Annotated in this window: 55 protein-coding genes and 1 tRNA gene (1 of these 56 running past the window's edge); 21 read left to right on the top strand and 35 right to left on the bottom strand. The window is 34.0% G+C overall.

What is annotated here, in order from left to right:
• Both ABJF52_RS07545 and ABJF52_RS07540 read left to right on the top strand, forming a co-directional pair.
• Positions 1-362: the final stretch of an aspartate kinase gene (locus tag ABJF52_RS07545; RefSeq protein ID WP_348148599.1), read on the top strand. The gene continues 889 nt to the left of window position 1, outside the view; only the last 362 of its 1251 coding nucleotides appear in the window; the start codon falls outside the window, past its left edge; it ends in the stop codon at positions 360-362.
• 89 nt (positions 363-451) lie between these two features.
• A complete protein-coding gene (locus tag ABJF52_RS07540; protein WP_348148597.1) occupies positions 452-2266 on the top strand; it encodes a GNAT family N-acyltransferase in 1815 nt (604 codons plus the stop codon).
• 12 nt (positions 2267-2278) lie between these two features.
• Here the strand turns inward: ABJF52_RS07540 and ABJF52_RS07535 are convergent, their stop codons facing one another.
• The 13 genes from ABJF52_RS07535 to ABJF52_RS07475 all read right to left on the bottom strand — a co-directional run bounded on the left by ABJF52_RS07535 (position 2279) and on the right by ABJF52_RS07475 (position 13710).
• Positions 2279-2788 carry an N-acetyltransferase family protein gene (locus tag ABJF52_RS07535; protein ID WP_348148594.1) on the bottom strand — a complete coding sequence of 170 codons (510 nt, stop codon included), beginning with the start codon at positions 2786-2788 and terminating at the stop codon, positions 2279-2281.
• Position 2789: 1 nt separating this feature from the next.
• On the bottom strand, positions 2790-3113 hold the full coding sequence (locus tag ABJF52_RS07530) for a metalloregulator ArsR/SmtB family transcription factor (RefSeq protein WP_348148637.1): 324 nt from the start codon (positions 3111-3113) through the stop codon (positions 2790-2792).
• A gap of 82 nt (positions 3114-3195) precedes the next feature.
• The gene (locus ABJF52_RS07525) at positions 3196-3717 is read right to left on the bottom strand and encodes an NINE protein (RefSeq protein WP_348148592.1); all 522 of its coding nucleotides are present in this window, start codon (positions 3715-3717) and stop codon (positions 3196-3198) included.
• Positions 3718-3778: 61 nt separating this feature from the next.
• Positions 3779-4165 (bottom strand): VOC family protein, encoded by a 387-nt coding sequence (locus tag ABJF52_RS07520; protein WP_348148589.1) that lies wholly within the window; start codon positions 4163-4165, stop codon positions 3779-3781.
• Between the two features lie 58 nt (positions 4166-4223).
• A complete protein-coding gene (locus ABJF52_RS07515; protein WP_348148586.1) occupies positions 4224-4682 on the bottom strand; it encodes a DUF1801 domain-containing protein in 459 nt (152 codons plus the stop codon).
• 12 nt (positions 4683-4694) lie between these two features.
• Positions 4695-5633 (bottom strand): 2-hydroxyacid dehydrogenase, encoded by a 939-nt coding sequence (locus tag ABJF52_RS07510; RefSeq protein ID WP_348148583.1) that lies wholly within the window; start codon positions 5631-5633, stop codon positions 4695-4697.
• 100 nt (positions 5634-5733) lie between these two features.
• Positions 5734-7086 (bottom strand): magnesium transporter, encoded by a 1353-nt coding sequence (gene mgtE, locus ABJF52_RS07505; protein ID WP_348148580.1) that lies wholly within the window; start codon positions 7084-7086, stop codon positions 5734-5736.
• The gene (gene rsmA, locus ABJF52_RS07500) at positions 7073-7912 is read right to left on the bottom strand and encodes a 16S rRNA (adenine(1518)-N(6)/adenine(1519)-N(6))-dimethyltransferase RsmA (RefSeq protein WP_348148577.1); all 840 of its coding nucleotides are present in this window, start codon (positions 7910-7912) and stop codon (positions 7073-7075) included. Before rsmA ends, mgtE begins: the two co-directional genes overlap by 14 nt.
• Positions 7913-7925: 13 nt before the next feature.
• Positions 7926-8237, bottom strand: a complete 312-nt coding sequence (locus tag ABJF52_RS07495; protein ID WP_348148575.1) for a DUF4286 family protein — start codon at positions 8235-8237, stop codon at positions 7926-7928.
• Positions 8238-8282: 45 nt separating this feature from the next.
• Positions 8283-10067, bottom strand: a complete 1785-nt coding sequence (locus ABJF52_RS07490) for a tetratricopeptide repeat protein (protein WP_348148573.1) — start codon at positions 10065-10067, stop codon at positions 8283-8285.
• A 55-nt stretch (positions 10068-10122) separates the two neighbouring features.
• Positions 10123-11394: a serine--tRNA ligase gene (gene serS, locus ABJF52_RS07485; RefSeq protein ID WP_348148570.1), complete on the bottom strand. Its 1272-nt coding sequence runs from the start codon at positions 11392-11394 to the stop codon at positions 10123-10125.
• A gap of 45 nt (positions 11395-11439) precedes the next feature.
• Entirely contained in the window at positions 11440-12756 is a 1317-nt protein-coding gene (locus ABJF52_RS07480) for an HTTM domain-containing protein (protein WP_348148567.1), read from the bottom strand.
• A gap of 12 nt (positions 12757-12768) precedes the next feature.
• Entirely contained in the window at positions 12769-13710 is a 942-nt protein-coding gene (locus ABJF52_RS07475; RefSeq protein ID WP_348148564.1) for a bifunctional riboflavin kinase/FAD synthetase, read from the bottom strand.
• A gap of 50 nt (positions 13711-13760) precedes the next feature.
• On the opposite strand from ABJF52_RS07475, the gene ABJF52_RS07470 reads away from it, so the two are divergent.
• Positions 13761-17531: a reprolysin-like metallopeptidase gene (locus ABJF52_RS07470; RefSeq protein WP_348148561.1), complete on the top strand. Its 3771-nt coding sequence runs from the start codon at positions 13761-13763 to the stop codon at positions 17529-17531.
• Positions 17528-18211, top strand: coding sequence for a hypothetical protein (locus tag ABJF52_RS07465; protein ID WP_348148558.1), 684 nt, complete (start codon positions 17528-17530; stop codon positions 18209-18211). Before ABJF52_RS07470 ends, ABJF52_RS07465 begins: the two co-directional genes overlap by 4 nt.
• 2 nt (positions 18212-18213) lie before the next feature.
• Here ABJF52_RS07465 and pth read toward each other — a convergent pair whose 3' ends face one another.
• The 3 genes from pth to ABJF52_RS07450 all read right to left on the bottom strand — a co-directional run bounded on the left by pth (position 18214) and on the right by ABJF52_RS07450 (position 20535).
• Positions 18214-18840 carry an aminoacyl-tRNA hydrolase gene (gene pth, locus ABJF52_RS07460; protein ID WP_348148555.1) on the bottom strand — a complete coding sequence of 209 codons (627 nt, stop codon included), beginning with the start codon at positions 18838-18840 and terminating at the stop codon, positions 18214-18216.
• Between the two features lie 85 nt (positions 18841-18925).
• A complete protein-coding gene (locus ABJF52_RS07455; protein WP_348148552.1) occupies positions 18926-19567 on the bottom strand; it encodes a 50S ribosomal protein L25/general stress protein Ctc in 642 nt (213 codons plus the stop codon).
• A gap of 26 nt (positions 19568-19593) precedes the next feature.
• Positions 19594-20535 (bottom strand): ribose-phosphate pyrophosphokinase, encoded by a 942-nt coding sequence (locus ABJF52_RS07450; RefSeq protein WP_348148549.1) that lies wholly within the window; start codon positions 20533-20535, stop codon positions 19594-19596.
• A 184-nt stretch (positions 20536-20719) separates the two neighbouring features.
• On the opposite strand from ABJF52_RS07450, the gene ABJF52_RS07445 reads away from it, so the two are divergent.
• Positions 20720-20800: transfer RNA gene (locus ABJF52_RS07445), tRNA-Leu, on the top strand.
• Positions 20801-21257: 457 nt separating this feature from the next.
• The gene (gene cls, locus ABJF52_RS07440) at positions 21258-22667 is read left to right on the top strand and encodes a cardiolipin synthase (protein ID WP_348148546.1); all 1410 of its coding nucleotides are present in this window, start codon (positions 21258-21260) and stop codon (positions 22665-22667) included.
• A gap of 37 nt (positions 22668-22704) precedes the next feature.
• Here the strand turns inward: cls and ABJF52_RS07435 are convergent, their stop codons facing one another.
• From ABJF52_RS07435 to ABJF52_RS07420, 4 genes are all read right to left on the bottom strand, one after another.
• On the bottom strand, positions 22705-23397 hold the full coding sequence (locus tag ABJF52_RS07435) for a hypothetical protein (protein ID WP_348148543.1): 693 nt from the start codon (positions 23395-23397) through the stop codon (positions 22705-22707).
• Positions 23398-23455: 58 nt separating this feature from the next.
• The gene (locus ABJF52_RS07430) at positions 23456-24304 is read right to left on the bottom strand and encodes a universal stress protein (RefSeq protein WP_348148541.1); all 849 of its coding nucleotides are present in this window, start codon (positions 24302-24304) and stop codon (positions 23456-23458) included.
• A 63-nt stretch (positions 24305-24367) separates the two neighbouring features.
• The gene (locus ABJF52_RS07425) at positions 24368-25219 is read right to left on the bottom strand and encodes a universal stress protein (RefSeq protein ID WP_348148538.1); all 852 of its coding nucleotides are present in this window, start codon (positions 25217-25219) and stop codon (positions 24368-24370) included.
• Between the two features lie 8 nt (positions 25220-25227).
• Positions 25228-26070 carry a universal stress protein gene (locus tag ABJF52_RS07420; RefSeq protein ID WP_348148535.1) on the bottom strand — a complete coding sequence of 281 codons (843 nt, stop codon included), beginning with the start codon at positions 26068-26070 and terminating at the stop codon, positions 25228-25230.
• A 118-nt stretch (positions 26071-26188) separates the two neighbouring features.
• Between ABJF52_RS07420 and trxA the strand changes: the two genes are divergently transcribed.
• Entirely contained in the window at positions 26189-26488 is a 300-nt protein-coding gene (trxA, locus tag ABJF52_RS07415; protein WP_348148532.1) for a thioredoxin, read from the top strand.
• 38 nt (positions 26489-26526) lie between these two features.
• On the opposite strand, the gene ABJF52_RS07410 is transcribed toward trxA, so the two are convergent.
• Positions 26527-27480 carry an ROK family protein gene (locus ABJF52_RS07410; RefSeq protein ID WP_348148529.1) on the bottom strand — a complete coding sequence of 318 codons (954 nt, stop codon included), beginning with the start codon at positions 27478-27480 and terminating at the stop codon, positions 26527-26529.
• 104 nt (positions 27481-27584) lie between these two features.
• Here ABJF52_RS07410 and ABJF52_RS07405 point away from each other — a divergent pair, with 104 nt between their 5' ends.
• Positions 27585-27842, top strand: coding sequence for a hypothetical protein (locus ABJF52_RS07405; protein ID WP_348148526.1), 258 nt, complete (start codon positions 27585-27587; stop codon positions 27840-27842).
• 15 nt (positions 27843-27857) lie between these two features.
• Here ABJF52_RS07405 and ABJF52_RS07400 read toward each other — a convergent pair whose 3' ends face one another.
• From ABJF52_RS07400 to ABJF52_RS07380, 5 genes are all read right to left on the bottom strand, one after another.
• On the bottom strand, positions 27858-28709 hold the full coding sequence (locus ABJF52_RS07400) for a universal stress protein (protein WP_348148523.1): 852 nt from the start codon (positions 28707-28709) through the stop codon (positions 27858-27860).
• A 15-nt stretch (positions 28710-28724) separates the two neighbouring features.
• Positions 28725-29570: a universal stress protein gene (locus ABJF52_RS07395; RefSeq protein WP_348148520.1), complete on the bottom strand. Its 846-nt coding sequence runs from the start codon at positions 29568-29570 to the stop codon at positions 28725-28727.
• Between the two features lie 83 nt (positions 29571-29653).
• Complete coding sequence (locus ABJF52_RS07390) at positions 29654-30502, bottom strand: universal stress protein (protein WP_348148518.1); 849 nt, start codon at positions 30500-30502, stop codon at positions 29654-29656.
• An 80-nt stretch (positions 30503-30582) separates the two neighbouring features.
• Positions 30583-31629, bottom strand: a complete 1047-nt coding sequence (locus ABJF52_RS07385) for a response regulator (RefSeq protein WP_348148515.1) — start codon at positions 31627-31629, stop codon at positions 30583-30585.
• Entirely contained in the window at positions 31629-33146 is a 1518-nt protein-coding gene (locus tag ABJF52_RS07380) for a PAS domain-containing sensor histidine kinase (RefSeq protein ID WP_348148512.1), read from the bottom strand. Before ABJF52_RS07380 ends, ABJF52_RS07385 begins: the two co-directional genes overlap by 1 nt.
• An 86-nt stretch (positions 33147-33232) precedes the next feature.
• Between ABJF52_RS07380 and ABJF52_RS07375 the strand changes: the two genes are divergently transcribed.
• Positions 33233-33643, top strand: coding sequence for a hypothetical protein (locus ABJF52_RS07375; RefSeq protein WP_348148509.1), 411 nt, complete (start codon positions 33233-33235; stop codon positions 33641-33643).
• Between the two features lie 77 nt (positions 33644-33720).
• Here ABJF52_RS07375 and raiA read toward each other — a convergent pair whose 3' ends face one another.
• From raiA to ABJF52_RS07355, 4 genes are all read right to left on the bottom strand, one after another.
• Positions 33721-34020: a ribosome-associated translation inhibitor RaiA gene (raiA, locus tag ABJF52_RS07370; RefSeq protein ID WP_348148506.1), complete on the bottom strand. Its 300-nt coding sequence runs from the start codon at positions 34018-34020 to the stop codon at positions 33721-33723.
• A gap of 166 nt (positions 34021-34186) precedes the next feature.
• A complete protein-coding gene (locus ABJF52_RS07365; protein WP_348148503.1) occupies positions 34187-34477 on the bottom strand; it encodes a chaperone modulator CbpM in 291 nt (96 codons plus the stop codon).
• Between the two features lie 5 nt (positions 34478-34482).
• The gene (locus ABJF52_RS07360) at positions 34483-35376 is read right to left on the bottom strand and encodes a J domain-containing protein (protein ID WP_348148500.1); all 894 of its coding nucleotides are present in this window, start codon (positions 35374-35376) and stop codon (positions 34483-34485) included.
• 11 nt (positions 35377-35387) lie between these two features.
• Positions 35388-36119, bottom strand: coding sequence for a sulfite exporter TauE/SafE family protein (locus ABJF52_RS07355; protein WP_348148497.1), 732 nt, complete (start codon positions 36117-36119; stop codon positions 35388-35390).
• Between the two features lie 132 nt (positions 36120-36251).
• Between ABJF52_RS07355 and ABJF52_RS07350 the strand changes: the two genes are divergently transcribed.
• The 9 genes from ABJF52_RS07350 (at position 36252) to ABJF52_RS07310 (ending at position 47958) form a co-directional block, all read left to right on the top strand.
• Complete coding sequence (locus tag ABJF52_RS07350) at positions 36252-36746, top strand: biotin/lipoyl-containing protein (RefSeq protein ID WP_348148494.1); 495 nt, start codon at positions 36252-36254, stop codon at positions 36744-36746.
• A 35-nt stretch (positions 36747-36781) separates the two neighbouring features.
• Positions 36782-38254: an acetyl-CoA carboxylase biotin carboxylase subunit gene (locus ABJF52_RS07345; RefSeq protein ID WP_348148491.1), complete on the top strand. Its 1473-nt coding sequence runs from the start codon at positions 36782-36784 to the stop codon at positions 38252-38254.
• Positions 38255-38281: 27 nt separating this feature from the next.
• On the top strand, positions 38282-39823 hold the full coding sequence (locus tag ABJF52_RS07340) for an acyl-CoA carboxylase subunit beta (protein WP_348148488.1): 1542 nt from the start codon (positions 38282-38284) through the stop codon (positions 39821-39823).
• A gap of 25 nt (positions 39824-39848) precedes the next feature.
• The gene (locus ABJF52_RS07335; RefSeq protein WP_348148486.1) at positions 39849-41204 is read left to right on the top strand and encodes a methylmalonyl-CoA mutase subunit beta; all 1356 of its coding nucleotides are present in this window, start codon (positions 39849-39851) and stop codon (positions 41202-41204) included.
• On the top strand, positions 41197-41778 hold the full coding sequence (locus ABJF52_RS07330) for a hypothetical protein (protein ID WP_348148483.1): 582 nt from the start codon (positions 41197-41199) through the stop codon (positions 41776-41778). Before ABJF52_RS07335 ends, ABJF52_RS07330 begins: the two co-directional genes overlap by 8 nt.
• On the top strand, positions 41775-43955 hold the full coding sequence (gene scpA, locus ABJF52_RS07325; RefSeq protein ID WP_348148481.1) for a methylmalonyl-CoA mutase: 2181 nt from the start codon (positions 41775-41777) through the stop codon (positions 43953-43955). Before ABJF52_RS07330 ends, scpA begins: the two co-directional genes overlap by 4 nt.
• 249 nt (positions 43956-44204) lie before the next feature.
• A complete protein-coding gene (locus ABJF52_RS07320; RefSeq protein ID WP_348148478.1) occupies positions 44205-44612 on the top strand; it encodes a response regulator in 408 nt (135 codons plus the stop codon).
• A gap of 133 nt (positions 44613-44745) precedes the next feature.
• Positions 44746-46602 carry a PAS domain S-box protein gene (locus tag ABJF52_RS07315; RefSeq protein WP_348148475.1) on the top strand — a complete coding sequence of 619 codons (1857 nt, stop codon included), beginning with the start codon at positions 44746-44748 and terminating at the stop codon, positions 46600-46602.
• 243 nt (positions 46603-46845) lie between these two features.
• Complete coding sequence (locus ABJF52_RS07310; protein WP_348148472.1) at positions 46846-47958, top strand: Gfo/Idh/MocA family oxidoreductase; 1113 nt, start codon at positions 46846-46848, stop codon at positions 47956-47958.
• Here ABJF52_RS07310 and ABJF52_RS07305 read toward each other — a convergent pair.
• The 5 genes from ABJF52_RS07305 to ABJF52_RS07285 all read right to left on the bottom strand — a co-directional run bounded on the left by ABJF52_RS07305 (position 47955) and on the right by ABJF52_RS07285 (position 53042).
• Positions 47955-48704, bottom strand: a complete 750-nt coding sequence (locus ABJF52_RS07305; RefSeq protein WP_348148469.1) for an SDR family oxidoreductase — start codon at positions 48702-48704, stop codon at positions 47955-47957. The genes ABJF52_RS07310 and ABJF52_RS07305 overlap by 4 nt on opposite strands.
• 75 nt (positions 48705-48779) lie before the next feature.
• On the bottom strand, positions 48780-49601 hold the full coding sequence (locus tag ABJF52_RS07300; RefSeq protein WP_348148466.1) for a DUF1080 domain-containing protein: 822 nt from the start codon (positions 49599-49601) through the stop codon (positions 48780-48782).
• Between the two features lie 112 nt (positions 49602-49713).
• Positions 49714-50055 (bottom strand): hypothetical protein, encoded by a 342-nt coding sequence (locus ABJF52_RS07295; protein ID WP_348148463.1) that lies wholly within the window; start codon positions 50053-50055, stop codon positions 49714-49716.
• Positions 50056-50413: 358 nt separating this feature from the next.
• Positions 50414-51049: a response regulator transcription factor gene (locus ABJF52_RS07290; RefSeq protein WP_348148460.1), complete on the bottom strand. Its 636-nt coding sequence runs from the start codon at positions 51047-51049 to the stop codon at positions 50414-50416.
• Positions 51039-53042 (bottom strand): sensor histidine kinase, encoded by a 2004-nt coding sequence (locus ABJF52_RS07285; RefSeq protein ID WP_348148457.1) that lies wholly within the window; start codon positions 53040-53042, stop codon positions 51039-51041. Before ABJF52_RS07285 ends, ABJF52_RS07290 begins: the two co-directional genes overlap by 11 nt.
• Positions 53043-53243: 201 nt before the next feature.
• Here ABJF52_RS07285 and ABJF52_RS07280 point away from each other — a divergent pair, with 201 nt between their 5' ends.
• The 3 genes from ABJF52_RS07280 to ABJF52_RS07270 all read left to right on the top strand — a co-directional run.
• Positions 53244-53867, top strand: a complete 624-nt coding sequence (locus tag ABJF52_RS07280) for a porin family protein (RefSeq protein ID WP_348148454.1) — start codon at positions 53244-53246, stop codon at positions 53865-53867.
• A 23-nt stretch (positions 53868-53890) separates the two neighbouring features.
• Positions 53891-54316, top strand: a complete 426-nt coding sequence (locus ABJF52_RS07275) for a hypothetical protein (RefSeq protein ID WP_348148451.1) — start codon at positions 53891-53893, stop codon at positions 54314-54316.
• Positions 54317-54319: 3 nt separating this feature from the next.
• The coding region (locus tag ABJF52_RS07270) for a M4 family metallopeptidase (protein WP_348148448.1) at positions 54320-57671 on the top strand (3352 nt) is incomplete at its 3' end.

Raw genomic sequence — 57671 nt, 5'->3', positions numbered from 1 at the left:
AAGTTCCTTGTTTTATTGTTAAAAAAGATCAGGTTTTAATGAAACTATCATCATTAGATTTTTCTTTTATTGTTGAAGACAGTATTAGTGAGCTTTTTAAATTGTTTCATGAGTATAAAATGAAAGTAGATTTAATACAAAATTCTGCTATTAGTTTTTCTGTTTGTGTGGATAATAGATTTGGTCGATTAAACGAATTATTGCCTTTATTAAAAGGGAGATTCAAAGTAGTGTATTACGAAAGTGTATCTCTTTTTACGATTCGTCATTTCACAGATGAGGCAATAGATTCACTTCAAAATGGTCATCAAGTGTTGTTGGAGCAACGCGGTACGGAAACAGTACAGTTGGTGGTGAAATAGATATATTATTGATATAATCTATTTGTTAAAGTGAAGGACTAATCTTTTGATTTACCTATATTTACTATTACCTAAAACTTACAAGTAATATGGGTTTAGTGACCGCAAAAGAAGTGGCCAAGGCTGTTAATCTCGATAAGTACGGGTTTGTTGGTACTTTTATAAGTTGGTTGCTTATGAAAGTTACGAGAATATCGAGCATTAATTCTTTTTATGATACCATAAAACATTTAGAAGCTTCAGAATATGCTGATGCTATTCTTAAACATTACGAAATTGATTTTGAAATTCCTGAAGGTGACTTTAAGCGCTTACCTAAAAAAGGATCTTATATTACAATATCGAATCATCCTCTGGGTGCAGTAGATGGTATTTTGCTATTTAGGTTGCTTTTTGGTCAGCGATCGGATTATAAAATAATGGCAAATTTCCTTTTACAGCGTATGGTTCCTATAGAGCCCTATATTATTCCGGTTAATCCCTTTGAGAATAGAAAAAATGTAAGAAGTAGTTTGGCAGGTTTTAAAAAGGCACTACAACATTTAAAAGATGGACATCCGTTAGGTATATTTCCTGCCGGGGAAGTTTCTACGAAAAAGGAGGGCAAATTAATAGTAGACAGGCCTTGGGAAGAAGCGGCCTTAAAATTGATTAGAAAAGCAGAAGTTCCTGTTGTTCCAATTTATTTTCACGCGAAAAATAGTAAGCTTTTTTATCGAATGGCTAAGTGGAACGATATATTTAGAACCGCTAAAATACCGTCCGAAGTATACTCACAGCGCAATCGGCCAATTAAGATTAGAATAGGGCAACCAATAAGTGTCCAAACACAAAGTGAGCAACAATCGCTGGAGGATTTCGCCGATTTGTTACGTAAAAAGACGTATATACTTTCAAATGCTTATGAAAAGGAACGTTTAATAGATCAGATTCCAACATCTTTAAAGCTTCCTAAATTACCTCGAAAAATTGCAACTGCAATCCCAATTGAAGTGATAGAGGGGGAGATAGAAAAGTTACGTGAAAAAGATAGGAGGCTTTTGCAAAGTAAAAATTATGAAGTCTTTTTGGCCCCTGCAAACGAAATGCCATTTACATTAAAGGAGATAGGTAGGCAACGTGAAGTGACTTTTAGGGCGATAGGTGAAGGGACAAATAATTCAAGTGATTTGGATGATTTTGATGCCTATTATCATCATCTTTTTCTTTGGGATGGTAATGAAAAAGCACTTGTTGGTGCATATCGAATGGGCCTAGGAGCTCAGATTTTCAAGAAATATGGCATTGATGGTTTTTATCTACAAGCTCTTTTTAGGTTTGAACCAGAACTGTTTGGAATGATGGAGCAGTCTATTGAAATGGGTAGAGCTTATATTGTAAAGGAATATCAACAAAAACCAATGCCATTATTTTTATTATGGAAAGGTATTGTTCATACCACGCTAAGGCATCCAGAACATAAATACCTAATTGGCGGTGTAAGCATAAGTAATCAGTTCTCAAATTTCTCAAAATCTTTAATGATTGAATTCATGAAATCTAATTATTGGGATCCTTATGTAGCACAATATATACGACCTAAAAAAGAATTTAAAGTTAAGTTGACTGATGCCGATAAGGATTTTGTATTTGATGAAACTGCTGCTGATCTAAATAAATTTGATAGATTAATTGATGAGGTAGAGCCAGGTAGTCTTCGCTTACCAGTTTTAATAAAGAAATACATTAAGCAAAATGCGAAAGTTATCGCTTTTAATGTGGATCCATTATTTAATAATGCGGTTGATGGTTTAATGTATATTAAAATTTCCGATTTACCGGAAAGTACGGTTAAGCCTGTAATGGAAGAATTTCAAGCTGAACTGGAACGAAAATTTGTGGAAGCGAATCAAAATGAGGATTAAATTAGTATTTGTTTATGCTACCCCAATTATGGTACTTCTTCTTTCGTAAAGTAAGTTATCTTTCCAAAGACCATCTATTTTGCCAACACGTTCACGCTTGCCGATGTATCTAAATCCAGATTTCTTATGCAGTTTACAACTTCCTATATTTTCTGGAAATATTCCTGATTGCAAGGTCCACAGTCCTTCTTTTTCACTAGAGATAATTAAAGATTGCATTAATTTTGAACCCACTCCTTGTCCTCTAGATATTGCATTGATATAAACGCTTACTTCGGCAACACCTCCATAAACACATCGACTAGAGACGGGAGAAAGTGCTGCCCAGCCCAAAACAGTGTTATTTTGTTCAGCAATTAATCGACAAGTATTTAAATGTGATGAATTCCATGATTCGTAAGTTGGTATTTCTTTCTCAAAAGTTGCAATTCCAGTTGCAATGCCCTCGGCGTAAATTTTGGAAACTGCATTCCAATCGCTTTTCTTCATTGGTCTAATAGTGATGTTTTGATTGTTTCTCATATTAGCTGCAATTAAATTTTGTAGTATTAAAAAAAGAATTCAACGAATCTTGAACTTCTTTCCATTTGGCAAGGTTAAGACAGTAGCACACTTTTTTTCCTTCAATTTCACCATGTATTAAATCGATGCTTTTTAGCTCTTTTAAGTGTTGAGATATTGTGGGTTGTGCAAGGCCAATTTCTTCAACAATATCATTGCAAATGCATGCATTTTGGCGGCTTATGTATTGTAAAATGGCTATCCGTCCTGGGTGAGCAAGCACTTTAAAAATTGTAGCAAGCTGATTTTGTTTAGAAGTATATATTTGTGATTTTGTTATTCCCATTACATATTTATATATTGCTATATTACGATAATATAGCGTGATAAAAAAGCCAATTCTAAATGAATTGGCTTTTACTAATTGCTTAAAACCATGTTTTTTTGCCAACTTGGTAAGTCTGATAAAATTCTTCATCGGATTTGGTTAAGTATATTATGCCTTCTATTAATCCGATAATTCCCATTAATGATGCGCCAATTCCACATGTGATACCACCTATTAGTATAGTGACAACCAACATTATGATACCTTCTTTTTGATAGCCAAGTATAAATTTGTGAATACCTAATGAACCCAAAACAATTGCTATAATTCCGGCTAGAAGTTTTTTATTTTCACCTCCTATCTCATTAAATGCCTCCTTAGCATTTTCTGAGAATTCATTAGCTGTTTTCTTGGCTTCATCAGCAAAGTCACTTGCAGCTTCTTTAGCATCTTCAGCAAATTCACTCGCTTTTTCTTTGGCATCTTCGGCGAATTCTTTGGTTGCTTCTTTTGCATCTTCAAATTTTTCATTCGCTTTTTCGCCCATTTCACTCGCTTTTCCTTTAGCGTCGTCCATGGCATCTTCTGCCATATCTCCTAAGTCTTTGTTCTCTTCTGACATTATTTTTGGTTTTACTGGTTGTTCAAATACTTGTTGGCTAAATGTACTATTTATTTGTTTATTATTGAAAGGCTTTATCTATAGGCTCCCAAAGTTCTAATTTGTTGCCTTCAGGATCTAAAATCCAACCGAATTTACCGTATTCATATACTTCAATTTCGCCTACTATGGTTACACCTTCTTCTTTAAGGGTAGCTAAAAGTTCTACTAGATTGTCTACCCTAAAATTCATCATAAATTGCTTTTTGCTGGGTTCAAAATACGGTGTGTCCTCTTTCATCGGGCTCCATTGTGTAGAGCAATCTTTACCCTGCTTATCTTTCCACCAAAAAGTACACCCGTATTGGTCCGTATTTAAACCCAATCGGTCCTTGTACCATTGTTTTATTGCATCTGGGTCTTTGGTTTTAAAAAAGAAGCCACCTAAGCCTGTTACCCTTTTTGTCATAATTTATAGTTTTAAGTTTTAAGAATCAATACATTATAATGGTTTCTAAAGTTTATTTCTATTTCTTTTTTATATTTTTCTCGTATAAAGAAATCCAATCTTTTACAGTTGTTTTTGAACATAATTCTTCGATTAAATCATAGGGTATATCATCCATAGCTTTAAATCGAATACAACTTTTGCCCATGTCTAATTTTCTTTTACAATATTTAGGGTATTCTGAAACAAACCAGTCGTACAAATTTTGGTCGGCATAAATGCCAGAATGGTAGAGTGCAATAAAATTTTTCTGTGATGCAAGATTAATAAATGGTAGCGGTAATTTCGGGTCGCAATGGTAGCCATCTGGATATGACGAATGAGGAACGACCCAGCCCAACATGCCATAGCTCATTTGTTCTTGAAACCCCTTAGGAATAGATTTGTTGATTGAATCTCGAATTCTTGAAATTACAAGTTGTCTGTTTTCAGGCAACTGGTCAATGTATTTTTCAGGAGAATCCGCCGTGTATTTCATGGTATTTCAAATTTAGCAAAATTCTTCTTTGATTTTATCGACTATAGTTTGCGCTAGTTTTTCAAGACTTTCTATAGTCCAGCCAGCAACATGCGGGGATAGGATAACATTTTCTGCTTGGATTAAATATTCAAAAGCTACAGGTAATTTTTGATCTGTAAACATATTTTCAAAAGATGCTTTTTCGTATTCAAGAACATCCAATCCTGCTCCCAATATTTTACCGGATTTTAAAGCGTCAACTAAATCATTCGAAATAACGCTTTTACCACGAGCAGTGTTTAATAACCAGATTGGTTTGTGGAATTTTTCAATAAATTCAGAATTAATCATACCAATGGTTAGTTCGGTTTGAGGAATATGTAAACTTAAAACGTCGGTCTTTTGTTGTAATTCCATGATACCAACTTGTCTGGCATTTTCATCTTCTACACCTCCTTTAATGTCGTAACATATTACTTCAATGTCGAAACCTCGAAGTTTTTTGGCAAAGGCTTTACCCATATTGCCGTAACCAATAATTCCTACTGTTTTGCCATCGAGCTCTATTCCTCTGTTGCCTTCACGGTCCCACTTGCCAGAACGGACTTCTTTGTCTGCTTTGTTTAAATTGTTAAACAGTGAAAGTAGCATCCCTAATGCGTGTTCACTAACGGCATTTCTATTGCCTTCAGGAGCTGCAGCAAGAAAAATGCCGAGCCTGGCTGCATAATTAATGTCAATATTTTCTAGTCCCGCACCGAGTCTTGCAATAAATTTTAATTTTACTGCTTTGTCTAGAAAAGATTTGTCAATAGAAAAACGACTACGAATAATTAATCCGTCGTATTCATGAATTTTTTGTTCAATCTCTTCTTTAGATGAAGTGTAATCTTCATGGTTTTCAAATCCTAAAGTATTGAATTGTGCTATTATTAGGGGGTGGTTAACATTTACATGTAATACCTTCATATGTATTCAAATTTTAAGGAAGAAACAATTTAATGATTTCTAATAAGAGTCATCTAAAGGACATGATTAAAAATTAAAATAGGAATCTTCTGAGCGTAATTTAAATTCCCAAGATAATTTTAGCAATCCAAAAATAGATTAAAATTCCAAAAATATCATTGCTAGTAGTTATAAAGGGCCCTGTTGCTATTGCAGGATCAATACCACGTTTATGTAAAAAGAGGGGCGTAAAAGTTCCAATAAATCCGGCTACTACAATTACTACAATAAGTGAAATGGAAATGGCTAAAGCCGTTAAAAAATGACCTTTGTAAGCCCAAGTAAAGAGTAAAAGAATAATAGCTAGAATTGTTCCATTTAAAAGAGCAAGTAACATTTCTTTAATAAGTCTATTACTAATACTACCTTTTAAATCATCATTCGCAAGACCTTGAACGATGATAGCACTTGATTGTACGCCTACATTCCCTGCCATGGCAGCAATTAGCGGGGTGAAGAAGAATAAAACAGCATGTTTGCTGATCATTTCTTCGAATCCGCCCATAATTACAGCGGCTCCAACACCGCCAACTAAACCTAAAAACAACCAAGGAAGCCTAGCTCTAGTAAGTTCCCAAATGGTATCATCAGCTTCCACATCTTGTGAAATACCCGCTGCCATTTGATAATCCTTTTCAGCCTCTTCTCTAATAACATCTACAATATCATCAATGGTAATACGACCAACCAATCTTCCTATTTCATCAACAACTGGAATGGCTTCAAGATCGTATTTAGACATTATTTTAGCGACTTCTTCCGGCTTCTCATTAACATTTACATAATCTACATTTGAAATATATACATCTCGAATATGTGAGCTAGTAGAAGTCGTTAAAAGGTCTTTTAGGGAAAGTCGACCCATAAGCTTTTCTTCACTGTCAACTACGTAGATTGAGTGTACTCTGGTTACATTTTCTGCTTGTGCACGCATTTCAGTAACGCAAGTAGTAACATTCCAATGTTCATAGACTTTAACAAGCTCTTTTGCCATAAGTCCACCGGCAGAATTTTCATCATAACGTAAAAGGTCTACAATGTCTTTTGCGTGTTCTCTGTCTTCTATTTCAGAGATTACTTCTTGTACGATGTCATCAGGTAATTCAGCAATTATATCTGCGGCGTCATCGGTATCTAATTCATCGAGTTCTTCTGCAATTTCCTTAGAAGAAAGGTTACTTAGAATAGATTCACGAACATCCTCATCGAGCTCTGTTAAAACATCAGAAGTTTTATCACTATCCAAGAGCTTTATGAGGTAGGTAGCTTGCTCAGTCTCTAATTCATCGGCAATTTCAGCAACATCGGCGTAATGGACGTTGTCCATAAGTGCTTCCAATCGGGAGTCCTGTTGGTCTCTAATTAGTTGCTGAATTTCTTCTAATAAGTCGTCTGTGAGTTTAAAGGGTGTCATTTGCTATCTTCTCTGTTAGCCCAACAAAATCGGCAACTGTTAATTGCTCTGGTCGAAGCGTAAAGATAGTATCTTCTTTTAAATTATTTGAAAGTGCGAACGATTTTAAACTATTTCGTAACGTTTTTCTTCGTTGGTTGAAAGCTGTTTTTATAACACGGAGAAACAATGTTTCATCAATAGGAAGTTTAAACTCTTTTTTACGGGTTAATCGCAAAACACCAGAGTCTACTTTTGGCGGAGGGTCAAATACATCTGGCGGAACTGTAAATAAATATTCTGCGTCATAAAAAGCCTGTGCATAAACAGATAATATGCCATAAGCTTTGCTTCCATTTGTGGAACAAATACGTGCAGCGACCTCTTTTTGAAACATTCCTGTAAACTCCGGAACGTATTCTTTTATTTCGAGCATTTTAAAAACTATTTGCGTAGAAATATTGTACGGGAAGTTTCCTGTAATTGCAAATTGTTCATTTTTAAATAATAATAATAGGTCGAATTTTAGAAAATCAGCTTCCAGTACTGTAATATTTCCTTTTTTTTCTAAAGGATTTTCTAATTCAAAATTCGAATTTAGGTAGGCTATGGATTCTCGGTCGAGATCCATTGCGACTAAATTTACTACGTTTTGTAAAATATACTTTGTTAATACGCCAGTTCCTGGGCCAATTTCAATAACATTCTTATAGTCGTTAAAGGTAAGCGTGTCAGCTATTTTAGCAGCAATTTCCTCATCTTTTAAGAAATGTTGTCCAAGATGCTTTTTAGCCTGAACAGGACCTTCATGTTTTGGTTTTTTAAATGATTTTCTGTGTTTGGCCATTGAAAAGTGTTTCTTAGTGTTCGCTTACTATTTCCATTTCGGTTCTAAAAGAAACAAATTTATTTGGAAATAGTTTTGCAACCTGATTTCGTAATTCTGGTGCGTCATCAGCGTAATACTTTTCTAGCGTTTCTTTGTTACTAACACTGTATTGAACAGAATAAGTAAAGCCACCCATTTCTTCTTCAATCAAAACACGACTCATTTTAGCACTTGTAAATTTACCCGTTGCAAGTACGGCGGGGATATGGATTTCTTGCATCCATTTTAGCCATGCTGAATGTGCAGATTCGTCTATGTTAGTTGTTACGTTGTAGATGTACATTAATTGTATTTTATATTCACCGAGGTTGAGTGGTTATTGTGAAACCTAATTTATACTATCACCTCTAAGTTCTCTAAAGTGTCTTCTTGCTTGCGGAAAAAAATAACTGTCCTGATAATTGTATATTATTTTTTCATACGCTTGCATAGCTTTCGCGGGTTCGTTCAATTCTGAACGATATAGTTCACCCAAGTTATAATAAGCGTCGTCAGCTAAAATACCATCCGCATAAAATTCTATTATTTTAGTATAATTAAAAATCGCGGCTTGAAATTCTTTTTGTTTTTCTAAAAGTTTTCCTTGTTTTAATAAAGCTTCATCTTCAATTTTTTCACCTTTATGGTTTTCGAGAATATCATCTAAAACAGCTATAGACTCTTTGTCTTTGTTTTGATAAGCCAAAAGGTCTGCTCGTGCATATTTTTTTAGCGCAGTTTGCGTTGAATCTTCCAAAGAATTGTCAGAGATTAACAGGCTTAACTGCATAGCGTCATTAGCAATTAATTGAGAAGTTGAACTTCTTAAAACTTTCAACTGTGTTAAGGCCCAGTCAAAGTCGCCCTTATAAAAGCTAGTTTGTGCAACTTTAAAACGAGCATTTTGTCCTAATACATCATTTTTTAAACGCTTCTGAATTTGAGAATAGTAGATTAATGCCTCGTTAAATTTTTTATTGTAGACCAATATGTCTGCAAGTGCCATTTTAACAAATGCAGAACCACGCGTGTTTAAAGGTAATTCTAAACTTTTTTTTAGAATAACAATAGCAGCTTCTGGTGTATTTTGTGTAAAAGTTAAAAAGTTAGCATAATCCACTTGTAATTGTAAAGTCTGATTTTCATAACCATATTGAGTGATTAACTGGTCGTATTTTTTTTGTATTTGCTCAATTGATTTCTCATCCGCGTCTAAAGATTCTAAAGCAATGAAGTCTAATTGAGCATGTAATTTAATGACTTCATCAAAGGCATTGTCTATTATATATTGATAAACTTCTTTGGCAGTTTCTATATCCTCATTTTCAGACGCGGTTATCGCTAACATATTAAGACGTTCAATTGTGGCACCATCTGTACGTTTAAAAATTGCCTTTTCTTGTCGAAAGGCGCTACCATATTGTTTTTGACGAACAAATAGCCAACTCAATAATTCGTTCCAAAGCGGATCTGGGTTTTTCTGTGCATTGGTTAATAACACTTTTTTTAAAAGGAGGTTGTTTATGTTTTCAGCATCTTCGCTCACAAAATCATCTATGCTACGGAGTACACGCGATTGTGAAACTTTACCCTCACTAATTAATTTTAAATAAGATGTGTACATCTTTTCAATTTGGCCTTCCTCACCATATATTTTGGCTAATTGAAAATTGTAATCTAATTGTGGATTCAATTCCATTGCCTTTATAAAGGCTTTTGCGGCATAATCTAAGAGCGCATATTTTTGAAATCGAAGTCCTAGACCATAACCAAAATTGGCATTTTCATTTATTTTGTCAATTGCTTTTTGATAGTACTCGTTGGCTTTGCTACTGTTGTTTTGTAGTGCGTAATTGTAACCGAGCTCAATGATAAAGGTAGGGTAGGTGTTTTTGTCTTTTAACTGTTCTATTAGAAGGTTTTCAGCATCTTCATAACGTTCGAGTTGCTGATAACATTTTATCAAACCAGTTGCATAATCAGTCCTACGTGGGCTTTTTTTAACCAGTTTTTCATAAAAAACAACCGATTTTTCAAATTCACCATCATTAAAATACTGCTTGGCAAGAAAATCTTCTTGGGCCACAATAGTTTGCAGTGAACAAAAAACGAAAAGAAAGATGAAAAATCTCAAGTACGGGTTTTTTGTAAAGATACGTAGAATGGGTAATGTGGGTGTTAAAGACTTACTAATCAATAGTGTCAAAACCACAATACGGAATCAAAACTTCAGGAATTTTTATTCCATCAGCTGTTTGACAGTTTTCTAGTATACCAGCTAAAACACGTGGTAGTGCTAAAGAGCTCCCGTTAAGTGTATGTGCAAGTTGGCTTTTTCCATTTTCGTCTTTGAAACGTAATTTTAGTCTATTTGCCTGGTATGTTTCAAAATTAGAAACAGAACTAATTTCTAGCCAACGGTCTTGGGCAGTAGAAAAAACTTCAAAGTCATAAGTAAGTGCGGCGGTAAAACCTAAATCTCCACTACAAAGTCTTAAAATTCGATAGGGTAAATTTAATTCGCGAAGAATTTCTTTTACATGATCAACCATGCCATCTAGAGCAGCATAAGAATTATCTGGGTGTTCAACACGTACAATCTCAACTTTGTCAAATTGATGTAATCTATTCAGGCCTCTAACATGCGCACCATAACTACCGGCTTCACGTCTAAAACAAGGCGTATAACCCGTGTAGCGAATAGGAAACTCATCTTTATTTACAATAACGTCTCTAAAAATATTGGTTACCGGAACTTCTGCAGTTGGTATTAAATACAAATCATCTGCCGTTACATGATACATTTGCCCTTCTTTATCGGGTAATTGTCCTGTGCCTAAACCAGAGGCTTCATTTACCAAATGTGGTACTTGAATTTCGGTATAACCAGCAGCAGTATTTTTATCTAAAAAGTAAGATATTAACGCACGTTGTAAGCGTGCACCTTTTCCTTTGTAAACAGGGAAACCTGCCCCTGAAATTTTAACCCCCAATTCAAAATCGATGATATCGTATTTCTTTGCTAGTTCCCAATGTGGCAAGGCATCTGTATTCAATACGGGAATATCTCCTTCTTTGTAAATCTCCTCGTTATCCTCTTCTGTAGTACCTGTCGGGACTGAGTCGTGCGGCACATTCGGAATTTGATAAAGTAAATTTTGTAATTCTTCCGCAGTTACATTTAAATCATCCCCTAATTGTTTTGATTCTTCTTTTAAAGCCCCAGTCTTTTCTTTTAAAACATTCGCTTCGGCAGCTTTTCCACTTTTAAATAGGCCTCCTATTTCTTTAGAAAGCTTGTTGCTTTCTGCTAGAATAGTATCTAATTTAGTTTGAGTGGTGCGTCTTTTTTCATCGAGTTGCAGCACATTGCTAAGCAATGAATCTGCATCAATTTTGCGCTTATTTAAAGCTTTGATGATTTCATCTTTATTATCGCGAATTACCTGTAACTGTAACATTGATATGTAATATTTAAAAGGGCAAATTTAAGTTAATCAGAATATTTATTCTGCTTTGGAAGGAAGAATCCATTCATTATGCCAAAAATAATTCCATTCTACCTTCGCTAAATCTGCATTAGGGTCAATAAAGGTTTGGAATGGTTTTCCGTTTACGCTTACTTTTGAGTTAGCATATATTGAAATATCGTCACCTTTTTCAGCGTATTCTTTTTTTATACGCTGGGCGAATTGCCAAATAAAATCGGGATTACTTCCTATTCTTCGGCGTTGTTTTTTGGATAAGTATTCATTTAATTTAACGATTGTTGCCTTGTTGGTTTTATTATTTACAACCTTAAAGGATATTCGTCCACTTTTACTTCGCAACATCATCCTCCAACTTAAACGATGACCTTCTTCAGTCCATAAAACATCGTCTTTAATAAAATGATGACGAATGGGTAAGATTATTTGAATGCAAAAATATATTCCAGCTACAACTACGAGTAGATTTTTGTAAGTCGGAATTGTTATGTCTTTTGATTTAAATGGCGTTTTCTTTTTAAAAAATATACTTCTAATAGTTTCTGGGTCAAAAAAGAACACTGTAAAAGCTAATGATAAATAGGGGAAAATACCAATTTGGAAAACAATAGAATTAAACATGTGAAAAAAGATTGAAATTAAAAACGCAATCTTTCTAGTGGGTTTATATAATAGTGCAGGAACAATTAAAAGGTCGAATATAATGCCAGTAAAACCTATGATTTTATGTATATAGGGTTTTTGTAGAATATCGCCTATTACATAATAATGTGCCTTTCCTGACATTAATAGTTTTACAAAGCTAAAGTCGAGCCAGTCGCCATATATTTTGGCTACCGATGCATAAGTATAGACGATAAAAAGCTGTAAAATGACAATCCATTTTACATACGAATACATCGAATCACTTTTTAAATTTGGATTCTTTTTTACATCTAATGAATGGCTTTCGTTCGCTGGGAAGAAACACATTATTAGCGATATTAAAAGCAATAAATAATAATGGTTGTTGTAAGAGGTTTTTTGCATAAAATACACTCCAGCCCATAAAATGGTGAAGCTTATCATGCTAAATCGATATTTGAAGCCAAGCATAACGAGTAAACCAAAAGTCCCCATTACAAAAAAGTAAACGTACATTCCGATACCCGGTAGCGGTTGGAGCCAATCAAAACCAATAAAATTAAAAGTGAATATTGGGTCTACGAGGGTGTTTCTTACCCAGCCAGTAATAATAGCTCCATAGGATTCTAAGGCGATTAAGAGTCCAAAGAATATTCTGAATATAATTAATGGGCTATTATCAATTTTGGTATAAAGAATTTTGTTGACCATTTCAAAAGTCTCTTAGCTCGACAAAAATTGACGTGAAGTTTCTTTGTCTTTTGTTAATTGAGTTTTAAGCGCTTCTACAGAATCGAATTTTCGTTCATCTCTTATTCGATGTAGGATATTTATTTGGATAGTTTGGTCGTAAAGATTTTGATCAAAATCGAAAAAATGAACTTCAATATTACCTCGAATGCTGGCATTTTGCGTGTCATTTACGGTAGGATTGTGACCAATATTCATCATGCCAGAAACCAGTGTACCGTTAATTTCGGCGTTTACTACATAAACTCCATTTGTAGGAATTAATTTATAAGATTCTTCAATGAAAATATTAGCAGTGGGAAAATTTAATTGTCTGCCTAAACCTTTTCCTTTTTTAACTACGCCTGTAAGCATATAAGGATAACCTAAATAAGCGTTGGCGGTTTCAATATCACCCTCTTCGAGTGCTCGCCTAATTTTTGTTGAGCTTACTGAAATTTCATCTATCTCTTGGGCTGGAATTTCATCAACGGCAAAACCAAATGTACTTCCAAAAGTAATTAAATCGTTAATGTTTGCATTTCGGTTTCGTCCAAAACGATGGTCGTATCCAATAACAATCTTTTTTGCTTTTAATTTATTTACCAATAAATCGCGAACAAATTCTGTGGCAGAGAGTCTTGAAAATTCTTTCGTAAAAGGATGTACAATGAGTTGGTCGAGCCCTAAATTTTCAAGAATTTTTGTCTTTTCATCAATTGTGGTAAGGAGTTTGATGTCTGAATCCTTTTGAAGTACAATTCGAGGATGCGGGAAAAAAGTTATTAAAGTAGACTTTAATGGCGTATTTTCAGTATGAGAAATTAAACGTTCTAAAATCATGCGATGCCCTATATGCACTCCGTCAAAAGTGCCTATGGTTATGGCTGTTTCTTCCTGTTTATCGTACTTTAAAATGTTTTGAACTATGTTCACAATAGGAAAAGGATAAAAGTTTTATCTTTGAAGATGGCTAAGCCCCCATTATGGTTGTAAAATTACGTTTAGTTTTTTCAATTACCATATTATTTCTGTCCTTTTACGGATCTGCTCAAAGTAACTATTGGACAGCGACATCAAAGCAAAAGGCAAAAGCAGAAAAACGTATGGCGCTTCTTGATATTGAAGAGGGCTTGCGCTTTTCATTAAGTGTAAGTGACTTTTCTAGAACTTTGAGTGAGATATCTGTCGCTCAAAAAAATTCTAATACAGTTTATTTTCCTGATGTTGATGGTAATTTGGTGGGTTTTGAAGTTGTAGAAACACCAGTATTGTCTGCAAAACTTTCTGAGAAATATCCAACAATAAAATCGTACACTGGTTATAGTTTAGATCAAAGTGGAGATAAGCTACGGTTTAGTGTTTCTCATGATGGTGTTCAGGCTATGATAAGGCATGCCAATGGTGCTAGTAGCACATTTATGCAAAAAGTGGCCGAAGATAACTATGTAGTTTATACTAGAGATTCGAATGCTAAAAAAGAGACAGATTTTATTTGCTTAACGAAGGCCAGCATAATTAAAGGTACTAAAATAGCAAGTGCAGCAAAACCTGTTGATGGACAAGTCTTAAGAAAGTTGAGGCTAGCTGTTTCAGCAACCGGTGAATACACGCAATACCATGGCGGCACAGTTGCAAGCGCATTAGCAGCCATTAATGCTACGGTTACTCGAGTTAATGAAATATTTGAATCTGATTTAGCGGTAACCTTAGAGTTAGTAGCGAATACAGATGAGGTGATTTATTTAGACGCGGCAACTGATCCCTATGGAGCTAATTTAACTGCACAAACACAAACCACATTAAACACGGAGATTGGTGCAGCTAATTATGATATAGGTCATTTGTTTCATAAGGATGCAGCGAATGGAAATGCTGGTTTTGTGGGCACGGTTTGTATTGATAATAGAAAAGGAAGTGCCTTTGCATCACACCCTGATCCTGTAGGGGATGCCTATGATTTGGATTATGTAGCCCATGAAATGGGGCACCAATTGGGAGCGAATCATACCTGGTCCTTTGATGATGAGGATACTCCTGTACAAACAGAGCCTGGTAGTGGAACAACAATTATGGGTTATGCTGGTATTTCAGGTGCTGATAATGTTGCTTCTAGTGGCGATGATTATTTTCACTATAATAGCATCGTTCAAATATCAGATTATTTAGAGAGTATAAGTTGTCCCGCCATTACACCTTTAGTTAATAATCCACCAACGATAGTGCCGACCGGAAATTTTGTAATACCTAAATCCACCGCTTTTGTGCTTACTGGGTCAGCTTCTGATGTTGATACTGATGATATTTTAACCTATACCTGGGAGCAAATTGATGATGGAATAATAACACAAGCCACTTTTGGGCCGAATAATCCGAGTGGCGCAAATTTTAGATCGCAAAGACCAAGTATAGATTCAGTGCGATATTTTCCTAAATTGACTCGTATCCTTTCAGGAAACTTAACGCAAACTATGCCAGCGATAAATTCTGCATGGGAAACAGTTTCTGATATTGAGCGCGATATGAATTTTGCACTTACTGTTCGAGATAATGCTATTGGGGGCGGTCAGGTTGAAGCTGATCTTGTTCATGTTTCTGTTGTGAATAATGCAGGCCCTTTTGCTGTTACCTCACAAGAAGTAGCTGAATCGCATGTAGCGGGATCAGTTATGCAGGTGACTTGGGACGTAGCTAATACAGATAAAGCACCAGTTAATGCAGTGGCTGTTGATGTCCTTTTGTCTTTGGATGGCGGTTTAACCTATCCAAGAACTTTAGCGACAGGAATTCCGAATAATGGATCACATAAATTTATTGTTCCTGGTACGCCAACGACGACTGCTAGAATAATGGTTAAAGCCAATGATAATATTTTCTTAGCAGTTAATGCAGCTAATTTCGAAATTGTTGCATCAGAAATGGTATTGCATTTTTCAGAAGTAGAATACGACGTTTGTCAGCCAAACACGGTAACAACCTCGTTCGATTATGAAACGTATTTAGGCTTTGATGAAGAGGTTACTTTTAGTGTTTTTGCTGCCCCTGAGAATTTGGTGGTAACGTTTACCCCTCCAACAGCTACAATAAATTCGACAATAGATGTGGTAATGGCCAATACAGAGAACGTTCTTGAGGATAATTATGAAGTCGTGTTGATTGCAACTTCTGCCACCTTGTCTAAAAAGGTAACATTAGATTTAGATATAAATGATAATGTATTTACAGAGGTAGTTTTGAGCGCTCCTTTAGATGCTGCTGTAGATGCTTCGGTAAGCTCAGAATTGCAATGGGTGGCCGACGATTCATACAGTACTTACGAAGTAGAGATTGCTGCTGATGAGCTTTTCACAGATATTATAGAAACTGTAATTCAAGAAGAAAGCACATATTTACCATTAAACTTAGAGCACGAAGAGACATATTACTGGCGTGTAAAACCGATTAATACTTGTGGTGAGGGTAATTTTAGTACACCGTTTAGTTTTACAACTATTGAATTTAATTGTGATTCTAAATCTGCTATAGATTTACCTCAAGAAATATCGGCAATCGGCACACCTACAATTACATCTAAGATTTCTTTTTTTGAAGATTTGCCGTTGTCTGATATTAATGTGAATTTAGATATTGACCATTCTTTTTTATCAGATATATCGGTAAGTTTAACTTCACCAGCTGGAACTACAGTTTTCTTAATATCGAATACTTGTGGAGCTTCTGATAATATTTCTGCTACTTTCGATGATGAAGCCGCCGATTTTACTTGTGGTGCGGATCCAGCTATTTCAGGAGTTGTACGTCCCATAGGAAGTCTAAGTTCATTTAATGGCGAATCTATTTATGGGGAATGGATACTTCAAGTTAGTGATGCTGCCGCATCCGATGGTGGTGTTTTAAAATCATTTTCCTTAGACATCTGTATAGAAGGAGAATTTAGACCTGATGCTGATAATGACGGTGTCTTTGATGATGGAGATGACCTTTGTCTGGGTACCGAAGAAGGCGCAACCGTAGACGCTAGTGGATGTGCAGTATTGCTTTTTGAAAAAGATAATTTTACAGTAACATCACAAAGTGAATCCTGTATATCAAATGATGATGGCCAAATAAGTATTGAAACGAATACGACTCTGGCCTATGAAGTTACAACAATTGGAAAAGGTGTAAATACTACGGAAAGTTTTACTGATTCGTATTCGATTACTGGATTGGCAGCGGGTATCTATATCGTATGTGTTACAGCTACGGAAGGAACAATTAATTATGTTGAACAATGTTTTGAAGTAGTGGTAACCGAGCCTAATCCATTAAGTGTGTCTGCAAAGACAGCTATTGATGGTGAAAGTGTGGTGTTAAATTTACAAGGTTCTCAATCATATATAATTGATTTTAACGGAAGCTCGATAACTACAGAGCAATCGGAAGTGTCTTTACAACTTAAGGAAGGGGTGAATACCTTAAAAGTATCTACATTGTTAGTTTGTCAAGGTATTCACGAGGAGGTTTTTATAAATTCTACAGCGGTAATCGTCTATCCGAATCCGGCAAGTGAATTCACGAAAATATATTTGGGTGGTCCAAGTAAAAATATCAACGTCGTTATTTTTGCTGAAGATGGTAGGAAGGTGAAAAATAAAGTATTCACAAAAGAAACTGATGAAGTTAAAATCGAATTAATTGATTTGCCGTCAGGTATATATTATGTGCGTTTTGAAGGGGAGAATGTTAATGGAACTTCTAAACTGATTAAGCTATGAGAATATATAAGCTAATTTTATTGGCCTTTATTGTGATAGTTAGTTGCAAAAAAAGTGATCCTGCCAATCCGCCAGAAGCCACACTTTTGGTATTTCCTAACAAGAATTCGGAATGTACTGTAGGTAATGATGTAAGTGCTACTACGCGAGAAGTGGATTTTAAATGGCAAAAAGCTAACAATACTGATTCATATGAATTACGCGTGACAAATATTGATGCAAATTCCACTCAAACTATTAGTACCGGAGCATTATCAGCGCGGTTACCATTGTTAAAAGGAGCGGCTTTCTCTTGGGTGGTTCTTTCATCTAATGCGCAAGTAACTCAAAAAGTATCGAGTGCAACGTGGCAATTTTATAATGCGGGTACTGAAACATCTCGGCCACCCTTTGCGGCAGAAATTATTTCTCCTGAAATTGGGGTTTCGCTTTTTAAAGACATTAATAACGAAATAACTTTAAGTTGGGCAGGGTCAGATTTGGATAATGATATTGAGGGGTATGATATTTATTTTGATACCGTTACACCGCCTATTGCTGTATTATCTACGGTAGATGCTAATGTTACAGAACAAAAAGTAAGTGTGGAGGCGAATACCGTATATTATTGGAAAATAGTAACGAAAGATGGGGATGGTCACTCGTCTGATTCTGGCATATCTGATTTTCGAATATATTAGATTTAGGTGCCATTGTATTCATTCATGGTGTTTTTTACTCCAGCCAAGACAAAAGATTTAATCGCCATACAAGAACGATCTAAACGTTCTTTTAATTTGCTTTTTTCTTCTTCATTCCATTCTCCAAGAACATAATCAACTTGTCTCCCTTTAGCAAATTCGGCACCAACACCAAATCGTAATCTATTGTAGTTTGCTGATTGCAATACATTCTGAATGTCTTTGAGACCGTTGTGGCCGCCATCACTTCCTTTGGTTTTTAATCTTAAGGTGCCAAAAGAAAGATTGAGGTCATCTGTAATAACTAGTAGATTTTCTTGTGGGATATTTTCTTTTTCAGCCCAATATTTTAAAGCTTTACCGCTAAGATTCATATAGGTTGAAGGTTTTAAGCAGATTACGGTTCTCCCTTTAATTTTAAATGTACCGATTGCTCCTAATTTTTGAGTTGCAAAAGTAAACTCTTCGGTAGCCGCAAGTTGGTCTAAGATTTTAAAGCCAATGTTATGGCGTGTTTCGGTGTATTCACTACCAATATTTCCTAGGCCTACGATTAAGTATTTTTTCATAGGGTCTTCTTCTAAAATGATTTTTCTTGTACTAAATAATGATTTTATATAAGAAAACATAGCTTTGTATAAAGGGATAAAAATACAAAAGCATCTACCTTTGGGCAGATGCTTTTGTTTATAATAATACTAAGAAACTAAGTTTCTAGTTTTCTCCACCTTCAGCAGCTGGTGCTTCAGCTCCTTCAGCAGCTGCACCTTCTTCTCCTTCACCTTCTTCATCTTCATCATCAACAGCAACAGCGGCACGAGCAGTTTTAACTTGTACAACTACAGTATTGTCTGGGTGTAGAATAGTGAAATCATCATTTAAAAGTGATTCAACTGTAATATTATCTCCAATTTTTAATTTAGATAAATCAACATTAAAGAAATCTGGTAATTTGTCTGGTAAAGCTTTAATAGCCAATTTTCTTTTTCTAAAAAGTAAACGACCACCGTTACGAACTCCAGGAGAATTTCCTTCAAGTTTAACAGGTATGTTCATTGTTACTTCTTTGTCATCAAATAATTGATAAAAGTCAATATGCATAATTTGATCAGTAACTGGGTGAAACTGAATATCTTGCATAATAGCTCTTAATTTTCCTTCACCTAAGTCAACCTTTACAGTATGCGCATTAGGAGTGTACACCAAATTTCTGAATGCTAATTCATCCGCTGAAAAGTGTAATGGTTTTTCCCCTCCGTAAACTACGCAAGGAACCTTTCCAGCATTACGTAGGGCCTTCGTTGCCTTTTTGCCCACGCTTTCTCTTTCTGATCCTTTAATTGTAATTGATTTCATTATATATATTAAATTAAACTTACTTACTACATTAAAAACTTTGATGAAATAGAGGTGTTGTTATGTACCCTATGCATTACATCTGCAAATAGGTCGGCACAAGTCAAAACCTTTATTTTATCACTATTTCTTTTAACAGGAATTGAATCAGTAATGATTAATTCCTTTAATTGTGAATTTTCTATGCGTTCAATAGCATTACCGGATAATAAACCATGTGATGTAATGGCTCGAACGCTAATAGCACCTCTGTCCATCATTAAATCGGCTGCTTTTGTTAATGTACCGGCAGTGTCTACCATGTCATCAACAAGAACTACATTTTTTCCTTCAACGTTACCAATCAACTCCATGTGCGAAATTACATTCGCTTTTGCTCGTTGTTTATAGCAAATAACAACATCACTGCCAAGCGCTTTAGAATAGGCATATGCTCTTTTTGATCCTCCCATATCCGGCGAAGCAATGGTTAGATCTTCTAAGCCTAATTTTTTAAGATAAGGAAGGAACAAGGTAGAACCAAAAAGGTGATCCACAGGTTTTTCGAAAAAACCTTGTATTTGATCTGCATGTAGGTCCATAGTAATAATACGTGTTGCCCCAGCCGTTTCAAGCATTTTTGCAATTAACTTAGCGGCAATTGGCACCCTCGGTTTGTCCTTTCTATCTTGTCTTGCCCATCCAAAATAAGGCATAACAGCTGTTATATGTCTTGCTGATGCTCTTTTGGCAGCATCTAACATCAATAACATTTCCATTAAGTTTTCTGAACTAGGATGAGTTGAGCCAATTAAAAATATTCTAGCACCGCGAACAGATTCCTCAAAAGAAGGTTGAAATTCACCATCGCTATATCTTGATATGTCTACATTGCCAAGACTCATGCCATACGATGTGGCAATTTTTTCAGCTAAAGCACGACTGTTGCTACAGGCGAAAATTTTAGGTTCAGGAACTTGATATGACATAGCTAAATTCTAAATCTCCATAGGGTTTAACAATAGACTCGGAAGTCCCTGTTTTCTAAGGAGGTGCAAATTTAGACAATTATTTGTGTTGCAAAAGGATATTTGTTGCTTATTTTAGGTGGCAAACGAAATTATTTTATAGTTTTGCAGTCCTATTTTCAAATGTCTTGCGAAATGCAGACAAGCTCGAGTGGCGGAATTGGTAGACGCGCTGGATTCAAAATCCAGTTCCTTTGGAGTGTGGGTTCGATTCCCACCTCGAGTACGGATTAAAAAACCTTTCTTTTTTGGAAAGGTTTTTTTGTGGGATATAATTGGAGTTTGGATTCCCCCGAAGCTTCGGGGCTACTTCGAGTACGGATTAAAAAACCTTTCTTTTTTGGGAAGGTTTTTTTGTGGGATAAAACTGGAGTATGGGTTCCCCCGAAGCTTCGGGGCCACCTCGAGTACGGATAAAAAAACCTTTCTTTTTTGGAAAGGTTTTTTTTGTTGGATTTAATTGGAGTGTGGTTCCCCCGATGCTTAGGGGCCACCTCGAGTAGTATTGGTAAAAGCCCATATGTTAGTTTCATAAACTACCTACTAAACAAAATTTTGAAATTTATTAATCTGACCAATATCATGTGCTACTGTTACTTCTTCTATTACTTTTGGCGAATTAAGTAGTTTTATTATAGCACTTATATTAAATTAAAACTGGGTATAATTTTCAAGCTATTACTGTGTGGTCAACTATTTTTCTTTCACTTTATGTATTTGCGGCCCTGGTCATAGTATTAAGTATTCTTTTGCACGGTGTAAAGCCATCTAAAACCTTAGCTTGGCTTTTAACAATATTTACTTTGCCGGTTGGTGGTATTTTGCTTTATCTGTTATTGGGTAGAAACAGACGAAAAAATAAGCTGTTAAATCATAAAAAGAGATTTTCTATCACTACTTCAGATTCTTCAGTACTTATGAATGAAGTATTGAAAAATGAATATGACAAATTGATGAAACTTATTTACAAGAATTGTAATTTTCCTGTAACCAGTGATAATAAAGTTGAATTTCTAAAAAATGGAAAAAATACGTTTGATGCCATATTCGAAGCCTTAAAAAATGCTGAAAGTCAAATTCATTTACAGTATTACATTTTCGAAGATGGAGAACTTGCCAATAGAATATTACAATTATTTCAAGAAAAAATTGAACAAGGGGTTCAAGTTAGAATGATTTATGATGGTGTCGGTAGTTTTTCATTAACAAAAACGTACTTAAAAAAACTATTAGCCATTGGAGTTGAAGTCTATCCTTTTCTGCCTTTTAAATTCGGACGCTTTATTCGGTCTATAAATTACCGAAATCATCGAAAAATAATTGTTGTTGATGGTGAAATTGCTTTTACAGGAGGTATAAATATATCTGACAAATATTTAAAAGGTGATCCTAATCTAGGTAAGTGGCACGATATGCATTTGAGAATTGAAGGTCCAGCATCAAGAAATTTAGATGATGTATTTGCATCAGATTGGTATTTAGTGAGCCAAAAATTAATAGCCATTTCACCTCCAAGTGAAATAAAGTCTAATGCAAATACTTCTAATAAAAAGGTACAGATTGTTTCTGGAGGCCCAGATGATGATTTTCCTGTTTTGGAACAAGCTTATTTTACCATAATAAATCAGGCAAAAGATTATCTTTTTATTACGAACCCTTATGTAATTCCTGGGCCAGCAATACTACAAGCCATTCAAAGTGCTGCGCTAAGTGGGGTAGATGTTAGGCTTATGATATCAGAAAAAGTAGATAGTAAGCTAGTAGGATGGTGTGTACGTGCTTATTATGAGGCGTTACTGAAGTCTGGTGTTAAAATTTATCATTTCCCAGATGGTTTTTTACATAGCAAGATTATCGTAAGTGACGATAAATTAGCAACTATAGGTACGGCAAATCTAGATGATCGTAGTTTTGAACAAAATTATGAGGTTAACGCTATCATTTACGATGATAATTTTGCAAAGTTGTTAAAAGAAGACTTTCTAAAAGATAGCAATATTTGTAGGTTGCTTTCTTTTGAAGAGCATTTAAAAAGACCATTTAGTGAAAAGCTTAGAGAAGGCTTTGGAAAAGTGTTTAGTCCGCTTTTATAAAATTAACTTCCAGTAAATTTTTTAACAATGAATAGCGCTAGATGGATTTGTAGTTAATTTTTCTAGTATGATAAGAAGTATCATTCTTATCTTTTTCATGAAAGATTAAATCTTGTTCTCCCATAGCCATTAGTACTAACTTGATGTATTCATCAATAGATTTGTTAAAGTTTTTTGGGTCGGTTATTTCAATGCCAGCTCTCCATATGGTTTGTCGTTCTTTGCCTACACATATACAATATAAAGCAGTTTCTACCTGAAATATGGAGAAGGTTTCATAATAGTCTTCTTTATAGTATATATCTTGATGATCCATGTAATCATCATGAAAAGAATTTAAATAATTTTCTGCTCTAGATATTTTTGAACGTAGTGTTTTTTTGTCTTCAGAACCGATAACTTTCGTAAAAAGTATGGCGTCAAAATCTTTATCTAATAGTTGCTCTTCTACTTCAGTAAGTTGTTGTTCAGATTGTTTCGCAGATGTGAATTCTACATCAAAAAGATCTATGCTTCGCATAGCTTCTATATCACGTTTTTCAAATTCCTTTTGAAGTTTAGTTTCAAAATCGACTCGTACATCTTCGTTTTCTGTCATACCAACAATGAGAACCTTATAGGCGTGAAATAAAACAGTATCAGGATCTTTCCAATTACTAACTAATTGAGTTGAGCTACAACTGTAAAACAAAGTAGTAAGTAGAAGAATTATGGTTAAATTTTTAATCATGATTGGTGTTTTTACGTTTTTTTAAAATGTTTAGAAATCTCGAATTACACTAACTCAATTATGAGTTATCTTTTAATACCAATATTGGAATCTTACTGTAATAACCAAGTTCTTTAATTAAAGGGTTAGATAATATGCTACTAAAGAATCGATGTTTTCTATTTAAAAAAGCAATCATATCGCTGCCTCTACTTTCAATAAAAGCTTCAACACCTTCATTTATACCAACTTTTGAAAGGGTGTGAAAACTATGGTCTATATCTTGTAGCATTTCGGTGAGCAACATTTTGTTATTTTCTTGATCTTTAGTAAGAAATTCAGATTTCTCAATATGTAATATGCGAATGCTAGTTTTATGAATTTTAGCAATCTCAAACATGTATCCTAGTTTTGCTCTTTTAAATGGTGTTTTGTAATCTGTTGGAAATACAATTTCTTTGGGAGGTGAGAAACTAAATTGGGCGGGTATTGCTAATACAGGACATTGTGTAATTTTTTCCATAATACCAATTGAGTTGGTACCCAAAACGGCATTTGAATCATCAGTAATACCTTTTGTGCCCATAATAATAATGTCAATATCTTTAGTTTTTATTATATTTTCTGTCGCTAATAGTAATGAGTTAAAAGAACAGATGCTGTGATACGTATGATTACTATTTTTTGGTTGAAAACGAAGCCCTTCTATCAATTGTTTCATCTCTTTTTCTGACGTTGATTTTTCTGCTTCATAATAATGTTCGCCAGGTTCTGGAACTAAAAAGCTATCTAAAGAATATCCTTTAGCATGAAAGGCGTTTAAAAAATAAAAGTCACAACGTACATTCTTGTATAGTTCAAGAGTAAATCTGATAGCGTTTAGGGCGTTTTTAGAAAAATCTGTTGGTAGTAAGACTCTTTTGTTCATGACAATTGAATTAGGTTATGAACTAAATGTATGATACTAATAAGTCTTACCAAATGATAATTATCATGCTTTAGTGGGGAGAATTAGTAGCGGTATTTCGGTATATATACTTAGATCTAATACTACGGGTTCTCTAAATATGCTATCCAAAAAAGTATGCTGATAATAGCACATTGCTAAAAGACTTAATTCTTGATCTTGCGCAAAATTAGAAATGGTTTGAGCTTTTGTTTTATCATAGGGTAGTACGTGAAAACGTGGGATACAATCTTGAAAATATTCAATTAATAATTCTTTGTTCTCTTCTTGGAATGCATTCATGTTTTCGTCATCACAAATATGTATCGCATTTAAAGTAGCTTTGTGTTCGGTAATCAACGAATGTAATATTGAAAGGGATTTTTTTTCAATTGAATGCTTAAAACTAGTAATATAGCCAACCTTTGAAATAGGTATAAAATCTATTTGTTTAGGAATGCAAAGAATGGGGCAAGCTATATTACTCTTAACAATTTTAATAGTATTCCCACCAATAAAAATATTAAGAGCTCCTGTTGCTCCCTTAGACCCCATTACAACGAGTTCAATTTTATTTTTAGTGACATAACTTTTAATTGCTTTGTCTAAAGGTTTATTGGTGGATACCGTATTGAATTTATGCAACGAATTTTGTTCGGTATCTAATACTATTCTATGGTATGTTTCAAGTAAACATTCAGCTGTTCTTCGCTTTAAAAAATCGTCTATATTGTCAGATTTGTTTAGCCCATAATATTCTTCTTTAAACTGGGTATTGCTATTATAAGCATGCATTATATGAAATGTACAATTTTGATTTTTATATAACCGAGTAGCATAGTATAGGGCGTTATACGAATCATTTGAGAAATCTGTTGGAACTAGAATATTGTACATAACAACTATTATTTAAAATGTGGGATAACCATAAATGGAATTGTAATATGTAAGCCTATTTTTTTAATAACAGGTTCAATAAAAAGACGCTGAAAAAATGTGTGTTTATTTTGTATCATTACCAGCAAGTTCATTTTATGTTTTAGTTGAAATTTGTTGATGGCATGAATAACCTCTTGGTGTGGTTGCTCATGAAAAAGATGAGCAGTGTGTTCTAAGATTATATTTAATTTTTCTTTGTTCTCCTCTTGTTTTTTTGATAGATTATCTTCATTTGCGACATGCAGTACTTCAATGCTAGATATGTGTTGTTTAGCTAATTCTAATAACATTTTTAGAGGCTCTGGCTTAAATTCTATTTCGTAATCTGTTGGAAATAAAATTTCTTTAGGAGTTTCATACTCAAAGTTGGGAGGAATAGCCAACACGGGACATTTTGCTCTATTAATAATATGTACGGTGTGGGTGCCAAACAATATTTCTTCAGCACCAGTAGCACCTTGGGTACCCATAACAATAAGGTCTATATTTTTCGCTTCCACCATTTCGTCTACCTGATTAGGAAGCGTATTTAAATAAGCAGAGGTTTCAAACGAATGTTTTTCATTATCAAATTCATTAACAATACGTTGTTTTAATTTTTTTAAATTGGTATTTGCTGTTTCTTTTACGACATCACCAAGGCCTAATTGTCCAGGGCTTCCTGCTAAATATTGTGCTTGGTAAACTGGTGGCATGTAAATGTGTAGTAAGGAAAATTCACATGCTACATTTTTAAATAGTTGCAAAGTGTATTGGATAGCTCCATAAGAGTTGTCTGAAAAATCAGTAGGAAGTAGTATGCGTAACATAATGCTAGTTTTTAAAGTACATAAATCAAAACTAGTATGAAGAATAGGGATAAACCATGATATTCGTCAGGTTATCCACCTTAGTATTTTGTAATTTGCAGTATAAATTTAAGATGTTATGAAAGGAAATTTTGAAAAAGTTATTTCTTCTGAAGTGCCAGTATTAGTAGATTTTTTTGCAGATTGGTGTGGTCCTTGTAAAACATTAGCTCCTATTCTTAAAGAGGTAAAAAAAGAGTTAGGAGACGGCGTTCGTATTTTTAAAATAGATGTTGATAAAAATCAGTCGTTAGCCAGTAAATATCAAGTAAGAGGTGTGCCAACAATGCTTTTATTTAAAAATGGAAAACAATTATGGCGTAAATCAGGAGCATTACCAAAACAAGAGATTGTTGGAGCTATAAAACAAAATTCTTAGTAAGAAAATTAATTAAAATTTTAGTTTAAGTTGGTCTGTTACCAAGCTAGGGCGGCTGGCCCAAGTATTGAATCTGAACTGGTAGCTTTGGATAATATTATTTTTACTTTGTTTTTATAGGCTTTAAATAAAGCAGCTTCCATGTAATTTTTAAGTGGTTGGATAAATAAGTCACCGGCATGGCTTAATCCACCTGATAATATAAAGGCTTCCGGTTCTAAGTGAGCGACGGAGTCCGCCATTTTTCGACCGAGAATTTTAGCAGTTTTATCGAATGCCTTTAAAGCTAGTTCATCCCCTTTGTGTGCAGCTTCTGATATTGTTTTCCCATCGAGTTGGTCGTAACTATAACTTCGCAATAAGGAATCGGAATTATTATCAGATAGTAATTCAAAAACAGTTCGCTTTATGCCAGTCACAGATGCATAGGTTTCCAGGCAACCTTTTAGTCCGCAATTGCATTGCCTTCCTTCCGGATACACATTTACATGTCCTAATTCACCAGCCATGCCGTATTGGCCATAAATTAATTTGCTTTCGTTTATGATACCACTGCCTAAACCTGTTCCTAGAGTAAGTACAATAAAATTAGTCATGGCTTTTCCTGCTCCATAATAAAGCTCTCCTAAGGCAGCCGCATTGGCGTCATTGGTAATATATGCCGGTAATTTGAGTAAGTTTTGTATGTTATCTTTTATGATTACACTTTCGCCCCATCTAAAGTTTGGAGGGCTTATCATTTTGCCAGAAATATAGCTTGCATTTGGAGCGCCAATTCCAATTGCATGAATAGTATATTTTTTTTTAAAAGGAGTGACTAGTATTTGTATTTCATCGGAAAGTTTTTTGATGAATTGGCTGTAGGGTTGTTTGGCGTCAGTATTAAATTTTCGACTATCAAGAACATCGCCTTCTTGATTAACGAGACCTATTTTAGTATAGGTTCCGCCTATATCAATTGCAAAAACAAGATTTTGAGGATTTTTGTCCATGGAAGTATGTTTTATTTTAAAATTGAGAATGTTTTTTTTTCGAAACTGATATATGTCATTTTATAGCTTTCAATAAGTTTTTATTTTTTGCGAAAACTAATATCATGAGAAAGTCAGCTACATTAAAAAATTTTAGTACATCAGAAGGAAAACAAATAATTTCACGCAATCTGTCTCGTATAAAAGATATTGTCATTTTAGATATGGATATTAAAAATAGTACAATTACATTTTTATATGCAAGCAAGATAGCATTAGCAAGGGTAGAGTCTGAGTTGAAATGTCTTGGTTTTCCCATTAGTAGTTTAAAAGATCAAAATAAAAAGGATATCTCGGATAATAATCGACTGTTAAAAAGTTAAAACTGAGTTTCTATTTTATTCGGGTAAATGCATCACAAGCAAGGGAACTTTAGTTTTAAAGGCTATATTTTTAACTACAGGTTCGTGGGTTAGTTTTTCCATAAAACTATGCCAGTAATCAATAATGGCTACCATGCCAATTTCTTTATTTTGTTTAACAAGTGTAGCAATTTCAGAGGATATAGATTCCTTTTTTTTTATTTCTATTATTTCATAAGCCACATTTGTAAGTCGTTTTGCAATTACTTTTTTAGCGGTCTCTTTGTGTTCAATAATTTTTGTTTTATCGACTAAGTGTAGCACTTGAATTTTAGAATCATAAAGCTTTGCCAATAATAACATTGGTTTAAGTTCATATTTATCATATACATGTTCAAAGCCTGTTGTGAAAAGTATAGTTTTTGGAATTTCAAAATTATATTCTGAAGGGACTGCGATTATTGGGCAAAAATCTATTTTCTTGATAATGGTAACTGTATTACTACCCATAAATACTCCTTTTAAGCCACTAGCACCTTGTGTTCCCATAAATATGCAAGAAATATTTAGTTCAATTGCTGACTTGCCAATTGCATTCAGTAAGGAATCTGCTATGGCAATGGTTTTATAAGTGTGTTGAACATTATTATCCTCTGATTGAATTGTTTTTAAAACTTCTTTTAAGTCTCGCTCTGCAGCTTCTTTAGTAATTCTAAACAATCTTGTATTTCTCTGTTTGTTTCTTAGGCTTTCGAGGTTTGAAGCGCCTGTTTGAAAAGCATTTAAAATATAAAATGTGCATTCTTCATTTTTAAACAAGAAATTGGCATAACGAAGTGCATGAAGAGCATTAGCTGAAAAATCTGTTGGAATTAAAATGTTTGTCATAATACGATTTTTTAGTTACCGAGATAAGTTTTGCAACACTAGAAATGGAATTTTGGTAGTTAATCCAATTTCATCAACTGTGCTTCGATAGAGTAAATCTTCTAAAAAGGAATGTCTAGAATTGACCATTACAAGAAAATCGATATGCTTTTGTTCAATATATTCCTGAATTGCCTTAGTCTTATTCTTTACTGAAGTCTGCTCAAAAAACAGATAAGAATTGGGTAGACCATCACTTAAAAATCGTCTATTGTCTATTTGTCGAGCGCTTAAGTTGTCAAAATCTGAAATGTAAAGACAGTGAATTTCCGATTTATATTCACCACTAAGGCAGTTTAATAGTTTCAATTCACGCCTTTTATACGGTAACATATAATTAGTAGGGAATAATATTTTTTTTGGTTGTTCAAAATCAGCATCATTTGGAACTGCCAAAACGGGGCATTTTACATATTTAAATAGTTGAACTGTATGACTGCCAAAAATTATTTTCTTATCATTTGATTTTCCTTTGGTACCCATAACAACCATATCGATATTAATTTCATTAACCTGGTCATTTACGGCATCAACCAATGCGTCGAATACTGCAATTCCCTCGTAACTATGGCGAGGATTTGGTGGAACATCTTGTATCTGGTCTATTAAAGTATCGAGTTTTTTTTCTGTTTGTTTCTTTAATTTCTTTTTCTCTATCTCGATTTCCTCGTTATTCTTAGATTTATAGGGACCATATACTTCATCGGCATATGCATGTAGAAAATAGAAATGTACACGTTCGCATTTGAAGAGGTCTACTGCGTAGTTTACGGCATGCAAAGCATTATCTGAAAAGTCGGTAGGAATTAATATTGTTCTCATCTATGCTGTTTTACTCAAAAATAGAGTTGATTATAGCTGTAAACAATGATATTGGTCAGTTGCCTTAGGCGCTTACAATGTGCTTATTCGTGTATTACAAAAAATGGAACCGAGGTGTGGAAACTAATTTTTTCGGCCAAAGAATCGAAAAGAATTTGTTGAATGAAGTTTAAGTTTTTAGCTACCATAATTATCATATCGATATCTCTGCTTTCTACAAAGCACTGAATGGCGGCATTCACACTTTTATTAGTAATGGTATGAAAGCTATTATTTTTATTGAAAGTTTCGTTGAGGTAATCGGAAAGAAATTCCTGATTTTTTTCTTGAACCTTTGTTAGTCGTCTGTCTGTTTTAGATACATTCATAACCCGAATACTACCTTCGCATAATCCCAACATTTCGGTTACCGCCTCCAATATTTTGTGCGAGTAAAAAATATTATAATCTGTTGGGAATGCTACTTCTTGGGGTACTGAAAACGCAACACCTTTTGGAATAATTAACGTATTACATTGGACTTTAGTAATTACATCGCCAGAATTGCTTCCAATAATTCGTTTTCGCATCCCAGTAGCACCCTTTGTGCCCATCACAATTAGGTCTATTTTATTTTCATTGATGTGTTTTTTAACAATCTCTAAAAAGAACCCATGTTCGTGTATACTAAAGTACTTGTGATTTTTATTACTAACTGTCTTTTCTATTTTTCGATGTAAAATATTTAATTCTTGTTTGGAAGTTTTTATCAATTCCTGAGTTTGTGAATTTTCGCTTATCTCATACGAAATTGCACTCATTGGAGAATCAATAAAGTCACTTACATGTAAAAGGTAGAAATTACATGTGGTGTTTTCGAAAAGCTGTTGAGCATATTTTAACGCATTCCAAGCGTTCTCCGAAAAGTCTGTCGGAATTAATATATTCTTCATCATTTATATCACTAGATGCGCAAATTTATGTTGCACAGGTGTGGCAAAAAATGATAAATATCAGTATGGAGATTATTGAATTAAATAATTTGTCGCAATGCCTCTAGTTCAAGTATACAAATGTTCCTGCCTTCAATTTCTACGAGACCTTCTTTTTTAAAACCAGACAAGGTGCGAATTAAACTCTCAGTTGCAATACCGGCAACACTTGCTAAATCACTTCGAGAAATACGTATAGCTTCATTAGGTTTTTTATTCATAATCTCCGAAAATTGCAACAAGGTTTGCGCTGTTTTTTTTCGAACCGAACTATAAGCCATTTGTAGTAGTTGCTCTTTCATGTCGGTTATATTTTCTGATAAAAGCTCCATTAATTCAATAGAGATATTCTGATTTTTTTGCAAAATATCTTTTAACTTTAGCTTTGATATTCCGGCAACTTCAGTTTCCTCAACAGCAGTAGCGGTTTCATGGTAAGGTATATTGTCTATTAAAGAGGTAAGGCCAATAAAGTCGTCGGCTCTGTATAAATCGGTAATTAATTCTTTGCCATCTTCATCCATTTTGTGGCATTTAACAACGCCTTTTAGCATTAAATAAATTGTAGTAGATCGTACACCTTCATTATAAATATGTTCCCCTTTTTCAAAACTTTGAATATTACCATTGTCGTCGAAGAAATTTTTAAGTTCATTTAAACTTCCCATTTTTTCTTCTACAGGAGCTGCAGTTGGAGATTTGTTCATTTGCGATAGAAGTTCGGCCTTAGCTAATCTACTTTCCAAAGCACTCAATAATTCTTCCTCTTCAAATGGTTTAGTTAAATAATCATCGGCGCCCAAGTCCATTCCTTTTCGTATCTCTGAACGCTCAGTTTTGGCCGACAGAAAAATAAATGGAATATGTTTGGTGTTTTCATCAATAGAAAGTTCTTTAAGAACGCCATAGCCATCTAATTCCGGCATCATAATATCACAGACAATAATATTAGGCAAATCCTTTTTAGCAATAGCTACTCCTATTTTTCCATTTGGAGCCATGCTTACCTCATAGCCGGAGAGTTCTAAAATTTCCGCAGTATTTTCACGTAAAGAAAGGTCGTCTTCAATTAAAAGCACTTTTTTCATTATTCAGATTTTAAGGGTTGCATAGGTACCTTAATTTTAAATTCGGTTCCTTCATTTTCATTACTCGTAAAGGTGATATCTCCACCTAAATCTTCCAAATGCCTTTTAGCTATGTTAAGTCCAATACCTGTTCCTTGGGTTAGTAGTGCATTGCCTGCTCTAAAATAACGTTCAAAAATAAATTTTTGCTCTGGTTCTGGAATTCCTATGCCTTGATCAATTATATTGATAAAAATAAATTCTTTCTGGTTTGTTACGCGAATGGCAATAATTTTATTTTCCGGTGAATATTTTATGGCATTATGTACTAAATTAGACAAAGCAAGTTCTAGTATTTTTTCATCGAACTCTAAAATAATATCGTCTATATCTTGTGGGTATAGTATTCTTTGACCTTCTTTTAGAAGCATATTAGAATCGTAAACTACTTCATTAACTACTTTGCTTAATGGAAAGGTACTATAATTGTATTTTACTTTACCAGATTCTAACCGTTCCACTGAGAGAAAATCATTTAAGATATTATCTAAATATTTTACCTTGCTTTTAATGGTGTTTAGATGTTTATCCCTTTTAGCTTGTTGCTCGGTTTTCGTGTATTTTGTTAATAAAGTAGTAGAAGTTAAAATACTACTTAGGGGTGTTTTAAATTCATGAGAAACAAGCGACAAAAATTTTGTTTTTAGCTCATTTAGTTCTTTTTCGGCTGAAAGAGCTTTTTGTAATTGCTCTGTTCGTTGAGCAACCGTTTTTTCTAAATTTTCGGTATACGATTTTCGTTCAGTAATATCTAGAATTATAGCAACATAGACTTTTCGAATACCAATATATGATAATTGCAAGTGCACTTCAACAGGGTAAGTAGAGCCATCTTTTCGTTGGTGTTCTGTTTCAAATTCCATTTTAGGATTAGTACCCTTAAAATGGGTTTCCAATAATTCTTGAAAGGAAGCTTTACTAAAATGAGGTTTAATATCAGCAGGGGTAAGGTTTTGTAGTTCTTCCAAATTATAACCTATGTTTACTTGAGCACCATAGTTTACATTGATGAATTTAAATGTAGTAGCATCGAACACATAGATTTCGTTAAGTGATTCGTTAAAAATTTGAAACCAATGGCTTAATTCTTCTTCAGCTTTTTTTCTTTCAGTAATGTCTGTTACTAAAGCCATTATGTACGTGTTATCGTATAGCTTTAATGGATTAAGGCCTGCTTCCACTGGAAATTCTTCACCATTCTTTCTACAGCCGAATAGATTACGTCCATGGCCCATCTGTCTCTTTTCAGCACCATTTTTAAAAGATTCAAAATGCCCTGAATGTGCTTTGCGATAATTAGAGGGAATAAGTACGTCTAAAGGTTTGCCTATAAGTTCATCTTCATCATAGCCGAACATAGAATGTGCAGATCCATTTGCGGCAACTATAAATTGCTTGTCATTTACTACTAAAATTCCCTCAGAGACCGACTCTGAAAGTAAACGAAATATATTACTGTTTTTCTCAAACACTTTCATACCCTTAAAGATAATCTAATAACTGACTTTTATCATTTTAGTAGGAAGAAACAGAATGTATTTTTAGTAAAATGAAAATATTAGATATGCGAAAATTCGAAACAAATAAAATAGGGAATAAATTTTATCAAAAAGTCGGTGCTCTTTTTTTTGCTATTGCAATGGCAGATGGGTCAATACATAATAAGGAAAGAGAGAAGCTTAAAAGTCTTATACGTGATAAATGGTTATTGTTAGACGATATTGAAGATGAATTTGGTTCAGATGCTGCTTTTCAAATTGAAATTGTATTCGATTGGTACACAGAAAACGAACGAAAAAGTCGTGAGTGTTTTAACAGTTTTGAAGAATTTTATAGGGAGCATACGGCAATTTTCTCCAATAAAATAAAAACCCTGATACATGAGACAGCCAATGCAATTGCATATTCTTTTTCAGGAAAAAATAAATCTGAACTGGTTATGCTTGGAAATTTGCAGTTACTATTTAATTCATAATCAATAGTATAAATTAAAAATCAACCCGAAATACAAAAGAAGGCGAGTTGATTTTTAAATTAACGAATTTGAGAAAATTAATGTTTAACAAATGAACTTTTTCTTCGTTTTAATTGATGTTCTAATTCTTTTATTGTGTTAGCTACGGCTTTTTCAAAATTGTTTTCTTTTGACTTAGCAAATATTCTTGGTCCTGGTGCACTAAGCTCAATTTCACAAATTTGATTTTTTACTGCGGTATCGCTTTCAAGCTTTAAAAATACTTCAGCTCTAATTACCCAATTATATTTGTGGTGTAATTTCTCTAACTTTTCAGTAATTATAGTGCTCAACGATTCGCTAGTTGGCATGTGTACATATTGTATGTTAATTGTCATAATACTACTGTTTTTGTCATTAATACAATAAAGATATGTTTGCCTTTTTTTATTAGGTATGATAAATATCATAACTAATAAAAGTTTCGATGGCAATTACTTATTATAAATCTAAGTATTAAGAATTGGGTGTTTGGTCAATTAATGAGAATATAATATGGCAATATTATTCAAAACGGTTTAACACTTTTCGTAGACTACTCACTTCTTTTTGAAGTCCATTTATTCTTTTTAATAAGTGGTCAATGGCCTGTAAACCTTCTGGATTAATTTCTAGTTCTTGGTGTAGTCTTAGCATTTTTTCTAAATGGGGTAATTCTTGTTCGTGTAAGCACTGCTCGTTATTTACTAATTCGAGCCTTACCACCTCATATTCTTGCAAAACAAGAACTAATGATTCTTCAATCCCATACTTGGTGCAAAACTCTGTGATTCTAATATATTCTCTAGTATCCATAGTCTTTAATTTAAATTTGAATTCTCCAATTGTTTAAAAAGTTCTTTTTGAGTTTCTGTTAAATTGGTTGGAATTTTAATATTATACGTGATGAATAGATCTCCAAATTGTTTATCCTTTTTATAGACCGGAAAACCTTTACCCTTTAATTTTACTTGTGCTCCATTTTGAGTTTCTGGTTTGACTTTCAGTTTTACCTTACCGGTAAGGGTTTCAACGGTAATCTCACCGCCTAAGATTGCTTTGGTAAGTGGTATATCTATTGTTTTATATAAATTAGCTCCTACTTTTTTAAATGTAGTATTGTTTTGAATTGAAAAGGTGATATAAAGATCTCCTTTTGGTGCACCTGATGAGCCTGTTCCACCTTGTCCTTTAATTTTTATTGTTTGGCCATCTTCAATTCCAGCAGGAATGGCTATTCGTATATTTTTACCATTTACGGTTAAAGTCTGTTTGTGCGCCGAAATAACATCTGTGAGGCTTAAGCGAAGTTCTGCATTAAAATCTTGACCTCTGAATTTTACTTCTCTTTCTTGCCTTCCAAAACCAGATCCGCCGAACATTGATTCAAAAAAATCAGAATAATCATCTCCCTGTGCGCCATTGTAGGCACGTTGTGAAGAATTTTGTCTAGACTGCTGTTGTGCTTTCGCTTTCTCAAATTCTTCTGCATGTTGCCAATCTTTACCGTACTGATCGTATTTTTTTCTTTTTTCGGGATCACTCAATACCTCATTCGCTTCATTAATTTGTTTGAACTTTTTTTCAGCTTCAACATTATTAGGATTAAGATCCGGATGGTATTTTCTTGCCATTTTCCGATAGGCAGATTTCACTTCTTTTCCAGTTGCTGATTTAGTTAGTCCCAGAACTTTATAATAATCGATAAAATCCATATTTGTCTATTTTACTTCAAATTAAATATAATAGTAAGTATACCAATACCCACTAATAAGAAAAGCACTATTCTTTTAAATTGAGCTTGAGTTATTTTATCTAAAACTTTTTTTCCCAAATAAGTGCCTACTATACTTACTCCAATAAGAATAGGAATAAGGTAAAGATCTTTTTTATTCACATAACCATTATAAGTATATATAATACTTCTACTTAAGTCAATACCTAAATCAATAATAGCAGAAGTAGCTATAAATTTTTCTTTATTAAGGTTAAACGCAGTCATCGTAGCACCTCTTATAGCACCTCCAGTACCTAGTAATCCCGCAATTAATCCAGACAAGGTGCCTCCAATAAGTGCATTTTTTTTGCTTGCAGAAACTATCAGGTTTTTATTAATTAAAAATAAAAGTCCGAATAGTAAAAGGAATATTCCAAGAATTAGAGTGAGCAATTCTGGGTTCACATATTTGCTTAAAAATGCACCAATCGATACAAATAAAATGGCTGGTATTCCCAAATATAACATTAGGGTTTTGTCAAATCCTTTTCTGAAAAAACCCAATTTAGTGATATTGCTAGATAAATGAAATAAGGCCGTAATACCCAACACCGTCTGAAAATCCATAAAATAACTAGCCATCGGAACAAAAAAAACCGAAGATCCAAATCCACCAACGGTACCCAGAATTTCTGCGAGTATCGATAAGATTATGAATATGGGCAAGTACCTGCTTAACATAAGTTATTTTAAACCAAAGCTAAGGGCAAACTAACTATCTATAAATGACAAATATCATCCAGGTACTTAGACTAAAACTTTTGATATCAAAGAAAACTAAGATTTTTGATACCTTTAGTCAAATCTAAATATTTGAATATAAAATCGCCTATGGCTTATACTGTTTCAGTAAATAATGTCAAAATAGAATTAACTCCAGAAGAATTAGAAAATCTCGATTTAATTGAAAATGGTTCCAATGCTTTCCATTTAATTAGTGAAAATCAATCGTATTCAATCCATGTAGAACATGCTGATTTTTTGGAAAAAAAGTTGACTTTATTAGTTAATGCCAATAAGTATGAAATTGGTATTGCCGATTCGATGGATCAAATGGTTAAAGAAATGGGTATGTTAAATGTCGTTGCCGAAAAAGTGAATGAGATATACGCCCCAATGCCTGGTTTAATTATTGATATTTTGATTGAAGAGGGGCAAGAAGTTGAAAAGGGAACTCCTTTGGTAGTGCTTTCAGCAATGAAAATGGAAAATGTTATTCTTTCTGAAGGTGAGGGAATTGTGAAATTCGTGAAGGTTAAAAAAGATGCTGCTGTCGATAAGGGGCAGATTATAATTGAGATGGAATAAATGAGAGGAATATTTTATTCCAAAATATATTTTTAATGAAGAAAATATTAGTTGCCAATAGAGGTGAAATTGCCCTAAGAGTGATGAAAACCATTCGAAAAATGGGAATAAAGTGCGTGGCGGTTTATTCAGACGCAGACCGATATTCACCGCACGTAAAATTTGCTGATGAAGCAGTATACTTAGGTAATTCTGCTTCAAGTGAATCATATCTGGTAATAGAAAAAGTAATTGATGCGGCCAAGAAAACGAATGCCGATGGAATTCATCCGGGTTATGGATTCTTAAGTGAAAACGCTGAATTTGCTAGAAAAGTTTCTGAAAATGGTATAGTTTTTATTGGACCTAAAGTGCACGCAATTGAGGTAATGGGTAATAAATTGTCAGCAAAAGAGGCTGTTAAGTCTTATGACATCCCCATGGTGCCAGGTATTGATGAAGCTGTTACCGATGTGGCATTAGCAAATAGCATTGCACAAAAGATTGGTTTTCCCATTTTAATAAAAGCTGCAGCCGGTGGTGGTGGTAAAGGAATGCGGGTTGTAGCATCTTTAAAGGAATTACCAGAACAAATGAATCGTGCTATCAGTGAAGCTGAATCTGCTTTTGGCGATGGAGCAGTTTTTATCGAGAAATATGTGGGCTCCCCTCGGCATATTGAAATTCAAATACTTGCAGACGGACATGGTAATATTGTGCATCTATTTGAAAGAGAGTGTAGTATACAAAGAAGGCATCAAAAGGTAGTAGAGGAAGCACCTTCCGCAGTACTTACCCCAGAAATACGAAAAGCTATGGGTGAAGCAGCCGTTAAGGTTGCCAAGGCTTGTGATTATTTGGGTGTTGGTACCGTTGAGTTTCTGCTTGATGAAAACAAAAACTTCTATTTTTTAGAAATGAATACCAGACTTCAAGTAGAACATCCAGTAACTGAAATGATTACTGGTATAGACCTGGTTGAGCAACAAATAAGAGTAGCAAGAGGAGAAGAAATTGATTTTTCTCAAGAAGATTTGTCCATTTCTGGTCATGCATTAGAAGTTAGAGTATATGCTGAAGACCCGCTTGAAAATTTTATACCAAGTATAGGAGTTTTATTCTCTTATAAAAGACCTAAGGGTGAAGGTATACGTGTAGATGATGGGTTTGAAGAGGGTATGGAGGTTCCTATTTATTATGATCCTATGCTTTCTAAATTAATAAGCTATGGAGAAAATAGAGCAGCGGCTATTCAATTAATGATTGAAGCAATTGATAATTACAAAGTTGAAGGGGTTTCCACCACATTGTCGTTCGGAAAGTTTGTTTGTGAGCACGATGCTTTTAAATCAGGTAATTTTGACACCCACTTCGTAAAACAATACTTCTCTCAAGAAAAAGTTCAAAAACAAAAGGTTGAAGAACAAAAAATTGCTGCCATGGTAGGGTTAAAACTATACTTAGAGAATAAAGAAGATTTGAAATTACCGATTACCGAAGATTCTAATTGGCTTAAAAACAGGATGTAGTATTACAAACTAGAGTGAATTTTTATAATGAGCGATAAACAACAAATACTTAAAGATAAATTGTCTAAGTCTAATTTAGGAGGAGGACAAGAACGTATTGATAAGCAGCATTCGAAAAAAAAATTAACAGCTCGAGAACGTATTCATTTTTTGGTAGATGAAAATTCTTTTGAAGAAATGGGAGCTTTAGTAACGCATCGAACTAAAGATTTTGGAATGGAAAAGCAAATCTTTTATGGCGATGGAGTGGTCACAGGTTACGGTACAATTGCTGGAAGAAAAGTTTGTGTTTTCGCCCAAGATTTTACTGTTTTTGGCGGCGCATTATCAGAAACACATGCAGAAAAAATTTGTAAGATTATGGATTTGGCCATGAAAATAGGTGTCCCTGTAATTGGATTAAATGATAGTGGTGGAGCTCGTATTCAGGAAGGTGTTCGTTCACTTGGAGGTTATGCCGATATTTTTCATAGAAACGTAATGGCATCGGGGGTAATTCCTCAAATTTCTGCTATTATGGGGCCATGTGCAGGTGGCGCAGTTTATTCTCCTGCGATGACAGATTTCACCTTAATGGTAGAAAATTCTAGTTATATGTTTGTTACGGGCCCTAATGTTGTAAAGACTGTAACTAATGAAGAAGTAACTTCGGAAGAATTAGGAGGTGCCAAGACACACGCTACAAAATCAGGAGTAACACATATGACTGCTGCTAATGATATTGCCTGTATTAATCAGATAAAGCAATTGGTTAGCTATATGCCTCAAAATTGTGAAGATCTTCCCATTGAAATTCCTTTTGAGTTTGGTGATGAAATTCGTGAAGAATTGGAGCATATTGTGCCCGAGAATCCTAATCAACCCTATGATATGCGTAAGGTGATTAATGGTATAATTGATGAAAAAACTTTTTTTGAGATTCATAAAGATTATGCCGATAATATTGTTGTTGGTTTCGCTCGACTTGGCGGAAAAAGTATTGGAGTTGTTGCCAACCAGCCAATGAGTTTAGCGGGAGTTTTAGATGTCGATAGTTCTAAAAAAGCAGCTCGATTTACAAGGTTTTGCGATTGCTTTAATATTCCGTTGTTAGTATTAGTAGATGTACCAGGATTTTTACCTGGGACAGACCAAGAATGGAATGGAATTATTACCAACGGTGCAAAATTGCTGTATGCTTTAAGTGAAGCAACAGTACCTAAAGTAACTGTTATTACTCGAAAAGCTTATGGTGGTGCTTATGATGTTATGAATTCGAAACATATTGGTGCAGATTTAAATTATGCATGGCCTGGTGCTGAGATTGCGGTTATGGGTGCAAAAGGAGCTAGTGAGATAATCTTCCGAAAAGAAATAAATTCAGCTGATGACCCGGTTGCAAAACTAGCTGAAAAAGAAGCTGAATATGCTGAGAAATTCGCCAATCCCTATAGTGCGGCAGAACGCGGATTTATCGATGAAGTTATTCTTCCAAAAAACACACGTAGAAAACTGATTAAAACATATACGCTATTGGAGAATAAGGTAAGTAAGTTGCCTAAGAAAAAACATGGTAATATTCCTTTATAAATCGTATTTTATATAAAAAATAGTCATGTCACATTCATCCTTGTTTGATGATTTTTCTGAAGTTTCCGCAAAAGGATGGAAACAGAAAATCGAAGCTGACCTAAAAGGTGCAGATTATGAAAAAACGCTGATTTGGCATTCTCAAGAAGGTGTTTCAGTAGAGCCATTTTATCATAAAGAGAATAGTGTTGCTAACAGTATTCAAAAAAGTAAAAATGGCTGGCAAGTAGGTCAATTTATTGAAGTTGAAATTGCAAACAAGGCTAATTTAAGAGCGCTAGATTCGATAAAAAATGGAGCAAAAAGTATTTGGTTTGATATAATTTCAGAAAATATTGATTTTGAAATTCTATTGAACGCTATCGAATTAAAGTCGACTAATATTCACATTCATTTTCAAAAAGTAACAGTTAAAAACCGGCAATCGATTTTAAATTTTATTAAGAATACCAATAATGTGCAATTTCATTTCGATAGCCTTGGTAATCTTGCCAAAACAGGGAATTGGTTTTTAAATGAAAATGCTGATTTTAATTTTTTAAAAAGTTTATTAGAAGGTTCCCAAAAAAATACCATAACGGTAGATGCTAGTTTGTATCAAAATGCAGGTGCTACAATAATTCAGCAGTTGGCCTATGCTATGGCACATGCCAATGAATATTTAAATCAAAATAATAATAACACTTCAAAAGTGTTGTTTAAAGTAGCCATTGGGTCAAACTACTTTTTTGAGATAGCTAAAATTCGCGCACTTCGATTGTTATGGGCTACCCTAGCTTCGGAATACGAGTTGTCTGAAGAATGCCTCATTATGGCAACACCAACAAAACGAAACAAGACATTATATGACTATAATGTAAATATGTTGCGCACTAGTACCGAATGTATGTCTGCTGTTTTAGGCGGAGCCGATTTAGTTTGCAATCTACCATATGATGTTCTGTATCACGAACCCAATGATTTTGGAGATAGAATAGCATTAAATCAATTATTGATATTAAAAAATGAAAGTTATTTCGATAAAGTTGATAATGCTGCTGAGGGAGCCTATTATATCGAATCTTTAACACAAGAAATTGCTGAAAAGGCACTAGTGTTATTTAAGAATATTGAAGAATCAGGGGGCTTTTTAACTCAATTGAAATCAGGTGTTATACAAACTGAGATTGAAAAAAGTGCTGAAATAATTCAAAAGAGTTTCAATAACAGTGATACTGTTTTAGTAGGTACGAATAAATACCTAAATGTATCTGATAAGATGAAAGATACGATTCGAGTTAGCCCTTTTGTTATAACAGATTATGGTGAAACAAGTATTAGGCCAATAGTTGAAAAACGTTTAGCTACCACAATTGAACAAAAAAGATTGGACGATGAGTAGGAAAAAATATTTGATATTATTGCTTTGTATATCTGTGTCTTGTAAACAAGACTCTTTTTCTTACAAATATCATGAACAAATAGAGCTATTTAGCTGTGATTTAAAGGATGCTAAAATGTTCAAAGAAGCCCTATATAGCTTTGAAGATGACTTGAAAAATTATTATACAGATAGTGATACTAAAGAAAATGCATATGAGGTTTTTGTTAATGCTGTAGAAGGTGGTAACACTGTGAATAGGGTAAAGATTGTTTCAGACCATTCTATAAATGTTTTTAAAGAACTTCGAAAAATTGACAATTTGTGGATAGTGACAGATTCTAAAAATAGTGGCTTTAATTATAATCATCCGATTTTTGCATGTATAGAAAAGAATATTCAAGATGTAGAACTAAAAGGAACATTTTCTGTTCTTAGAAAGAATAATAGTTTAAGACCAAACCTAATTATTTCACGCATTAAAGATAATTATACATCTTGGGCAGATACTGAAGATAAGGCTCTTGATTTGTATGTTTCTTTGGAATTTTACTACCACCATATGTCTCATATGTTTATACCAAAACGAAGATGAATAGGAAAGATTTGAGTCATATTAGCTTGAGGATGGAAAACGGAAGACCGAGGAAGAACGTTCAGTCTGGTTCTGTCGAGATCTATGAAACAGCGGAGAAAATTCAACTGAAACCTTCATATTCAAAAGAAGATATAAAAGAATCAGAACATCTAGATTTCGCCGCTGGAATTCCCCCTTATTTACGTGGACCTTATTCAACAATGTATGTTAGAAGACCATGGACCATACGTCAATATGCAGGATTTTCAACGGCCGAAGAGAGTAATGCATTTTATAGAAGGAATTTAAAAGGAGGTCAAAAAGGGCTTTCTGTAGCTTTTGATTTGCCAACACATCGTGGTTATGATAGTGATCATGAAAGGGTAGTGGGGGATGTTGGAAAAGCGGGAGTGGCTATAGATTCTGTGGAGGATATGAAGGTTTTATTCAATAATATTCCATTGAATGAAATGTCGGTTTCTATGACTATGAATGGAGCTGTTTTGCCAATTATGGCTTTTTATATTGTAGCTGCTGAAGAGCAAGGTGTGGCCCTAAACCAATTGAAAGGTACTATTCAGAATGATATTCTCAAGGAGTTTATGGTACGTAATACATACATCTATCCACCGAAACCCTCAATGCAGCTAGTGGCAGATATTTTTGAATACACCAGTAAGTTTATGCCAAAATTTAACAGTATAAGTATTTCTGGGTATCACATGCATGAGGCGGGAGCCACTGCAGATATTGAGTTAGCTTATACTTTAGCTGATGGATTGGAATATATTAGAACAGGACTTGATTCCGGATTAGATATTGATGATTTTGCGCCCCGTTTATCATTTTTCTGGGGAATAGGAATGAATCATTTTATGGAAATTGCTAAGCTAAGGGCTGCGCGCATGTTATGGTCGAAAATTGTGAAACAATTTAATCCTCAAAATCCAAAGTCTTTATCGCTAAGAACCCATTGCCAAACTAGTGGTTGGAGTTTAACGGAACAAGATCCATTTAATAATGTAGCGCGGACAACTATTGAGGCTGCCGCAGCGGTTTTTGGCGGTACTCAGAGTTTGCATACCAATGCATTAGATGAAGCTATTGCATTACCCACAGATTTTTCGGCTAGAATAGCAAGGGAAACTCAATTGTACCTGCAGGAAGAAACACAAATAACGAAAACTGTAGATCCATGGGCGGGTAGTTATTACGTAGAGTATTTAACAGATCAACTTGCGAAAAAAGCATGGAGTTTAATACAAGAAGTTGAAGATTTAGGAGGTATGACAAAGGCTATAGAGGCTAGTATTCCTAAAATGAGAATTGAAGAGGCTGCTGCCAGAAAGCAGGCACGTATTGATAGTGGTCAAGATATTATTGTTGGGGTAAATAAATTTCAGCTTAATGAAGAAGAAGAGCTAAAAATATTAGAAGTTGATGATAATGAGGTGCGTAGACAACAATTAGCGCGACTTGCAAAAATTAAATCAACTAGAAATGAAGATGAAGTACAACATTCACTAAAAAGACTTACGGAAGCCGCTGAATATAAAATGGATTCTAAACAGGAAACTGTAATAAGGCTATCTAAAGAAGAAAACAATTTGTTAGCTTTAGCGGTAAATGCTGCAAGAGTTAGAGCTACATTGGGCGAGATAAGTATGGTGTTGGAGCAAGTATTTGGGAGGCATAAGGCAATAATAAATTCATTTTCAGGGGTGTATTCTAAAGAAATTAAAGACGACAGTAGCTTTAATAAAGCTCAAGAAATGGCAGACCGTTTTGCTATTCAAGATGGCCGAAGACCGAGAATTATGATTGCAAAAATGGGTCAAGATGGGCATGATAGGGGAGCGAAGGTTGTGGCTACGGGATATGCAGATTTGGGTTTCGATGTAGATATAGGTCCTCTCTTTCAAACTCCTGAAGAGGCTGCTAAACAGGCTGTTGAAAATGATGTTCACATTCTTGGTGTGTCATCTTTAGCGGGAGGTCACAAAACTTTGGTACCACGTGTAGTTGAAGAGTTAAAAAAATATAACCGTGATGATATCATGGTAATCGTTGGTGGTGTAGTGCCAAAGCAAGATTATCAATTTTTATTCGATGCAGGAGCGGTGGCTGTTTTTGGACCAGGAACAAAGATTAGCGAAACAGCAATTCAAATTCTTGAGATTCTACTTGATGATTAATTTTTAAGATGTATTAGAAGGTGTTTTTTCTTCTTTTTAAGTAGGTAATAAATTTTAACAAATAAATTCTTACATTTAGTATAATATTGGTATAATTTTGTAGTTCTAAATGTGTAGGTGTACTGACTTGACCTATATAATTATAAACGCAGTAAAAACTGTGATAAATGTTGTTCCCCTATAAAAATAGTATAATGTAAACGCGGAATTAGATGAATAATTTCTAGTTCATTTTTAATTGAAATTTATATGTCAAAACAACTTGATTCTATATTGTTATTGGATGATAATTATTCAACCAATTTTATTCATAAGAAGTTTATTGCAGATGCTAATTGCTCGAAGAATATTGTTGATTTTCAAAGTGGTATTGATACGTTGGAGTACTTAAAATCAACGGATAATATGATGCCAGAGTTAATATTTATCGATATTAATATGCCAATAATGAGCGCTTGGGAATTTTTAGACGCTTTTAATGAATTAGAAAGACAGGACAAAGACAACACAGTAATCATCTTATTAACAACATCATTGAGTCCAAATGATGAAGAAAAAGCAGCAAATATTAGTCAAATAAATGGCATTTGGCTAAAGCCTTTGTCTGAGGACAAGATTGGTGCAATAATTCAAAAATACTTTGAATTAAGTGATTAAAGATAAGGTGCATACAACAGAATGAAAATGTTTCACAACAAATATGTGCGCTTTCTCAACATTAGAGCCTAATAGTAAGGTGATAATTATATATTGTAGGAAAATTACTATAAAAATTAAATAATCCTACAAAATGATCAACAATAATCCCATCTCTAATTTAAATCTTGCTTGGCTAGAGCAAGTCCCATCCTGCATAGCTTTACTTGATACAGATTTTTGTCTAATTGATGCTTCAGAACAGTGGTTTGACAAGTTTGCATTAGTGAGCAGTGAGGTAAAAGGAAAAAATATATTTGAACTTTTTCCAAGATTATCTGAAAATTGGAAAACAAAATTAGAGTACGCTTTAGATGGTTTAAAAGATATTCAGATTATTGATAAAGCTGAAGTAGGTGATGGTGCCGAAGGTAATTTTATTTGGTATTTAAACCCATGGAAAGATAGTGATGGTAAAAGTATTGGGGTAATGGTTAATGTTAAGGATGTAACTGAAACAAAAAGGTTACAAATGGAACTAAACAGAACCAATAAACTGTTAAAGGAAAGGGGTAGTATTGCCAAAATAGGAAGTTGGGAATATAATGTTGAAAAGGAACAAGTTTATTTGTCACCATTAGTTCAGGAAATTTTTGACATTCCACAAAACTCATTACTTACTTTAAAAAGTGTAATTAATTTTTACAAAAAGGAGTCAGCTAAAAGAAAGATGGAACTTGCGATTAATGAAGCTATTAATAGTGGGACTCCATGGGATGAGAATTTAGAAATGATTTCTAAAGATGGCCGTCCACTTTGGGTTAATACTATTGGTCGTCCTAAATTTAAAGATGGAAAATGTGCTAGAATAATTGGTACAGTCCAAGATGTTACATCAAAATTTGTGGCTATTAAAAGTAAAAAATCTGACACTAAAAAAGCAAAAAACGAATATCAACAAATTTTTAAGTCATCACCTATAGGAATGGCTGTTACCGATTATGCTTCGGGTAAATTTCTTGAAATTAACGAAAAGTTCTGTAGTATAACTGGATTTAATGAAGACGATTTAATAGGTAAATCATATAAAAGCTTTCAGTTATTAAGTAGTTCTTCAGATAAATCAAATATGTTAAAGCAATTGTCGATTACGGATATGTTTGAGTTGTCTGGGTTGAATTATACAGCTAAAAATGGAGAAAAACGTAAAATAAACTTAGCCGGAAAATTAATTAATAATCCCAATGAAAATAAAAAAATTATTACTTCAATAATTAACGTTTCCGCTCCTAATAGACGGAGCGAAAATTTAAGCAAACAAGTAAGCGAAGCAAATAAGAATATAGATAAGTTGGTGAATTTCGCCCACATGATATCTCATAATCTTAAGGGGCATGCGACCAACAATGCATTATTGTTAAACTTTTTGGAAAAAGAAGAATGCGAGATTGAACGTAAAAAATTATTAACAATCCTGAAAGAAGGGAATAAGAACGTAACGGAAACTACAAAAGGTTTGCGTGAGATAGTTTCGATTAGTAATAATAACAAGCTAAAAAAAGAATTTTTAATAGTTAATGATTTTGTATATCGCGCAGAACAGCGATTAACAGGACTTATTAAGAGTGAAAATGCCAAGATTATTAATGAAATAGGGGATGATTTTGAGGTAAATGCCTTACCTGCTTATCTAGAAAACATTCTGGTGAATTGTTTGTCAAATGCAATTAAATTCCGGAAGGTTGGAAAAACTCCAGTTGTGGTAATTAGTGCTGAAAAAAATAAAACACATACCATAATATCTATAGAGGATAATGGAATAGGGATAGATTTATATAAAAATAAAAATAAACTATTTGGACTTTATAAAACTTTAGGGAATAATGAAGATGCGAGAGGAATGGGATTATATCTAACCAAATATCAAGTAGATTTAATGAAAGGGAAAATTGAAGTGGAAAGCGCCTTGGGGGAAGGAACAACCTTTAAAGTCTATTTTCCTAATAAGTAAATTATAATTATTTCAATCAACCTATGTGGTAGGTTGAATTGTTTTTGAAAATAATACAGTTGAGTGTTGTGTATGAGATTTTTGGGGGATCTCGAAATTTGAAAAGCCTTTCTTGAAAAAGAGAGGCTTTTGCTTTGTAGAACGATGCTACACTAGTCCGTTTCAAGAATTTAATTTATGACAATAATTTATGATTGCTTCTTAGTAGTTAAAACACTATTTTTAGAATAAATCTTATAGGTCATGAGTTCAAGAAGAAATTTTATTGAAAAGGTTACAGTTTCGGCAATAGGGATGCCATTATTGTTTAATTCTCCTAATCTTTTAGCGGCGACAGAAGCGTCTTATGATGGTCCTGTTTTGAGGGTTGCTATTATGGGTTTAGGTAGTTATGGTTCTCGAGTTGCTAAAGCAATGGTTGATTGTAAAAAGGCTAAATTGGTAGGCGTTATTAGTGGAACACCTTCAAAAATTAAAGATTGGCAGGCTAAATATTCCATTCCGAAGAAGAACTGTTATAACTACGATAATTTTGATGCTATAAAGGATAATGATGATATTGATGCAGTTTATATAATTACTCCAAATGGTTTGCATTGTGATCAAACTATACGGGTGGCCAAAGCCGGAAAGCATGTAATCTGTGAGAAGCCAATGGCTATTAGTGTAGCAGAGGGCCAGAAAATGGTTGATGCTTGTAAGGCTGCTAAGGTAAAGTTGTTAATAGGATATCGTATGCATTACGAACCAAAAACTAAAGCCCTAATTCAAATGCGTATGAATGGTGAATTTGGTACGCCTAAATTTTTTCAAGGTCAATCAGGTTTTGTAATTGGCGACCCTACACAGTGGCGTTTAAATAAAGAACTTGCGGGCGGTGGTGCTATGATGGATATTGGAATTTATTCAATTAATGGAGCTAGATATATTCTTGGTGAAGATCCCATATGGATTACAGCTCAAGAAACAAAGACAGATCCCGTAAAGTTTAAAGAAGGTGTTGATGAAACCATTCAATTTCAAATGGGTTTTGCTAGTGGAGCAGTAGCAAATTGTCTTTCCTCATATAATATCGGTAATTTGGATCGTTTTTACATGTCCGGTTCTGATGGATGGTTAGAAATGAAACCTTCTACAGGTTACGGGCCAATAAAGGGGCGTACCCATAAAGGGGAGTTAAATCAGCCTCATGTTACTCATCAAACTTTACAAATGGATGGTATGGCAGAATTAATATTTAACGGTAAACAACCAATAGTTCCATTAGATGGTGAGGAAGGTGTGAAGGATATGAAAATTATTGAGGCAATTTTTGAAGCTGCAAAAACTGGAAAAAAAGTTGAAATAAGTATTTAACCTCTGCCGATGTACGGCATTTGATTAGCCATAATAGTTACAAAAGGGACATTGGTATTTAATGGTAAATTGGCCATATAAACTATAGTTCGTCCAATGTCATTTATGTTTATAGTTGCTTCGGCTTTTAAAGATCCATCGGCTTGCATTATTCCTTTTTCTATAGTTTGGGTCATTGCACTTGCAGCATTACCTATATCTATTTGTCCGCATGCAATATTGTATTTTCGACCATCCAAAGAAGTGGATTTTGTTAACCCAGTGATTGCGTGTTTACTAGCGGAATAAGGAGCTGATTGAGGTCGAGGTACATGGGCTGAAATTGACCCATTATTAATAATTCTACCCCCTTGGATTTTTTGATTTTTCATTATTTTAAAAGCCTCTTGTGTACATAGAAAAACACCGGTTACATTAGTGTTTAATACATTCTGCCATTCTAATAAAGTAACGTCTTCAAGAGGTTTTGCAGGAGCACTTATACCGGCATTATTAAAAAGTAAGTCTAATCGGTCATATTTTTTCTTGGTTTTTTGAAACAGAAGTTCAACACTGCTCTTATTGGTAATGTCAGTTGTTATCACTGTTGTGTTTTTATATTCACAAAGCGCTGCAGTTTCTTCTAGTGGTTTTTTGCGTCTACCCGCTAAAACCACTGTCCAATTGTTTTCATTAAGGGCTATTGCCACAGCTCTTCCTATACCCGACCCCGCTCCTGTTATAATTGCGATTTTTGTATTATTCATGGTATCTGTTTAAATATTAGGATAGAATTTCTAAATCCAAAATAGAAATACTTTTTAGGATATAATCGATTTTATTTAATACTCAAGTAATTCTATTTTTCTAAAGTCGATTGGGTGGCTATTGGATTGAAAAGAAATGTACCCGCTTTTTACTGAATCATTTCCATTCTTTATAAATGCTTTTGCGTATTCATTTTCAGGATTGTATGTAGGATTTGAATAACTCATAATTTCTTCACCATTGACGAAATGTTTCATTTTTCCTTCATTTACATCAATTTCTACGATCACCCATTGGTCACCATGAAAAGTTCGGGCAACCCTGGCTGGAGTACAAGATGAGGTGCTTTTAACACCGTCAATTTCGACGTGAGTACCTATGCCACAAATCGCACCCAATGGTCTTTCGTCAACACCGTTGCCACCATGCAGATTGTATTCTAAACATATAGGGAAGCGTTGATTTAATTTAACCGTATTGGGTGGTTGTGTGTGAATTTGAACACCACTATCGCGATATCCCCATTCAGGAGCTCCTGCTGCGGTTTCACCAACAAATCGGTATTCTACCTTTAATCTGTAATTTGTTAATACTTTGTCATAGAACAGTGCTCCAAACCGCTCACCAAGTTCTGGACCATATTCATCATATCTAATACTTAAGATTCCATCTTCAACCCTAAAGGTGTTTCCAAAATTTTCAGCTAATGGATAGCCATTTATTTTCATAGTCCATCCTGATAAATCTTTACCATTAAAAATAGCAGTCCACTCATTTTCTGATTTTTCTTCATCTACTTCAAGTTTTTTGGGTTGTTTTTCCTTGCAAGAAATTACTATTAGTAGTGTAATGGTGAAAAACAAGATGTTTAGGTATTTAGTCTTGGATGCTTGCATGGGTTTTTAATAGTTATATTGATTTTAAAAATAACAATATAACTAAGAAGATATCTAAAGAGAAGGATTTTATTCTCGATTTATAGTGTTCGTTTACAATGCAATTAATAATCTAATTGCTAATAGATGGTTTTTTAAAAGGTATCCAACCAATAAGAATTATTATAACAGGTATGATCATAAAATAAATGGAGCTAACACCAAATTGATATAGCATTACTTGATTTAAGATGAAGTAGGCTGTGTAAAAATATATGGTGAATTTTAGCATATGCCAAAAGGCCATTGCACAAGAGAGTGCGACTATTGCTGTAATAATTTTATAAGGAGGATACCAACTGGCAACTAGATGGTCTGGCATAGTATATATTGAAAATAAAATTAGCAGTATTTCCATTAATCCAAGAGCACAAATAATTTTTATGGCTAATGGTCTTTCAATATTATCTAACATAAATTCCTCTAATTATAAAAAGTAGTGTTTGCTTCGAAATACGGCATCGTAAATACTGCGCTGCCTTTTGCTTGAATACTTAATAATCTATAATAAATTTAAAATAAGATAAATGATGCAAGCACTGTATTTTACAGGTGATTTATCAGTTTAAACAGCATAAAGCTCGATAAAATGCATGCATAATACTTTTTCCTGATAAAGGCCGTAAGTTATTCAAGACTAGCTTCTAGCATTAAGTCTTGTAGCAAGTTGGAATTTTTTTTTGCAATAAAGAAAAAAGGGTCAAAAAATACCGGAAAACCAGTAGAAAAAAATACATGGATTAGGGTATGTTTTTTTGAAAGATAACAAGTGGTTAAATCAACTTTTTTTCAACGGCAATCTTGATTAATGAGGCAGCATTTGAAACTTCCAGTTTTTGCATGAGATTGCGTCTGTGTGTTTCTACAGTTAGCGGACTTATAAATAATTCATCAGCGATGGTGTTGGTTGTTTTTCCTTCTGCAATCAGCTTTAATATATGTTTTTCTCTTCTGGTGAGTTTGGGTAAATCACGACTTTCTTGAGTTACTGAATCTGCTAAAATTTTTTGTACTTCGCTACCAAAATAAAAATTTCCATCATCAACTTGTGTAATAGCATTTACTAGCTCATCGGCAGTAGCATTTTTAAGCAAATATCCTTTCACACCATTTTTAATCATCTGATTAATAATACTTGGTTCGCTGTAAGTGCTAAGTCCTATTATTCCAATATTTGCTCTAAGATTAAGAATTTTTGTGACCATTTCTACGCCATTAATATCTGGTAAATTTACATCTAAGAGAATAACATCAACCGTATTGTTTTTTAAAAAAGCAAGAGTGTCGGTGCCATTTACAAAATGTGTTTTGACACTTACTCGTATATCATCGCTTAACAATGTTTTTAGCCCTTCGATAACCATAGGATGGTCATCAACAATTAATATATGAATTGGCTTATGCTGCATCTACTGTAATTTGAACATTAACTGTGGTTCCTTCATTTGCTTCTGAATGAAATTCTAAATCGCCTTTTAAATAAGCTACTCTAGTTCTTAGATTATCTATTCCCATACCGCCTTCTTTGTACACAAGTTTATCCTTATTAAAGCCCGTACCATTGTCTTCTACAGTAATGTCAACTTTATTTCCATCGCGCATATATTGCACCAAAACCTCTGAAGCATTTGCGTGTTTTATCGCATTATTTATAAGTTCTTGTATTACACGATACATAGTAACCTGTTGATTTAAGTTTATATCTTTTTCAGTTCCATAAAATTGTAACGTTACTTTAGTGTCACTTCCTGTCATACTACTGCAATAATCTTTAAGTGCTGCCTGCAATCCAAATTTAACTAAGGTTTCAGGCATCATATTTCGAGCAATAGAGCGGAGTTCAGTGAGTGAATCGTCCAAATCTTTCATAACTTTTTGCAGTTGAACCTTCGGGTATTCTTTGGGTTCATCTTTATTTAGTTTGGAAAGGTTAAGGCTTATACCAGACAGCCTTCCGCCCAAACCATCATGTAAGTCGATAGCAAGTCTTTTTCTCTCTTTTTCTTGGCCTTCAATCATTGCAGAAAACACTTTGTTTTGTTGTTCTTGTTTTAAGTACGCCACTTCTGCTTCTTGTTTTAGCTCCTTTTTTTTGGCGCTTCTTAGTTTACTATTATAGCCGTAGTACCCAATAAAAAGCAGTAAGGCAAGTATGCTTGCTACAGCACCTAACATATATGTTTGAGATTTTTTCTTTTCAAGGTTTAGCGCAGCTTCACTTTTTTCATTTTTAAGGGCAAGAATCTCTTTTTCCTTAGTAGCAGTTTTGTATTGTATTTCAAGCTGTTGCATAGCATTATCCAAATTCTCTTCTCGAATTGAATCTCTGGCTATCGAAAAATCTTTTAAGTAATTGTAAGCAGACTTGTAATTGTTTAGGGCAGCTTCATAATTGGCAAGTCTAAAATAAGAACCGATTATATCATCTTTAGTATGTTTTGTATCACTAAAGTTGATATACTTTAAGGTGTAATCTTTGGCTTTAGCAAAATCACCCATTTTTTCGTAAATAATCGCATATCGTTGATAGAGTAACTTTATATAATAATTTGTTTTATTCGCCTCACAAAAATCATAAGACTTGTCTAGGGCATCTAATGCTCGCTTATATTTTCCTATTTTTCCATAATACAGACCAAGTTCTCCGTAATAAGGACCTTGATAAAATGAGTTTGGAATCTTATCTAAATTTTCTTTAGCTATATCTAGCACTGTTTTCATACGTTCTAAAGAATCCATTTCAACCAATGTAGTTGTAAAGGCTAAGCTGTGATATATCATATCTTCTGGTGAGCCTACTTCTTCATATTGCTTTTGGCTTATGGTAAACATCTCATAGGATCTCTCCAGAAGAGAAATATTCCCATATTTTATGGCTAAGCTAGTATTGCCATTAGCTACAAACATTTTATCGCCCATTTTCTGAGCAATAGGTATGGTCCTTGCAATAGTTTCGATTTCTTTTTCTACGTTGCCTTCATAACCATAAGCCACACCTAAATTGTAAATACCACGCAACCATATTTTCATGTTGCCTGCAGATGAGTCTTTTGCTATTAGTTTGTCTGCAAAAGAATTTCCTCTTACAAAATACTTTTTGGCATTTTCTGCATCAAAATAATCAAGATAACCACCAGCCACATTAATATTTGCATCGGCCATTCCTTTTAAATAGTTGGTCTTTTTGCTTAAAGCGATAGCCTTAAAACCGTTTTCAAAACATTTTAAAGAATCTACGCCTCCATAACTTCTTGCTAATTCACTCAGAATGTTAACACGTGTGGTATCGTGCGAAGCTATTTTAAGCGCATTTTCTAAACTATCAATTCGCTGTTCTCGACCAGTTTGAGCCGAACTAGCAAAGGATAGCAATAGTATTAAAATGTAAATAATTGAACGCATTAAAGTATCTGGTTTTCTACTAATCTAGTGCCAATATACTATATCTATAGGTCACTATAAACACCCTGTAATCAATATACTGGAAAACCAGTAGAAAAAAATACAATCAAGATGGTATTTCAGAAACAAGCATTTCAAAATACCTTGCTAACATCAAATTAGGACAAATTCTAATCAATAAATAACAAACAACATTTAATTATGAAAAAGGAAGTTAAAGTACTATTAGTAATGGCTATTACATTATTAAGTTTTAATGCAAATGCACAATTTGGAGCGAAAGCTGGATTAGGAGTTTCTAGCTGGACACTTAAAGATCGCGACACAAATGCAGGGCAACAATTATTTAATGCAGGTTTCTCTTTTCATTCCGGTTTTGGTTACGAAATAGAGTTAGGTGATAATGCTTCATTGGAACCTGCTTTAATGTTTACGCAAAAGACTTTTAGTATTGAATCTACAAATGTTACAAATTATGCTAAAGTAAAAACATCATTTGTTGAAATGCCTTTCAATGCAAAAATTTATGTAGTAGACCTTGGAAGCGAAGCGCGATTATATGCGCTTGGTGGGGGTTATGTAGCTTATATGATTTCGGCAAAGTCTAATGGTAATAAGCTAGATATAGGTAATAAGGATTCTGATGTTTATAAAACACTAGATGGTGGCTTAAATATTGGTGCTGGAGTAAAACTATTTGAATCTTTAAATGTAGATCTTTCAGGGGCTATTGGAATAGCAAATCTTTCAAGTGATCAAACCAATGGTTTGGTTAGTAAACTAAATGTGGTAAGGCTTACAGTGACTTATCAGTTTGGCGGATAAACAATAAAAACAAAAATGTAAAGATGAAATTGACACTCCTGTTTTCTTGTATGCTAGTGCTAACTTTTTTAGGGTGCAAATCGCAACAATATACTTTTGAGGAATTACCTGATAAACAAATAGTTTTCGGAAATGGTGGTGGTATGACCGGTGCAACGAATACGTATGTGCTTATTGAAAATGGTCAACTTTTCTACTCAAATTCTATAACAAAAGAAGTTACTGAGTTAGATGCGATCTCTAAAAAGGAGGCGAAGCTTATTTTTTTGAAACTTCAAGAGTTGTCAATTTCTGAATTAGATTTTAACCATCCAGGCAATCGATATTATTTTTTAGAGGAAGTAAGTTTAGACAATAAACACAGAATTATATGGGGCTCTGAGGGTTACAAAATTTCCGATGAATATTCGAATTTTTATAAGCAACTAAAAAAACTAATAGCATTATAAGTTATGAAACGAGAACTACAAATATTAGCTTTTATATGTTGCTTTTTCTCTGCATCTATACTATTAGCTCAGGATTCTTTTGATGATAAAAAGCACAAAAGTGGTGTGTCTGCCAAGATTGGTAGTGTTAAAAAGTTCAATACACTTAAAATGGTTGCTAAGAAAACAAGTTCGAGTAAAATAGGACGAACGAATTTTCAAATGCCATCAGTTTTTAATCGGGCATCTGTAATTTCAAAGTATGAACACAAAATTTTGAATAAATCAGAAAGTGGTTTGCCCTTGTTTATAAAAAGTTCAGCAACACGAGAAACAGCAGCCTTAACAGCAAAGCAATCTTTTGAAATCACCATTAATGATTATTTAATTGATGTAAAACATTTACTTCAAATAAATGACCCAACTACAGAGTTTGAAGAGATTTCTAATAAGGTTGATAAATTAGGTCAGACCCATATTAAATTGCAACAAGTATTTCAGGGGGTGAAAGTTTATGGAAGTGAAGTGGTTTTGCATTTTGACGAAAGCAAGAAAGTAAGTGCTTTAAACGGAAGAAATAAGCCAACACCTATAATTGAAAGTACAGTACCTAAAATATCTGTTTCCGATGCTTTGCAAGCGGTTGAAATGGATTTAGGAACTAAATTAAATAATAAGAATTTAGTTATGGGTCTTTCTCAATTTACAAATTCTGACTTAGAAGAAGAGCTCTTAATTTATCCTTTTGAAGGAAAAAATATTTTAGCAAGACACTTAACGGTGTTCCCAAACCCAAAAGATCGCTGGGAATATTTTATTGACGCTCAATCAGGTCAAATAATTAATAAATATTATCATACCTGTACTTTGTACCATAGTTTAAATGAAGATAGTCATTCACATTCGACTGCTTTGGTGCCTCCAACAAATGGTAATGGCGTTGACTTGAATGGCGTAAATAGACAGTTAAAAACATATAGTGTTGGTGATAAAAATTATTTAATCAATGCTTCGGAGGTAATGTTTAATGAAAGTCAATCTGAAATGCCAGACAACCCAGTTGGAGCAATAATGACATTAGATTTAAGAAATGAAGCACCAGAAGAAGGGGTTGCCATTTATCATGTTACATCTATAAGTAATAATTGGGATAACCCAACCGCAGTTTCAGCACATTATAATGCTGAAGTTTCATATAACTATTTTAAAAACACATTTAATAGAAATTCAATAAATGGCCAAGGGGGTACAATTATTTCCTTTATAAATGTAGGTGACGAAAACGGGGAAGGTTATGATAATGCATTTTGGAATGGAAAGGCAATGTTTTATGGTAATGGTAAAGTTGCCTTTAAACCTTTAGCTGGTAGTTTAGATGTTGGTGGGCATGAAATGTCTCATGGTGTTATTGGGGCCACAGCAAATCTCGAGTACTTAAATCAATCAGGTGCAATTAATGAGTCTTTTGCTGATATTTTTGGAACAATGATTGATCGTGATGATTGGCAATTGGGTGAAGATGTAGTAAATAGTAATGTTTTTACTTCGGGTGCAATGCGCGATATGCAGAATCCAAATAACGGAGTAAATTCTAATGAAGAAGGATGGCAGCCAAAAGATATGAGTGAGTATTATTCAGGTACCGCAGATAATGGAGGTGTTCATATTAACAGTGGTATACTAAACAGAGCTTATTATTTAGTAGCAACGGATATTAGTAAAAACAAAGCGGAGCAAATTTATTACCGAGCATTGGATAATTATTTAACGGTGTCGTCGCAATTTATAGATCTTCGGCTAGCTATAATTCAATCTGCAATAGATTTATATGGTGAAAATGGATCTGAAGTAACTGCAGTTAGAAATGCTTTTGATACAGTAGGAATTACCGATGGTGAAGGAAGTGATACTGATAGAGATGTTCCGGTTGCTAACGGTGATGATTTTATTCTTAGTCTAGATATAGATACTGATAATCCAAATACTTTATACGTGTCTGACACAGCCGCGACGGAATATTATGCATTAACAACAACTGGAATTTATAGAAAACCAAGTGTGGCCGATGATGGTAGTTTAGCTATTTATGTAACTGAAGATAATACTGTAAACGCCATAAGCCTTGATTTAAATAATATTGAGGAGACCATAATATCGGCGGAACCAATTTGGGCAGCCGTTTCACTTTCAAAAGACGGAACAAAATTAGCTGCAGTTATAAATGATGAATCTAATGTTATCTTTATTTCTGATTTAATAAGTGGAGATTCAAGATCTTTTGAATTGTATAACCCTACCTCTGCAGATGGTGTAACAACTGGTGAAGTATTATATCCGGATGCATTAGAATGGGATTATTCAGGGCAGTATCTCATTTATGATGCCTTAAATAGTTTGCGAAACGGTGAAGGTGAGAATATAGAATATTGGGATGTTGGTGCAATGAAAGTATGGGACAATCAGACCAATACATATGGTGATGGTAGCATTCAAAAAATATTTACCAATTTACCCGAAGGTGTAAGTATAGGTAATCCATCATTTTCAAAAACTTCAGGTAATATTATAGCCTTCGATTATTTTGATACTTTAAATGGTGTTTATGAAGTAATTTCGGCAAATATTGAGACCGGTGATGTGAAAACTGTCTATGAAAATAACAAATTAGGATTCCCTAATTATTCAAAAACAGATGATAAAATCATATTTGACACTTTTAATGGTAGTGATGAAAATATTTTGACCATCAATATGGCTGCAGATAGAATTAGTCCGTCTGGCAATGCTTCCGAATTAATTCCAGATGGTAAATGGGGTATTTGGTATACCGTAGGTTCTAGAAGTACCTTAAGTAGTGAAAAAGAAATTACTGATTTCCGATTTAATATAACGGCGCCACCTACAGTGGCTTCAATTAATGGGAATGAAATTTCGGTAACTCTTCCAAGTAACATTAATCCAGAAAATTTAGTTGCAACTTTCGCTATTTCCGCGAGCGCCTCAATTGCTGTTTCGGGTGTTAATCAACAAAGTGGTGTATCTGCGAACAATTTTACGAACCCCGTTACATATACAGTAACTGCGGAAGATGGTTCCACAAAAAACTTTACCGTAAGTATTGGTGGTAGTATTCCTAATAACCCTAATGACGATGATAATGATGGCGTAATTAATGTAGATGACCAATGCCCAAATACTCCATTTGGCACAGCGGTTGATGTAACAGGATGCGAAATTTTCTCATTACCTAGTACTAATTTTAGTGTGTCTGCTAAAGGCGAATCTTGTGTAAATACTGCTAATGGTAGCGTAACTGTTTTGGCTGTTGCTAATTACAATTATACAGCAACATTGACCGGGAACGGGGTAAATAAAA

The sequence above is a fragment of the Aurantibacter sp. genome (genome assembly GCF_039941195.1).
Taxonomy (GTDB): domain Bacteria; phylum Bacteroidota; class Bacteroidia; order Flavobacteriales; family Flavobacteriaceae; genus Aurantibacter_A.
The sequence above is the reverse complement of the archived record's forward strand: the minus strand, read 5'-3'. Positions and strand labels throughout refer to the sequence as shown.

What these genes read in the sequence shown, in the direction of transcription:
- ABJF52_RS07320 (WP_348148478.1), top strand. Translation starts at nt 44,205, where the DNA reads ATGTCAAAACAACTTGATTCTATATTGTTATTGGATGATAATTATTCA.
- ABJF52_RS07525 (WP_348148592.1), bottom strand. Translation starts at nt 3,717, where the DNA reads ATGTCAGAAGAGAACAAAGACTTAGGAGATATGGCAGAAGATGCCATG.
- serS (WP_348148570.1), bottom strand. Translation starts at nt 11,394, where the DNA reads ATGTTACAGTTACAGGTAATTCGCGATAATAAAGATGAAATCATCAAA.
- ABJF52_RS07330 (WP_348148483.1), top strand. Translation starts at nt 41,197, where the DNA reads ATGAGTAGGAAAAAATATTTGATATTATTGCTTTGTATATCTGTGTCT.
- ABJF52_RS07425 (WP_348148538.1), bottom strand. Translation starts at nt 25,219, where the DNA reads ATGTACAATATTCTAGTTCCAACAGATTTCTCAAATGATTCGTATAAC.
- ABJF52_RS07495 (WP_348148575.1), bottom strand. Translation starts at nt 8,237, where the DNA reads ATGTACATCTACAACGTAACAACTAACATAGACGAATCTGCACATTCA.
- ABJF52_RS07295 (WP_348148463.1), bottom strand. Translation starts at nt 50,055, where the DNA reads ATGTTAGATAATATTGAAAGACCATTAGCCATAAAAATTATTTGTGCT.
- ABJF52_RS07420 (WP_348148535.1), bottom strand. Translation starts at nt 26,070, where the DNA reads ATGTTACGCATACTACTTCCTACTGATTTTTCAGACAACTCTTATGGA.
- rsmA (WP_348148577.1), bottom strand. Translation starts at nt 7,912, where the DNA reads ATGGCCAAACACAGAAAATCATTTAAAAAACCAAAACATGAAGGTCCT.
- ABJF52_RS07290 (WP_348148460.1), bottom strand. Translation starts at nt 51,049, where the DNA reads ATGCAGCATAAGCCAATTCATATATTAATTGTTGATGACCATCCTATG.
- ABJF52_RS07275 (WP_348148451.1), top strand. Translation starts at nt 53,891, where the DNA reads ATGAAATTGACACTCCTGTTTTCTTGTATGCTAGTGCTAACTTTTTTA.
- ABJF52_RS07510 (WP_348148583.1), bottom strand. Translation starts at nt 5,633, where the DNA reads ATGAAGGTATTACATGTAAATGTTAACCACCCCCTAATAATAGCACAA.
- ABJF52_RS07400 (WP_348148523.1), bottom strand. Translation starts at nt 28,709, where the DNA reads ATGACAAACATTTTAATTCCAACAGATTTTTCAGCTAATGCTCTTCAT.
- ABJF52_RS07530 (WP_348148637.1), bottom strand. Translation starts at nt 3,113, where the DNA reads ATGGGAATAACAAAATCACAAATATATACTTCTAAACAAAATCAGCTT.
- ABJF52_RS07405 (WP_348148526.1), top strand. Translation starts at nt 27,585, where the DNA reads ATGAGAAAGTCAGCTACATTAAAAAATTTTAGTACATCAGAAGGAAAA.
- ABJF52_RS07515 (WP_348148586.1), bottom strand. Translation starts at nt 4,682, where the DNA reads ATGAAATACACGGCGGATTCTCCTGAAAAATACATTGACCAGTTGCCT.
- ABJF52_RS07310 (WP_348148472.1), top strand. Translation starts at nt 46,846, where the DNA reads ATGAGTTCAAGAAGAAATTTTATTGAAAAGGTTACAGTTTCGGCAATA.
- trxA (WP_348148532.1), top strand. Translation starts at nt 26,189, where the DNA reads ATGAAAGGAAATTTTGAAAAAGTTATTTCTTCTGAAGTGCCAGTATTA.
- ABJF52_RS07375 (WP_348148509.1), top strand. Translation starts at nt 33,233, where the DNA reads ATGCGAAAATTCGAAACAAATAAAATAGGGAATAAATTTTATCAAAAA.
- ABJF52_RS07355 (WP_348148497.1), bottom strand. Translation starts at nt 36,119, where the DNA reads ATGTTAAGCAGGTACTTGCCCATATTCATAATCTTATCGATACTCGCA.
- ABJF52_RS07300 (WP_348148466.1), bottom strand. Translation starts at nt 49,601, where the DNA reads ATGCAAGCATCCAAGACTAAATACCTAAACATCTTGTTTTTCACCATT.
- ABJF52_RS07410 (WP_348148529.1), bottom strand. Translation starts at nt 27,480, where the DNA reads ATGGACAAAAATCCTCAAAATCTTGTTTTTGCAATTGATATAGGCGGA.
- pth (WP_348148555.1), bottom strand. Translation starts at nt 18,840, where the DNA reads ATGTTTTCTTATATAAAATCATTATTTAGTACAAGAAAAATCATTTTA.
- ABJF52_RS07395 (WP_348148520.1), bottom strand. Translation starts at nt 29,570, where the DNA reads ATGAGAACAATATTAATTCCTACCGACTTTTCAGATAATGCTTTGCAT.
- ABJF52_RS07285 (WP_348148457.1), bottom strand. Translation starts at nt 53,042, where the DNA reads ATGCGTTCAATTATTTACATTTTAATACTATTGCTATCCTTTGCTAGT.
- ABJF52_RS07280 (WP_348148454.1), top strand. Translation starts at nt 53,244, where the DNA reads ATGAAAAAGGAAGTTAAAGTACTATTAGTAATGGCTATTACATTATTA.
- ABJF52_RS07305 (WP_348148469.1), bottom strand. Translation starts at nt 48,704, where the DNA reads ATGAATAATACAAAAATCGCAATTATAACAGGAGCGGGGTCGGGTATA.
- ABJF52_RS07345 (WP_348148491.1), top strand. Translation starts at nt 36,782, where the DNA reads ATGAAGAAAATATTAGTTGCCAATAGAGGTGAAATTGCCCTAAGAGTG.
- ABJF52_RS07335 (WP_348148486.1), top strand. Translation starts at nt 39,849, where the DNA reads ATGTCACATTCATCCTTGTTTGATGATTTTTCTGAAGTTTCCGCAAAA.
- ABJF52_RS07450 (WP_348148549.1), bottom strand. Translation starts at nt 20,535, where the DNA reads ATGTCATATCAAGTTCCTGAACCTAAAATTTTCGCCTGTAGCAACAGT.
- raiA (WP_348148506.1), bottom strand. Translation starts at nt 34,020, where the DNA reads ATGACAATTAACATACAATATGTACACATGCCAACTAGCGAATCGTTG.
- ABJF52_RS07340 (WP_348148488.1), top strand. Translation starts at nt 38,282, where the DNA reads ATGAGCGATAAACAACAAATACTTAAAGATAAATTGTCTAAGTCTAAT.
- ABJF52_RS07390 (WP_348148518.1), bottom strand. Translation starts at nt 30,502, where the DNA reads ATGAAGAATATATTAATTCCGACAGACTTTTCGGAGAACGCTTGGAAT.
- ABJF52_RS07380 (WP_348148512.1), bottom strand. Translation starts at nt 33,146, where the DNA reads ATGAAAGTGTTTGAGAAAAACAGTAATATATTTCGTTTACTTTCAGAG.
- ABJF52_RS07365 (WP_348148503.1), bottom strand. Translation starts at nt 34,477, where the DNA reads ATGGATACTAGAGAATATATTAGAATCACAGAGTTTTGCACCAAGTAT.
- ABJF52_RS07480 (WP_348148567.1), bottom strand. Translation starts at nt 12,756, where the DNA reads ATGGTCAACAAAATTCTTTATACCAAAATTGATAATAGCCCATTAATT.
- ABJF52_RS07455 (WP_348148552.1), bottom strand. Translation starts at nt 19,567, where the DNA reads ATGAAATCAATTACAATTAAAGGATCAGAAAGAGAAAGCGTGGGCAAA.
- ABJF52_RS07430 (WP_348148541.1), bottom strand. Translation starts at nt 24,304, where the DNA reads ATGAACAAAAGAGTCTTACTACCAACAGATTTTTCTAAAAACGCCCTA.
- ABJF52_RS07385 (WP_348148515.1), bottom strand. Translation starts at nt 31,629, where the DNA reads ATGAAAAAAGTGCTTTTAATTGAAGACGACCTTTCTTTACGTGAAAAT.
- ABJF52_RS07315 (WP_348148475.1), top strand. Translation starts at nt 44,746, where the DNA reads ATGATCAACAATAATCCCATCTCTAATTTAAATCTTGCTTGGCTAGAG.
- ABJF52_RS07520 (WP_348148589.1), bottom strand. Translation starts at nt 4,165, where the DNA reads ATGACAAAAAGGGTAACAGGCTTAGGTGGCTTCTTTTTTAAAACCAAA.
- ABJF52_RS07360 (WP_348148500.1), bottom strand. Translation starts at nt 35,376, where the DNA reads ATGGATTTTATCGATTATTATAAAGTTCTGGGACTAACTAAATCAGCA.
- ABJF52_RS07540 (WP_348148597.1), top strand. Translation starts at nt 452, where the DNA reads ATGGGTTTAGTGACCGCAAAAGAAGTGGCCAAGGCTGTTAATCTCGAT.
- ABJF52_RS07435 (WP_348148543.1), bottom strand. Translation starts at nt 23,397, where the DNA reads ATGATTAAAAATTTAACCATAATTCTTCTACTTACTACTTTGTTTTAC.
- ABJF52_RS07535 (WP_348148594.1), bottom strand. Translation starts at nt 2,788, where the DNA reads ATGAGAAACAATCAAAACATCACTATTAGACCAATGAAGAAAAGCGAT.
- ABJF52_RS07470 (WP_348148561.1), top strand. Translation starts at nt 13,761, where the DNA reads ATGGTTGTAAAATTACGTTTAGTTTTTTCAATTACCATATTATTTCTG.
- ABJF52_RS07465 (WP_348148558.1), top strand. Translation starts at nt 17,528, where the DNA reads ATGAGAATATATAAGCTAATTTTATTGGCCTTTATTGTGATAGTTAGT.
- scpA (WP_348148481.1), top strand. Translation starts at nt 41,775, where the DNA reads ATGAATAGGAAAGATTTGAGTCATATTAGCTTGAGGATGGAAAACGGA.
- mgtE (WP_348148580.1), bottom strand. Translation starts at nt 7,086, where the DNA reads ATGACACCCTTTAAACTCACAGACGACTTATTAGAAGAAATTCAGCAA.